Source organism: Kitasatospora sp. NPDC054768 (assembly GCF_053612025.1).
This window is the reverse complement of record NZ_JBSHBN010000015.1, coordinates 1-55,363: the sequence shown is the minus strand read 5'-3', so window position 1 is coordinate 55,363 and position 55,363 is coordinate 1. Positions and strand designations below refer to the sequence as shown.

Here is a 55,363-nt window from a genome sequence, read left to right as displayed (position 1 = left end):
AGGTGCTCATCGAGCTCGCCGTCCCGGACAGCCCCGGCGAGCAGGTCGGGGCCCTGCTGAAAGCCGCCGATCAGCTCGGCATCCACCCACCCGCCCGGGTGTGCGCCCACCGAGAAGTGGACGCCGCCGCCCGGCCGGCGGCCGACCTGGTCGTCATCAGCAGCCCGCACCTCGACTCCGTGTTCGTGGCCCCGCTGCTCCTCGTCACCGGACCGGTGACCGGGGAACCTTCGAACGGCGGCCCGGAGGTGCCCGCAGACCTGTCAGCCATTTTCCCGGGACCTGAGCACGATCCACTCGCGTTGCGCCTGGACTTCCTTGAACACGCCGTCACCGATCCGGTCCGCCTCACCGCCGCATCGCTGACGGACGCCGCCGCGAGGCTTTCCCGTTGGCGCGCGCTCGTGGCCGACCTCGCCCGCGCACCGTCCGGACCCGTGGACGCGGACATGGTCCAGGCGTCCCTCGACGGCCTGAACGAAGATCTGGACGCCCGGGTCGCGGTACGCGTCCTGTACGCCTTGGAGGACCGGTCCGATCTGCCGGACGGCACCCGCTTCGAGACCTGTGTCCGCCTGGATCAGGTCCTCGCGCTCGAACTCGCCCGCGACATCGGCCGCGGGCCCCGATGAAGCCGGCCGACAGCGGGTGTGTCGGGCGGAGCCGGGCCAGGTAGCCCCAGAACTCGCCGCCACGGGACGCGGTGGGCGCGAGCCAGCCACTCTGCTCGCCTGCGGCTTGGCCCTGGTCCTGCCGGCTCTGGCCCGGCCGGCCGTCGACGGCTTCGCCCCGGCCGGGGCCGCCCTCGCGCGGTCCGTCGGCGGGTTCCTGCTGGTGTTGCTCTCCGGCGGACACTGCCCCTCGGCCCGGTCGGCTCCGGGGCTCAGGGCTTCGGGGCTCAGGGCTTCGGGGCTCAGGGTTTCGGGGCCGACACCGGGGTGAGGTGGGCGGTGAACCACCGTGCGGCCAGGTCCGCGACCTCGTCGAGGGCCCGGGGTTCACTCGAACAGGTGGGTGGCGTTCGGGACGACGGCGAGCTGGTTCTCGGTGAGCGGCAGCGCCAGCCGTACCGCGCTCGCCCGGTCGGCGGGCCGTCTCACCCAGTTGTACGCGCTCGTCGCCGGCGGGTGGGTGTTGGCGGTGCTGCGGGCCGGCACGGGCTGCGCGCTCGGAGGCTTCCGTGCGGTCGAGTCGGCGGGGCTCACGCCTGCCGAGCGCATTCGCGTGCCGACGACCGGATGCACGGAGCGCCGGGCCGGTCCACCGTGGGGGTATGGATCTCATCGCACTGCTGGAGCTGGACGGACCGGCGAACCTACGGCTCCTCACGGCCGAGGGACTGCCCGCCACACCGCGTGCACCTGTGGTCCGGGTCCACGCCGCCGCCCGCACGCCCACCCCGGCGGAGTCCACCCTCTGCGGGCTGTCGACCCGCGGCATGCAACCCGATTCACAGCACCCCGCCGCACCAGGCGACCCCTGGTGGCCGCCGCGCTGGCACCGACACGCCTGCCCGGTCTGTGACACCGCCGTCACCGGCCTCGTCGGGGGCAGCCCTCATGCCGGCACCCCCGACCTGGGCACCGCATCGACAACCGCCGGCACGAGGGATGACGGGGCCGCCGGAGCCCCGTCCGAGTGAGCCCCTGCCGCCCCGTCCGGTCAGGCGACTTCTTCGACCCACGCAAGGAGCAACCACTGTGGCCACGGATTACGACGCCCCGCGGCGCACCGAGGACGACAACGAGGAGAGCCTCGAAGAACTGAAGTCCCGCCGTGACGAGCGGCGGCCCGGCGTGACAGGCCTGGACGAGACCGAAGAGGCCGAGACCATGGAACTCCCCGGCGCCGACCTCTCCGGCGAGGAGCTGACCATCAGGGTCCTGCCGGAACAGCCGGACGAGTTCGTCTGCGCGACCTGCTCCATGGTTCACCATCGCAGCCAGCTCGTCCACGCCGACCAGGGCGGGATGATCTGCCGCGATTGCGCCCCCTGACAGCAGTCGCCGCGCCCACTGCGCGGACAGCGCCGGTTGTCACGAGTGCCGCGGCCAGGACGGCGAACGAGACTGGACGTACGGCCCGCCAGTGCCGAGCGTCGATGGCCGGCCGAGGTACGAGTCCGGCCGGGTGGAGCGGGGCGATGACGACGGCTGCGGAGCCCGGTCGCCACAGGTGGACGGATCACCGTCCCGTAGCAGCGGGCCGGTCGGACCCGACGCGCGACGGAAGTGGGCGGCGCCGCCTGCCGGTTCGCCTGCCGGCCGAGCCACCTTCGGCTCTCGGCCACGGCGTCCGGGGAGCCGAGCGAGTGATCGGCGGTCCACGGCCAGGCCATGAGCAGCTCCAGACGCATACCGTGGAGTTCGGCCTCGCACGCGGCCCACTGCGTGGCTGCGACGCTTTCGGGCGATCCGTCGTACCCGACGGTGATCCGGCCGTTCACGGCGTCTCCAAGGGGCTTCGGACGGTGGGTCCGCTCTCGGTCCCCGCGCTCCCGGCCGGCGCCCCCGGGACCCGTCGCAGGCCGGGTGCTGCCGTCAGAGCCGGATGACGACGAGCGCGGTGTCGTCGGTGGCGCCATCGGGGGGGATCAGTTCGGTGAGGACGGTGTCGGCGATGGCGTCGGGGTCGGCGGAGCGATGCGTGGTGAGGACGTGCGCGAGGCGCTCCAGGCCGGTGTCGATGTCCTCGTGGCGGCGTTCGACCAGGCCGTCGGTGTAGAGGGCGAGCGTGTCCCCCTCGGCGAATCGGGTGACGGCCTCGGGCCGTGTCCGGTGCTCGGGACGGGCGCCGAGCGGAGGGTCGGTGGCCCGGTCGAGGAATTCGACGGTGCCGTCGCCGTGCAGCAGGGCGGGTGGGGGATGGCCGGCGCTGCTGTAGGTGATGGTGTGGGCGCCGGAGTCGATGAAGGCGGTCGCGGCGGTGGTGGATTCGGCGCCCTCGACGGAACGGGCGTACAGACCGAGCACCTCCAGGGCCTGGGCGGGGCTGCCGGCAACCCGGGAGGCGGCGCTGAGGGCACTGCGGAGCTGGCCCATGACACCGGCGGCGACCAGGCCGTGGCCGACCACGTCGCCGACGGCGACCGCGACGCGGTCGTCCGGCAGTTCGACGAGGTCGTACCAGTCGCCGCAGACGTTGAGGGCGCCCACGGCGGGTCGGTAGCGGACCGCGGCACGGTGGCGTTCGAGTGGTCTGGGCTCCGGCAGCATGGCCGCCTGGAGCACGAGTGCGACCTCGCGTTCGCGGGCGTGCGACTCGCGCAGACGCTCGTTGACCTCCTGGAGTTCGCGGGCACGGGTGTAGAGCTCGGCTTCCAGGACGCGGGCGCGATCGCCCTCGGGCAGGCCGTGGGCGCGGATGAGCTGGGTGATCTCCTCGACGCGGTGGATGAGCAGCACCGTACGGCCCTCGCCGTCGAGCACGGGGGCGTTGACCGGACTCCAGTACCGCTCCTCCCACTCGCCGGGTCGGGCGGTCGACTCCACGTCGTAGCGCTGCAGGGCCATGGTGTCGCGCTCGCCGGACGCCAGGACCCTGCGCAGGGACGCCTTCAGGTTGTGGGCTCCGGTGGCGGCGGGGTCGTTCGGGTTGTCGGGGAAGATGTCGAAGAGGTACCGGCCGACGAGCTGCTCGCGGGTGCGCCCGGACAGGCCGAGGAAATCCTCGTTGGCGTCGGCGTACAGCAGGTCCGGGGTGAGCAGCGCGACCATGCCGGGCAGGGCGCGGAACACCGCCCGGTAGTCGATCGCCTCGCCGGTCACGGTTCCGCCTGCGGTCGTCGTCGTGCGGCGCGTACGACGACGACCGGGCAGGGCGCGTGGTGGACGCAGTGCTGGCCGACCGAGCCCAGCAGGGCCTCGGTGAATCCGCCGTGCCCGCGAGTACCCACGACGAGCAGATCTGCGCTTTCCGCGGCCTTGAGGAGCACGGCGGCGGGGTGGCCCTGGACGACGTGCTGCCGGATCTCGACCTGCGGGGACTCCGCCGTGACCTCCGTGACGGCCCCGGCCGGGGCCTGGCGCGCGTTGCCCGCGACGTCGAAGTCCGGCACGGCTGCCGAGGGCGCCCCGTAGCCGACCGGGTACTGCCAGGCGATCACGGCGTCCACGCTTCCGCCGGTCAGCCCGGTCAGCCCGGTCAGCCCGGTCAGCCCGGTCAGCCCGGTCAGCCCGGTCAGCCCGGTCAGCCGGGCCGCCCACGCCGGTGCGGACCTGGATGTCGTGGAGCCGTCCACTCCCACGACGATCCGGGCTGAGCGGCGGGGTTCCTCGCCCATCACACGCCTCCGAGAGTTGTGACGTCCTCCACCGCCACCATCGGCGATCCGCGGCCACCATGCCAGCCGGGAGGGGAGCCGCGCCGGGAGGCGACTGTGCCTGGAGGGGAGCCGTGCAGGGTGTACCGCAGCCGCGGACCTGACGGGGAACCCGTCCGGGGTCAGACCGTGTGCAGGCCCTGTGCGGCGAAGACCGCCCGGGCTCGGGCGATCGGGTCCGGTGTGGGCACCGGGGTGTCGGCGAGGGGGAAGTCGAGCGTGGGGTCGAGCCGCTGTCCGGTCAGGTGCCGGTAGAGGGCGCGGTCCCAGGACTTGATGTCGAGCAGCACGAGGTCGGTGTCGGCGGCCACCGCGAGCCCGGCGATGCCGCAGGCCATGGTGCGCCGGACGGCCCGATCGTGCAGGGCCATCTCGATCCGCTCGTAGGCGTACCGGTCATCGCCCACGGTCACGGGATCCACCCGGGCATATGGTCGGGAAAGCGTCACGGCGGCAACCGCCTGGCTGGAAAAGCCGGAATCACACCCCCGCGGGCGGTTTGGACCGGGAGTCGGAGACACGTCGGTCGCATCGGTCGACAACCCTCAACAGAGCTGTTACACCAGGTGAGTTCAGCGCCTCGGGAGTGCTGCTCGTGTCGAACACTCCTTCCTGCGCGAGGGCAGAGAGGCAGCCATGACCCTTCGTCGTCCGGAAGTTGGAGAATGCGCTCAGTGAATTCACCGGAGAACACCGTTGCCGTCGGTCCTGGGGCGGGGCGCGGCGAGTCGGTCGCCCGTGCGGGCCAGGGCTCGGCCGAAGCCGTCGACGAAACGCCGGCTGGGGATGAACTCCCCCTGTGGGGAACGGAGTTGCCCCTGGCGCGGACGGAGGAGCAGCAGGCCGCGGAAGGCGCCGACCTGCCGGACCTCAGAGCGCAGCTGTACGAGGTGGCGGAGGCCTGGAAGGAAGCCGTGCCCGAGGGGCGGAGTACCGCCGGGGATCTGCGAGCGGTTCTTGAGGCCGATGTGGAGGCGCTCCAGGTCCACTGGCAGCACGTCGCCGCACTCCCCGACGCATCGGAAGCGCCGGCCGCCGACGGGACGGGGCACGTGGGTACGAGGAGCGGAGCGACGGCGGTGAACGCCGCACTCCGCGCCGTCGACCGGCACGCCCTCGCCCTTCGCGCCGTCCCCGAGTGGCAACAGCTTCACACCGTTCGTGACGCCGTCTCCCGCGTCTGGGACACGCTCGCCGAACGGGCCGGCGAGTCCGCGGGCCGTCTCCTCGACGACCGGCGCGTCGCGGAGTTCCTTCGCAACGTGTCGGTCCGCGCGTGCGAGACGATCGCCCGGCTCTCCCGGCTGGCGGCCGACCGCCTCCGTCCCGACCGGGCCGCGCTGCCGAGTGCGGAGGCCCTCCTGGCGCTCGGCAACGCGGCGAGTGCCTACGGCAGGTCGGCACGGCGGCCGGGCGACCTGCCCGCGGGAGAGGCGCTGCTCGTCCTCGGCGGTGGACCCCGCCCTGGGGAGCCCTGGTCCTGACGCGCGGGCGGGCGGGTGGTGGCGGTACGGGCGTGCCGGGCCGATCCGCCCGCCGCGGCGTCCCCCGCCTGCCGCCCGGCCGTCCTCACCGCAGCACGGACTCCAGGAAGTCGCTGCCGATCCGGGCCACGACCGAGATGTCGAGCTGGTGGAGGACGTAGCGGCCCCTGCGCCGGGTGATGACCAGCCCGGCCTTCTTCAGCACGGTGAGGTGGCGGGAGACCTCCGGGGCGGTGATGCCGTAGGCGTCGGCCAGCTCGCTGGTCGAGTACGCGCCGCGCGCGAGGTTGCGGCACAGGCTCATCCGCATGGGGTGGGTCAGCGCGTCCAGGCGCAGCTTGACCGTCTCCACCGGCTCGGCGCCGCCGACCTCGTGGGCGGCCGCCGGGTACTGGATCACGGGCTGCCAGCCCGGCCCGTACAGGGTGAAGAGGTGCGGCCAGCCGAAGACGGTCGGTATCAGGGTGAGGGAGGCGCCGCGGGCCTCGGTGCGGCCGTGGACGAGCTTGTCGACGACGATGCGGCTGCCGTGCTCGTCCTCCTCCAGGCTCAGTGCCGGTGACGCGGCCGTGAGTGCCTCCGCCAGGCCCTTGCGGCGCAGCAGCTCGCTCTTGTGCTGGGCGTCGGCGGCGAGCTGGACGCGGACCCGGCGCCAGGTGTCGGCGAAGAACGCCTGGTCGCAGTCCTCCAGGAGGCGCCGGATCCACGCGCGCGTGGCGGTGGGTTCGGCGAGCATCCGCTCGACGAAGGCCGCCTGGCGCGGGCCGCGCGCCGCCGCCAGGTCGAGCGCGCGGCGCCGCGACCACGCGTCGACCAGGGGCGACGGCAGGCCCTTGGGGTAGTGGCTGATGCTGCACGAGATCTCCAGGGCCGCACCGACGAACTTCTCGTCTTCCATGCGGTCGAGGTCGTCCAGTTCCTCGGTGAGGGTCTCCCGGGGCCGGGCCGGCATCAGGAAGTCGGAGCGCGTCGACCGCCACATGAAGTCGGCTTCGAGCAGCCGATCGGCCAGTTCCGGCTTGAGCGCGGCGGAGGTCGTCGTCGTCCACGCGTGCAGCCGGGAGTGGTGAGCGGGCTCGGCCAGCGCGTGCAGCGCGTTGCTCAGTTCGGCCAGGGGCGAGGGGCAGAAGGTGATCCGCTCGTGCGGCAGCCCGGTGATGTCAATGGTCACGCTCACCCCTCCATGGTGCCTGGCCGCCGCGACGCCGGGTCGGGCGGGGGGAGCCGTCCCGTCATTTGACGGGGGCCGTCAATCGACGGGACTTGTGGGGCCGCCGGGGTGCACGGTGGGCGCATGAACGCACTGCAGCAGCACCTCTTCGACAGCTACCGGGCCGCCCAGCACGCCGAGCCGGCCCCGCCGGCCCCCGGTACCCACGATGTCGCGGTGTTCCGTGCGGTCCGCGATCACCGCCGCTTCGAGGCCGTCCTCGCCGGCCGCCCGACCACCGGCCGCCTCCGCCTGGCCCTCCGCGCGGCCCTCCTCCGCCGCCGGCGGCCGGCCGGGGTGTGCCGGCCGTAGTGGTGGTCCTGCCGGGGCGGCGCCCCGGGAACGCGAGAGGACCCGGGAGCGTAGCCAGCTCCCGGGCCCCTGTTTGCCGCCCAATTGCGCACACCGGCACGTTTAAGGGTCGCGGATCAGGTTGAAATCGACGCGTTCTACCTTTGAACTACCGTGCCACGGAGCGGCACAGACAGGACTTGAACCTGCATTCGTCGATATTCGTCCGCACCCGGTCGATCCGGTGTTCGGCGGCGAATGCTGAGACTGGAGCGAGAGTCTGAGATTCAAGGGGTCTGCCTCTGCCTGCTTGGGCTACCCCGGCTGGTGGTGCCGGGGGGAGGACTCGAACCTCCACTGGGACCCCTGGTCAGCTTCAACGTCAGTGTCAGCTTTTCGCACCGTGCAGCGCACCCGCCCGGTCTCCCGGACAGGGTGTTCGACGCGCTCGGTGCACCCGCCCGGCTCCCCGGGCGGGCGATCATGGGGCTACCGGAAGAGGTAGCCGAAGACGGCGTCGCCGACCCGCTGGTCGGTGACCTCGACCGCGTTGGCCTCCTCGCGGGCGAACTTGACCGCCTGCTGGAGCTTCTCCACCCGCTCGGCGAGCTCGTTCACCCGGCGGGCCGGCAGCGCGCCGGAGAACTTGACCGTGGTCCAGTAGCCGACCGCGATGTCCTCGTAGTAGACCTCGACCTGGGCCGGGTGCTTCTCGGTGGCCTCGGCCTTGACGTGGTTGCGCGGCACCTTCTTGGTCCGGATGGTGCGCACCGGCTCGGTCTTCCAGGCGTCGGCGGACGGGTCGAGGTTCCAGGACTCGGAGGCGTCCAGCACCGGGAGCTTCTTCACGAAGGTGAACAGGTCGGTGAGCTGCTTCTCCAGGAAGAGCAGGTACGGCACCGGCACCCGGGCGAGGAGCACCTGGCCGTCGACCACCACGTCGGCGCTGGCACCGATGTTGGCCCAGTCCTTGGTGGCCGTCACGTCGAAGAGCCGGGTGAGGGTCTGCGCGGTGGACCGCAGGATGTCCTCGGCCTTCAGCTGCACACGGGTCGACTCCGGCGGCAGCTGCTCGCCCTCCTCGTCCTTGGGCTGGTAGGTGCGGGAGATCCCGGCCAGCAGCGCGGGCTTCTGAAGGTCCTGGTGGGCCTGCGTCAGCTCCTGGAAGGACTTGGACTTGACGCCCTTTTCAACGGCGATGATCTGGTTCAGCTTTGCCACGTCCGGGACGCTATCAGTCCCAAAGTGGTCGGCGACACCCAATTATTGACCGAGTAGTGGTTCTGTCCTGTGCGCTCCGCTCGGGCTCCACGGCCGTGCTGGTCCGATCGGATGGTGTCCTCCACCGCCCGGCCCCGTACGGGTGGCGGGGGACCGGGGCGGCGGCGGTCGGCGGGTTAGGTTCGGACGCGTGACCGGCAATGACGTGGTTCTGGCGCTGGTGGTGGTCACCGCGCTCGGTTTCGACTTCACCAACGGGTTTCACGACACCGGCAACGCCATGGCGACCTCGATCGTCACCGGCGCCCTCCCGCCGCGTGTCGCGGTCGGCGTCTCGGCGGTGCTGAACCTGGTGGGCGCCTTCCTGTCGACCGCGGTCGCCGCGACGATCGCCAGCGGTCTGGTGCAGAGCCAGGACGTGACGCTGACCGTGGTCATGGCGGGCCTGACGGGCAGCATCCTGTGGAACCTGACGACCTGGTACGTCGGGATCCCGTCGAGTTCCTCGCACGCGCTGATCGGCGGCGTGGTCGGGGCGACCATGGCGGCGGCCGGGGCCTCCGCCGTCAAGTGGCAGGGCCTCGTCGCCAAGGTGATCGTGCCGGCCGCCCTGTCGCCGTTCATCGCGGGCTCGGTCGCCGCGCTCGGCACCTACCTCGTCTACCGCGTCACCCGCGAGGTCTCCGAGGGCCCGCGCACCCAGGGCTTCCGGAGCGGTCAGGTCGGGTCGGCCTGCATGGTCTCGCTCGCCCACGGCACCAACGACGCCCAGAAGACCATGGGCGTCATCACGCTGGCCCTGATCGCCAGCGGCACCCTGAGCGCCGGGGCGAAGGCGCCGGACTGGGTGATCGGCTCCTGCGCCACGGCCATCGCGCTGGGCACCTACATCGGCGGCTGGCGGGTCATCAGGGCGCTGGGCAAGGGACTGGTGGAGATCGAACCGCCGCAGGGGATGGCCAGTGAGTCGGCCTCGGCCGCGGTCATCCTCTCCTCCACGGACTTCGGCTACTCGCTCTCCACCACCCACGTCGCCACCGGGTCGATCCTCGGATCGGGGGTCGGCAAGAAGGGCGCGGTCGTACGGTGGAACATCGCCCGCCGCATGGTGGTGGCCTGGGTGCTCACCCTCCCGGCGGCGGCACTGGTCGGGGCGCTGGCCTACTGGGTCGCCGACGGGATCGGCGGCACCGGGGGCGTCGTGACCATCTTCGCCGTCCTGGTGCTGGCCTCGATCGCCTTCTTCGTCGCGTCCCGCCACCCGGCGGTCACCCCGGAGAACGTCAACGCCGCGTGGACCGGGTCGGTCATCCCGGACCCGGAGCCCGTTCCCGCCACCGACGAGGTGGCCCCGTGAACTCCTGGGTCGATCTGGACGCGCTCTGGAAGATCGTCGTGGTCGGATTCCTCGCCGGCGCCGGTCTGCCCGCACTGTTCGCCATCGGTGTGCGCGCCCTCTACCCACCGGTCGGGATCGACGGGGCCGGGGTCTCCCGCCGCGCCGCCGGGGCGCTCGGCCGGACCGTTGCCGTGGTGTGCTTCGCGGTGGTCCTCGCCGCGATCGGCTGGGGCATCTTCATCATCGTCAACCACAGCTGAGTGCGGAGGCGGTGGTCGCCGCGGTGGCGCGCCGGCGGGGCGCGGGCGGCGACTGCGAGGTGGAAGGGCCGTCATGCCGGCCCCTCGACCATGGCGATCACCAGGGCGATGTAGTCCCGCCACCGGTGTCCGGTGAGTTCGGGGACGCTGCGTACGAGGAGGTGGGCGGCCAGGTAGCGCTCCACCGGCCGGACGTCGCAGATCGCGAAGAGCCGGTACAGGGCGTTGGTGCCGGTCCGGTAGATCAGGTAGTGGGTGCGGTCGAACAGCGTGCCATCGGGGTCGCTGCGGGTCAGCATCCGGTGGAACTCGCTGTAGCGGGTGCGCAGTTCGAAGTCCCAGCGTTCGGCGGTGGCCGGGTCGCCGAGGGCGGTCGCGCGGGCCCGGTACTCCTCGCCGCGGCCGGAGAGGTCGGCCCCGGCCGCCAGCAGCCGCTCGGCCCGGTCCCAGGCCGTGGCCGACCAGCGCGCCCAGTCCTGCTCCCAGCCCCGGGTGTCCCCGGCCGCCACGCGGCGGACCAGCTCCGTGGCGGCGGGGCCACTGCGCTCCCAGCGCTGATCGAAGGCCGCTCGGACCCGGCCGTCCGGGTCCTCGTGGACGAGGAAGTCCTCCAGGTGGGAGAGGAAGGAGTAGTGCCCGCCGATCAGCCCGTCCGGATGGGTGCTCGCGTGCGCCGCCAGCGCCGTGAGCACCAGCCGCACCCGGGCCTGCGCGGTGTCGCCGTGCTCCCCGAGGAACGCGCAGGCCGAGGTGATCGCGGGCAGCCCGGCGCGCATCAACTCGTCGCGCAGCGCAGCGGGTTCGGCCCCGAGCAGCGCGTGCAGGTCGGTCGTCGCGGCCGGGTCGACGGGCACCACCCGGACGGTGTTGTCCGGCACCAGCGGGCCGTACGGCGGGGCGATCAGCTCGGCCCGCCCGGCGACGGCGGCCTCGGCGAGCAGCTGTTCCCGCGTGCGGTCGGCGACGGACGGGTGCGCGGCCGCCCACGTCCGCAGCGCCCGGGCGGACTCCTCCGCCGCGGCGGCCACCCGCTCGGCCGGCCCCTCCAGTCGCAGCCGCAGGTGCGGCCCGAACCGCCAGTGCCGTTCGACGTGGGCGAGCAGCCCCTGCTCCGTCGCCCTGCGCGCGAGCGGCAGGACGGCCTCGCGCAGGGCGCGCGCCTTGACGGGCCGGTAGTGGTAGAGGATCACGTCGAGGGCGGTCCCGGGCGCGGGGCGGCCGGCCGGACCGCTCATCGGCTCACTCGTCAACTCAGTCGTCGGCTCGCTCATCGGGCGACTCCTCGGTGCGGCACCGGCGGGGCGGACGGGGGCGGGCAGTGGGTTGGGCCGGGCGGTAGGTCTCCAGGACGAGTTCGACCGTCCGCGCCGGTTCCGACTGCCCGCCGACGAGGGGCAGGGCCTCCTCCAGCAGGGCGCCGTGCGGGTGGCGGGCGAGCCACCGGCCCGGGCTGGTGCTTCGGCGCCGCTCAGTAGGGCTTGCTACAGCTCAGCAGGGTTCGGCAGGGCTCGGCACCGCTCAGGACGCCCGGCAGCGCGGAGCGTCAGAACCACGTCGTCGTCGGGTGCACGATGCTGGAGTTGGAGGAGGAGTTGCAGGACGTGGAGTTGGTGGACGCGCCGCCCTCCGGCAGCGCGATGCTGTCGCGCAGCGCGGTGACGGTCAGTTCGCCCAGGTCGAGGTCGAGGTCGAGGTCGAGGTCGAGGTCGTCGAGCGCGAGGACGTCCTGCAGGTGGTCGGACATGGAGGTCTCCCGAGGAGTGTCGAAGGGGTCGGCCCGGTAGATCGCCGGACCGGGTCCGTGCCGGAACGTGGGCCGGAAGCCCGACGACGACTCCTGGCAGGAACACGATCCCCGGGAGCCGCCGTCCTCCGGCAGCGCGACGGTGCCGCGCGCAGTGCGACGGTGTCGCGCAGAGGTGCCACATGCGTGCCTGAGCACACACGCGTGCTCAAGCGGGATGATGCGGATGCGCCTGGTCCCCCGTGGGCGCGCGGCTCGGACCGGATCGATACCGGCCGGGCGCCACCGTTTTACCGAGTCTAGGTCGAGGCTCGCTCCGCCAAGAGGGCGCTCCGGTCACATTGGCCGGTAATCCGCTGCGGCCCGCGGCGCCGGCCGCACCCCGCCGAGGCACCGCGGTGCCCGGTTCGCCCCATGCGTACATCCCTGAAACCTCGCCGGGCCCGGCGGGCGCGCCGTCCGCGGTGCGGTGCGGCGGGGGAACGGTTCGTCCCCGCCCCTGTGAAGAGGGCAGCTCCACGCCCCCTGCGACTGCCGACGGGTCCTTCACCCGGCCTTCACGCCTCCTGTCCCGCCCGCTCCGCTCGTCGTGCCCGCGCCCCGGCGGGGGAGAAGCCGGAGCGCGACCATCGGGATCCGGCCAGGGCAGGGCTTCCGGGCGCTCCGTTCGGGTGGTGGGCCGGCCGAGGGCGCCCGCGTCCGGCCCGTCGCGGCGGGAGGCGGCGGCGCGGTGCACGAGGATGGCCGCTCCGAGGAGTGCCGGGGAGCACCGGAAAGTCCCGGAGAGTCCCAGGCCGTGCGGCGAACGAGGTGCCGACCCATGATGACCGACGTTTTCAGCCGGTTCCAGTCGCTCCAGGACCCCGGCCTCAAACTCCTCCAGAGCGACGGCAGCGCCGACACCGATCTGCTGCTCCCGCTGCTGCGGAACCGCGACCGCGGGATCGACGTGCCGGGGCGCCGGGTCCTGGACGCCGCCCAACCGGACGGCCTCAACGTCCGGATGGTCCAGTACAGGGATGTCGTCGGCGGCCTGGCGGACGAGCACGGGACCGTCCTCGTCGCGGAGCGGGACCAGGCCACGCAGCTGTTCCTGATGTGGGTGTCCAGGACGGCGGCGCTGCACCTGAAGGCCGGGGCCACCCAGAACGTCAACGTCCACTTCCTCTTCCACCCGCCGACCGACCGGGACTGCTACGCCGCCACCGACTACTGGACCGGCACGTGCCGCATCGACGGGAAGGACCGCGGCTGCGTCACCGACAAATTCAAGGGGACGCAGCCCTATGTCAAGCTCGGCGAGCGCTACCTGTGCACGGACTTCCGGGCGGTCGCCCAGCACCTGCTGGCCTCGGACCGGTTCGAGCCGAACGTCCTCTACGTCGTCCCCGTGGCGTCCGTCGCGGGAGGCAATTTCAACGACCTGCTGACGGAGCAGGGCCTGACCCGGGCGGTCCAGGAGGTGCTCCTCTTCGCCTCCGGGAAGATCACGGGCCGCCCCGTCCAGGACGGCTTCCCCGAGTTCGGGCAGGTGATGCTCTCCGGCTACAGCCACAGCGGTGACCGCGTCGAGAAGCTGATGAAGGGCGCTGCCGACACACCGTTCTTCCGCCGCCACCTGTCACAGATCAACCTCTTCGACCCGAACCTCCAGGTGGGGGATGCGAAGGCCCGCCTGGAGCGCTTCCAGGCACTGCTGGAGAGGGCGTCGTTCTGGAAGCGCCGGGTCAACCGCGACGCCCGCGTCTTCGTCTACACCTCCTACGACGACCACCAGCGGGCGGTGCTCGGCAGCGGCCTGGGGCTGCAGAGCCCCACCACCGTCAACCTGGACACCGTGGAGTGGGAGGGCGGCAAGCCCGCGAAGGCCGCCCTGCGCAAGAAGCAGGGCGCGCACCCCAGGGGCACCGGGGTCGAGGCCTACAACCACGACCGCAGCGTGGGGCTGGTCCACCTGCCGCCCTCCTTCTTCCGGCACTGGCTGGAGCACCCGCTGGACAACCCGGCGGGCTGGGACCAGGACGCCCGGGGCAACGGCCACGGCCACGGCTGGTTCCTGCGCACTCTGCTGTCCCACGCCCTGTCCAACGCCACGCCCGAGTGGTTCGGCGAGCAGCGCGGCTTCAAGGCGGCGGGGCCGGTGGTCCAGCCCAGGCCCGCACGGAACTGAGCCCGCCGGTACGGGCGGGTCTGCCGATGCGGTGGCGTGCCCCGCGCCGGCGGCAGGCGCCACAGGACGTGCATCGTCCGAACGAACGTGTGCATCCTTCGGGCGGTACGCCTGCGGCCGGGGTGAGGGAGCCGGACTGCGGTGGGGACACCAAGGGGACCCTCCCCGCCTCCAGGAGTCCGACATGGCATTCGCCGTCACCTTCCTCGGCACGGCCCCCATCCCCACGGCGGGCTCCGGAACCGCCTTCAAGCTCTGGTCGTACCGCGTCGACGGCACGGGCGCCGACATCCCCGCCGGCCTGCGGATGGCCCTCGCCCTGCCGGACGGCGTCAGTGTGCAGGACCCCAGCGCCTACCCGGACGTCACCGCGCTGGACGGCACGTTCCTGTGGCGCGACCCGGTCACCGGGCTCAACTTCGCCGGGCGCACCGCGACCTCGCCGACCACGGTGACGATCACCTTCGTCGCACCGGCCCGCACCGCCACCGCGTCGGTGCGCCTGTTCAAGTCCCCGAGCGGCGCGCCGTGGAGCGCGGTCGTGTTCACCGTCGCCGGCAGCGGCGCGGCCGCCGACGGGCAGACCATGGTCCTGCCCGCCCCCGGCGTGCCGACGTTCACCGGGCGCCCGGTCACCGACTTCGAAGGGGCCCTCCCGTACGCCACCGAGGTCTTCGGCGTCTACCAGCCCCTGCTCGGATGGCTCGGCTCGCAGGCCGGCACCGCGGCCGCCGCCGTGCACCCCGGATCCCGGTTCGCGGCACTCGCCTCCGAAAGCTTCCGCGGCGACAACGCCCGGGTGCTGCGCGACCCGGCCCTGGCCGCGCTGGCCGAGTACTACCGCACCTTCGCCGCCCCCGATCTGGAAGCCGCGGCCGGCTCCCCGCCCGACTACGTCACCGGCCTCGCCGCCGCGACGGCCTCCGGCACGGCCCCGCTCACGCCCGTCGGGCTGGTGAACCTCTTCCGCCAGTACTTCTTCGAGTTCGACACCTTCCTCGGCGCGCCGTCCGGGCACATCTGGGTGAGCCCCGGCGGAACCGTCGAGGTCGTCGAGACCAGCACCCTGCGCACCCTGGTCGAGAAGACGACCACGGTCGCGGAGGAGACCACCCGCAAGACCGAGGACAGCCAGACCGACCAGGACGACGTGGCCGACGCGGTCAAGGAGGACAACTCCACCGATACCAAGCTCGGCGTGAGCGCCACCGGCGGAGTGAACGCCACGATCTACCACGCCGACGTCAGCGCCAGCTTCGCCACCCAGAACACGGTCAAGCGGGGGGCGGAGGAGACCCACAAGCACACCCGTACGCAGACCTCCAAGGTCAACACGGAGATCAGGCGCAACTTCAAGACGACCTTCAAGACGGTGACCGAGACCACCGACACCTCCAGCCGCCGCTACGTGCTGCAGAACGCCAGCACCACCGACCTGGTCAACTACGAGTTCCGGCGCAAGATGCGCAAGGTCGGCGTGCAACTGCAGCACATCGGCACCCGACTGTGCTGGCAGGTCTACCTCCCCGACCCGGGCCGGGACCTGGGGCTCGGTGACATGGTCCACGTCGTCGACGCGCCCGACCTCACGGCGATCCCCAAGCCCGCGGACATCCCCGACCTCGAAGACAAGCAGGTGCCCTTCCACTTCGAGGTGCCGTTCCTGCACGACCAGGGCCCGGACGAGGACGCCAAGCTGACCTACCTGCCGGAGAGCGGCAACGCCTGCCGCGGCATCAACCCCACCAGCACCCCCGGCGGACACGACGACATCGTCCAGTTCTGCTTCGACTTCCCGCTCCCGCCGGCCCCACCGGGCTACCGCCTGACCGGGGTCGCCTCGATCGACCGCCACGGAGCGCAGGCCAACTTCGCCCCGCTCGACTCGACCGACCTGGTACCCGACCCCGACCCGGACAAGAACACGCTCAAGATCCGCCTCACCTACGCCAACTGGCAGGGCCGCAAGTCCATGCCGTTCGACGCCGTACTGACCTACACGCCCACCGACGCCGCCAAGACCGACCTCCAGAAGCGGCGGGACGCCGCGCAGGCCGACTACCAGGCGGCGGTCGACCGGCTGGAGCACGAGGCCTACGGCAAGGCGGTGCGCGAACGGCTGCGCCTGGTCAGCGCGCTGACCCCGCGCCGGCCGGAGGTGCTGCGCAGCGAGGAACGGCGCGTGGTGTTCCGCGACATCCTGCGGCGCCTGGAGAACAACGGTCACTACCCCCAGGACCCGGACCACCCCCCGTTCGCGGAATCGGAGCAGATCAACCAGCTCTTCGACGTCGAGGAGATGCTCTACTTCGTCGCCCCGGACTTCTGGCGGCCCGGCCCGGTGGCCCCGCCCGCCCCCGACCGGAACAGCGCCGGCCGCTACCCGCTGCCGCCCGAGAAGCAGCCGCCCCTCCCCGACGGCACCGTCGAACTGCCGCTCGCCGGGCAGACGGTGGCCGGCTGGTACTCCCGCGCGGACGAGTACCGCACCTCGGGCGCGGCGGGCGCGCCCGCCCCCGAATGGCGGGTCGACTACCTCATCACCGAGGAGACCCAGCCGGCGCCGCTCGGCAGCTCGCTGGGCTGGCTGATCCAGATCGACGGCGACGAGCGCCGCAACGAGTTCCTCAACGCCGCCTGGGCCAAGGCCGTCATGCCCGTCAGGCCCGGACAGGAGGTCGCCGCGCTCGCCTGGCTCCTGGGCGTCGAAGGCGTGGCGGGGCTCGGCCTGCCCTACCCCGTCCAGCCCGGAGACCCGCCGGAGTACCAGAACAAGACGTACGGCGACGTCCTGCAGCTCCTCGCGGCCAAGCTCCAGGCCGCCAACACGGCGGTGGACAACACGCTGGCCTCGGAGAAGGTCTTCGAGACGGGATTCGACCCGCTGGAGGGCGGGTTCCGCCGGCCGGACGACCCGTACCAGATCTTCGACCAGTGGATCGAGGTCATGCCCACCGACCAGGTGGCGGCTGTCGCGGTCCGCTACGACCCGCGCACCGGGCAGCAGCTGTGAGCGCGGCGCGCGGCGGCTGAAAGGGCGGCCGGCCCCGGCGCCGGCACCCGCAGCTCGATCCGGACACCCCGGCGGCGGGCGACCCGGGGCGGGCGGCGGAGGGGCACCGCGCCCGGGTCCGCCTCGCCGCGCCCGTTCACCGGGATGCCGCTTCGCGTCGCTCCAGCCAGTCGAGGTACCAGGTGGCGAAGGTGTGGCGGTTCCCCTGCGCGTCGACGCACGGCTCGAAGGGCGGGTCGACCGCACAGTCCCGGTCGCGGAGCTCTCCGCGATGAGGGCCGACGACGACGAGCCAGCTGGTCATCCCGCACCCGTTGTCGCTGATGTGGATCGCGCCCCGGCCGCGTTCCACGCGCCAGATCTCGTCGCCGGCGTCGCCGAATACCTCGCGGTAGTCGTCCAGGCGGTTGGTGTCCCCGTCCCGGGCGGCGGGTTCGTACCCGGCGGCGCGAAGCGTCGCGGTCTGCCGGTCGGCCCAGCCCTCCGTCTCGACGAACGGGCCGCTGGGGTCCAGCAGCCAGGGTTGGTCCTCGTCGTCGTCCCAGACCCATCCCCACGTCCCGTCGATCCGGCGCAGCGAGGTGAGGTGGAGCGCCGGTCCGGGACCGCCGGCCCCGACCTCCGCCAGGAATGCGCGGTACTCACCGGGGAGTGCGACGCCGAACTGGGTCTCGGCCTCGGCGATCTCGGCGGGGGTCAGGGCGGGTTCGAACACCGGGTACCGGGACGGCCCGAGGCCACGGGCCCGACGCTCGGCCTCCTCCACCGCCATGACGCGTTCCCGGACTGACGACCAGTCCACCTGGGTGTTCATGGCTTTCCTGGTTCTCCTGGTTCTGCCGGTGGCGGAGACGGGCCTGACGGATGTTCGTCGTTCAGGGTAGTAGTCGCGGCGGCGGCCGGTGACGACCGGCTGTTCGAGAGGGGACCGGTCCGGCCCCGTGCGGGGGCGGTGGAGGCTCCCCGGCTTCGGGAGGGGTGTCGGAGCCCTCTGGCATCCTTCGCCCCATGCCGTACGACGCCGCCCTCCAGCTCGTCCAGACGACCGACCCGCACGACGTCACCGCCGAACTCCGGCAGCAGCTGATCGACTGCTGGATCGCGGTCACCAACAGCGGCGGCGCCGCGGGATTCCCCTTCCCTCCGGTGGGGCGCGACGACGTCACGCCCGCCGCGGACGGGCTCCTCGCCCGCCTCGACCCGCAGCGGAGTCGGCTCCTCACCGCCCGGGTCGACGGCGTCCTGGCCGGATGGGTCGTCCTCAACCGCGACCCCTACCGGCTCGTCGGGCACTGGGGCACCGTCCACCACCTCCAGACCCACCCGGCCTTCCGCGGCCGCGGAATCGGATCCGCCCTCGTCCGCGAGCTCCGGAGGATCGCCCGCGACGAGCTCGGCCTGGAACAGCTGCGCCTGGCGGCGCGCGGCGGCGAGGGCCTGGAGGACTTCTACGGGCGGCTCGGCTGGCGCGAGATCGGACGCTGGCCCGAAGCCCTCCGGCTCGCTCCCCACGACACCCGCGACGAGGTCCTGATGATCCTTGCGCCGCTGTGATCGCCGGGGCGTCCGGGCGGTTCCCGTTGCCCGTTCCGGCGTCCCCGGGCCCGGTGGAAATCGGTTCCGGCGTTCTCCTGGTGGGCAGGTCATAAGTGGAGTTTTGACATTCCGCTTAACTTCCTACAGTCTTCTCGGCATGTCTGACCGTCACCCGATCGAGTGCGCCGCCATCGAGCTGGCGCTGATCGGCGTGGCCGCGCACTGCGTTTCCGACAATCTCTGTCGCTGAATCCGCCTGCCCCGACGCGTTGTGCGGTGATCGCCGCATCGGGGCGTCGCCCCTCCCTGCGGGCGCGGTGCCGCTCACTCTTCTCGAAGCCTCACTGTCGCCCGCCTTCCTCCGTACACCATCGGTAGCGAAAGGCTCCCTTTCCGATGTCTCGAACCACCTTCACCCCTCGCCGCCTCGCCACGGCGACCGTCACCGTCGCGCTCGTCGTCGGACTGGCGGCGTGCGGACCGAAGGCCGACGGCGGTGGTGGCACCGGCAAGGACGCCGCGCCGCAGCAGGGCGGCACCCTCACCGTCCTCAACCAGAACCCGCAGGACCAGTTCGATCCCGCACGGCTCTACACCTCCGGCGGCGGCAACGTCCCCTCGCTCGTCTTCCGCACCCTCACCACCCGCAACCGGGCCGACGGCGCGGCCGGCACCAAGGTGGTCCCGGACCTCGCCACCGACACCGGCACCCCCTCCGAGGGCGCCACCGTCTGGACGTACCACCTCAAGGACGGCCTGAAGTTCGAGGACGGCTCGCCGATCACCACCGCCGATATCAAGTACGGCATCGAAAGGTCATTCGCCCCCGAACTCTCCGGTGGCGCACCGTTCCTGAGGGACTGGCTGGTCGGCGCCGCCGACTACCAGGGCCCGTACAAGGACGGCCGCACCCTGGACGCCATCGAGACGCCGGACGAGAAGACCATCGTCTTCCGCCTCAACAAGCCCGAGGGCGACTTCCCGTACCTGGCCACCCAGACGCAGTTCGCACCCGTCCCGAAGGCCAAGGACACCGGGACGAAGTACCAGGACCACCCCGTCTCCTCCGGCCCCTACCAGGTGGTCAAGAACGAGAACGACGGCGCGCACCTCGTCCTCAAGCGCAACCCCAACTGGTCGGCGGCGACGGACGACCAGCGCAAGGCGTACCCCGACACCGTCGACGTGCAGTCCGGTCTCGACCCGGCGGTGATCAACCAGCGGCTCTCCGCCGGCACCGGCGCCGACGCGGCCGCCGTCACCACCGACACCAACCTCGGCCCCTCCGAACTCGCCCAGGTGAAGGACGACAAGGCCCTCGCCGCACGCGTCGGCACCGGCCACTTCGGCTACGTCAACTACCTGGCGTTCAACCCCAAGGTCAAGCCCTTCGACAACCCCAAGGTCCGGCAGGCCGTCGCCTACGCGGTCAACCGCACCTCGGTCGTCAACGCCGCCGGAGGCTCCTCGCTCGCCGAGGCCGCCACCACCTACCTGCCCACCCAGGAGACCTTCGGGTACACCCCCTACGACCCGTTCCCGGCCGGTGCCACCGGAAACCCGGAGAAGGCCAAGGAGCTGCTGAAGGAGGCCGGTTACCCGGACGGCCTGACCATCACGCTCACCCACTCCAGCGCCGTGGGCAAGGGCTACGGCCCGGACCTGGCCACCGCCGTCCAGGACGGCCTGAAGGCCGCCGGGATCACCGTCCAGCTGGAGGCCCTGGACTCCACCAGGTACTCCAAGACGATCCACACCGTCAGCACCGAGCCCGGCCTCTTCCTCTCCGGATGGGGCGCCGACTGGCCGTCCGGCGGCCCGTTCCTCGCGCCCATCTTCGACGGCCGGCAGATCGTCACCGACGGCTACAACTTCAACTCCGCGCAGCTGGACGACCCGTCGGTGAACGACGAGATCGACCAGATCAACAAGATCACCGACCACGCCGAGGCCGCCAAGCGCTGGGGCGCCCTGGACCAGCGCATCGGCGACCAGGCCCTCACCGTCCCGCTGTTCCACCCCGTCTACAAGCGGCTGTCCGGCAAGGACGTCCGCACCATCGTCATCAGCGACTGGACCGGCGTGCTCGACATCTCCCAGGTCGCGGTCAAGTAGCGGTCGGGAACGGACGGATCGGTCAGACAACCATGGCTCCACAGGAACCCAGCGCCGGGGAGGCCCGCGCGGCCTCCCCGGCCGCCGGGGGCCGGCAGGTGTGGCGGCGGCTGCTCGCGCGGCGCGCCGCCCTCGCCGCCGGCCTCGTCATCGTCCTGCTCGCCCTCGTCGCGGCGGCGGCACCGCTGCTCAGCGCGCTCGAAGGCCAGGACCCCACCAGCTACCACAACGACCTGCTCGACTCGGCGGCCGGCGGGGTGCCCACCGGCTCCTTCGGCGGCGTCAGCGCCGAGCACTGGCTGGGCGTCGAACCGGGCACCGGGCGCGACGTGTTCGCCCGGCTCGTCCACGGCGCCCGGATCTCGCTGCTCGTCGCCGTCGGCGCCACCCTCGTCCAGGTCGCGATCGGCGTCCTGCTCGGCCTCACCGCCGGCCTCGGCAACCGGCTGCTCGACCAGCTGATCGGCAACACCACCGAGGTGATGCTCGCGCTGCCCTCGCTGGTCTTCGCCATCTCGCTGATGGCGGTCGTGCCCTCCGGATTCCCCCGCCCGCTCCTGCTGACCCTGGTCATCGGGCTGCTGGGCTGGGCCGGCACCTCGCGGATCGTCCGGGCGCAGACACTCAGCCTCCGGCAGCTCGACTACGTCGCCGCGGCCCGGCTCGCCGGCGCCACCCGGTGGCGCATCGCCCGCCGGGAACTGCTGCCCTCCCTGGCGGCGCCGGTCATCACCTACGCGGCGGTGCTGCTCCCGTCCAATGTGATCGCCGAGGCCGGGCTCTCCTTCCTCGGCGTGGGCGTCAAGCCGCCGACCTCCTCCTGGGGCCAGATGCTCTCCGGCGCGACCACCTGGTTCCGCGCGGACCCGACGTACGTACTGCTGCCGTCGGCGCTGCTGTTCGTCACCGTGCTCGCCTTCACCGTGCTCGGCGACGCCGTCCGCACCGAGCTCGACCCCCGCGCGGCCTCCCGGCTGCGGGTCGGCACGGCGCGGGGCGGCGCCGGTGCGGCGAGCGGCGGCTCTTCGAGTGGCGGTCTGTCGACTGCCGGTTCTTCGAGCGGCGCCGAGGAGGCCACCGCATGACCCGCTTCCTGCTCCGCAAGGCCGTCGGCATGCTCGGCGTCCTGCTCGCCCTCTCCCTGATCGTCTACGCGGTCTTCTACATCGCCCCCGGCGACCCCGCCCAGCTGGCCTGCGGCGAGAAGTGCAGCCCCGCCCAGGTCGCCCAGGTGCGCGAACGGCTCGGCCTCGACGCCCCCGTCCACCTGCAGTACGCCCACTTCCTCCAGGGCATCGTCGCCGGCCGCGACTTCAGCGCCGGCACGGGCCTGCTGCACTGCCCGGCGCCCTGCCTGGGCGTCTCCTACCGCAGCGGCGAGCAGGTCACCGACATGATCACCGCCCGGCTGCCGGTCACGGCCTCGCTCGCGCTCGGCGCGATGGTGCTCTGGCTCATCCTCGGGGTCGGCACCGGGCTGGTCTCCGCGCTGCGCCGGGGCCGGCTCAGCGAGCGCCTGCTGACCGGCCTGACCCTGGCCGGCAGCTCGATCCCGGTGTTCATCATCGGCCTGGTGCTGCTCATCGTCCTGTGCGCCCAGCTCCAGTGGCTGCCGTTCCCGAGCTACGTACCGCTCACCGACGACCCCCAGCAGTGGTTCTGGGGCCTGCTGCTGCCCTGGGTCTCGCTCGCCCTGATCGAGTCCGCCAAGTACGCCCGGCTGACCCGCTCGTCCATGCTGGAGGCCCTCGCCGACGACCACATCCGGACCTTCCGGGCGTACGGCGTCAGCGAGCGGCGCCTGGTGACCCGGCACGCGCTGCGCGGCGCGCTCACCCCGGTGATCGCGCTCACCGCCATCGACCTCGGGACGATGTTCGGGTCCGCCGTGCTGACCGAGTCGCTCTTCGGCCTCCCGGGGCTCGGCAAACTGCTGGTCACCTCGGTCGGCCTGATCGACCTGCCGACCGTCGTCGGCCTCACCCTCGTCACCGGGTTCTGCGTGGTCCTCGCCAACGTCATCGCGGACGTGCTCTACGCGGTGTCCGACCGAAGGGTGGTCCTGACGTGAGCGTCGAACCGCTGGGCGCCGAGCGCCTGGTCGCAAAGTCTCCGGGGGCCGAGTCACGGGGTGTCGAGTCACGGGGTGCCGAACCCCTGGTCGACGTCCGGGACCTGGTCGTCGACTTCCCGGTCGGCGGCGGCCACGTGCGCGCCGTCGACGGCGTGGGCTTCACCCTGGAGGCCGGACAGGCACTCGGCATCGTCGGCGAGTCCGGCTCCGGCAAGAGCACCGTCGCCTACGGACTGCTCGGCCTGCACCGCGGGACCGGAGCCCGGATCGGCGGCACCGTCCGGGTCGCCGGCGTGGACGCCGTCACCGCCGAGGGCGCGGAACTCCGGCGCCTGCGCGGCGGACTGGCCGCCATGGTGTTCCAGGACCCGCTCTCCGCGCTCGACCCGTACTACGCGGTGGGCGACCAGATCGCCGAGGTCGTCCGGGTCCACCGGGACGTCTCCCGCCGGGACGCCAGGGCCCGGGCCGTCGAGGTGCTCGACCGCGTCGGCATCGCCGACGCGGCCCGCCGCTCGCGCTCGCGTCCGCACGAGTTCAGCGGCGGCATGCGCCAGCGGGTGCTGATCGCGATGGCCCTGGCCTGCGAGCCGCGGCTGCTGGTCGCCGACGAGCCGACGACCGCGCTGGACGTCACCGTCCAGGCCCAGATCCTCGACCTGCTCCACGAGTTGCGCGCGGAGACCGGGGCCGGGCTGGTCCTGGTCACCCACGACCTGGGCGTGGTCGCCGGGAGCGTCGACCGGGTGCTGGTGATGAAGGACGGCCGGGCGGTGGAACACGGCCCGGTCACCGAGGTGCTGGGCGCTCCGCGTGAGCCGTACACCCGCGCGCTGCTGTCGGCGGTGCCCCGGGTCGACGCACCCGGCGCTCCGGACGTCCCGACCGCGTTGACCGTTCCGACTGGGCCGACCCGACCGGCCGAGCCGGCCGGGGGAGAGGTCCTGCTCGAAGCCACCGACCTGCGCCGGGAGTTCGCCACCCGGGGCGGCCTCATCCGGCGCGCCGCCCCCGTCACCGCCGTGGACGGCGTCTCGCTCACCGTACGGGCCGGCGAGACCCTGGGCATCGTCGGCGAGTCCGGCTCCGGAAAGACCACGCTCGGGCGGATGCTCGTCCGGCTGCTGGAACCGACCGGCGGCCGGCTCCACTACCGCGGCCGCGACATCGGCGCGCTCGGGGAGAAGGAACTGCGCCCGCTCCGGCGGGAACTGCAGATGGTCTTCCAGGACCCGGTGTCCTCGCTCAACCCGCGCCGCTCCATCGGGGAGTCCGTCGCCGACCCGCTGCGCATCGCCGGCGAGAGCGACGAGCGCCGCATCCGCGTCCGGGTCGGCGAACTCCTCGAACGCGTGGGGCTCGACCCCGACTGGTACCACCGCTATCCGCACGAGTTCTCCGGCGGGCAGCGGCAGCGGGTCGGCATCGCCCGGGCGCTCGCGCCCCAGCCGCGACTGATCGTCTGCGACGAACCGGTCTCCGCGCTGGACGTCACCACGCAGGCCCAAGTGGTTGAGCTGCTAGGCGAGTTGCAGCGCGACCTCGGCCTCGCGCTGGTCTTCATCGCCCACGACCTCGCCGTGGTCCGGCAGGTCAGCGACCGGGTCGCCGTGATGCGGGCCGGACGGATCGTGGAGCAGGGCGAAGCCGACGCCGTGTACGACTCGCCCCAGCACGCCTACACCAAGGGCCTGCTGGCCGCCGTACCCGTGCTCGACCCGGTCGAGGCGACCGCCCGACGTCACGCCCGACTGGCGACCGCCGGCGTCTGACCGACCCCCGGCACCGGACCGGCCCGCACCCCACGGGGTGCGGGCCGGCCGCGTTGCCGGAGCACTCGGCGCACACCACGACACCGTCCGTGCGGGTCCGGCGGGACGGACGCTCCGGCGGAACTCAGGCCCGCCGGGGCGCCGGCCGCCGTCACCTACACTGCGGCCATGACTGGCTTACTACGCCTATGGGTTGCGCGAGGAGCTTCCTCGCCCGGTGACATGCCTCGACGGTCGGGAATCATGGCAGCCGTAGCACTCGTGCTGCTGGCGGCGGATTTCGTCACCAAACAGATAGCGCTGACACATTTCTCGGGGAGCGATCCGACAGAGGCCCTCGGTGGGCTTCTGAAATTCACGCTGGTCTTCAACTCGGGTGGAGCATTCTCCATCGGCGAGGGGGAGGCATGGTTCTTCACCACGGTGAAGATCGTGGTCGTCGTCGCCATGCTGGTGGTGTCGCCCCGAATCCGCACCCCCGTCTGGGCGGTCTCCTTCGGGCTGGTCATCGCCGGGGCAGCCGGAAATCTCGTCGACCGGTTGTTCCGGGCCCCCTCCCCGTGGCAGGGACGCGTCGTGGACTGGATCCAACTGCCGCACTGGCCGGTCTTCAACCTCGCCGACTGTGGCGTGGTGTGCGGCAGCGCCCTGGTGATGTGGGCCTCGGCACGAGGCATCCGCCTGAACGGCACGCTCGCGTCCGACGCGCCGGCCGAGGCGGGCGCGTCGGAGCGGACTGCCGAGAGGAGGGGCCAGTAGGGCGATGGGCCTTCCGGCCGGGCAGTAACGCTGCCGTACGGGCGCGGGCCCGGCGCCGCGACGGGCCGAGCCCGGCAGGCCGGGGCGCCGGGCCCTCCTAACCGTTGCCGATGGTGAGTTGGGCGATGGTCCCGAGCTCCTCGGTGTCGTCGAGGTCGAGCAGTGAGAGGTGGGCGCCCGCCGGGTCGCCCGCGGCGAAGCTGTTCCGGTTCAGGGTCGTGACCGGGACGACCGCCTTCACGGTCGCGCCCGTGCAGCTGGGGGCGAACCGGGTGGCGCCGAGGGCACCGGAGCGCCGGTCCTCGGCGGTCACGGTCGCGGACCTGACGAAGCCGCCGGGGTCGCAGGAGTACGCGATGGTGATGTTCACCGTCGTCGAAGCACTGCCGGAGACGGTCGCGCCGTCGATCCGCACCCCGGTGCCGGCGTGCGCCGGAGCTGCGCCGAGCAGCATCCCCACGGCCAGTGCGGGGACGCCGAGCCAGGTCGCGATCCTGCCGTTCATGAGGGCCCCTTTGTTTGTCGGACGGAATGAAGGAGGCACCAAGATCGACGCGCCTGGCACCATGGTCCTCCGCCACCCGTGGAGGACGAGAAGGACGGATCACATGGCCCTTTCCTACAGCCTTGAACTGGTGACCCCGTGGGCCCCGGTCCAGGTCGCCCGGAAGCTCGTCGGCGTCGCCCGGCCGATGCGGCTCTTCGCCGTCCCCGCGACCGTCGACACGCTGCTCGCAGACGGCGCGCTCACGGCGTGCGGCACCTGGATCCGGGTGACCCCGTGCAAGCCCATCCCCTGGGGAGATCCCCGGATCGGCGGCCGCGCCTTCACCCCGACCGTCTCGGTCGCCTTCCGGCTGGGCAAGGAGACCGGCATCTCCGGCCAGCAGGACGACATGATCCGGCTGGCCGACGCCCTCCTCGTGCAGGTGCCCGGTGACGCGGTTCTGCACCTCGACCAGGAGGACGTCTGGCTGGTGCGTCAGGACGGCGAGCTGACCCTCGGCGAGAGGTCCGACATCTGGCCGCCGGAGCGCCTGGCCGCCGTCTCGCGGCGCTACCGCCGTCAGACGCACGAGTTCGTCGACGAGGGATGACCGGACCGGGGCATCGCCGTTCGCCGGGACGACTCGCCCCGGCGCGCCGGAACACGGTGCGGCAGCGGGCGGGCCGGTCGGTCACCAGTCATCACCGAAGGGCCGGGTAGCGCACGAACCCAGGGCCCGGCGCGTCCGCGAGGCGCGATCGCGGCGCCCCACGGGTGTCCGGCCCCCGCGCGATCGTCTGCGGAGGGATCGGCGCCCGCCGAATCTCCACAGCCGTCCATCGCGTCAACTCGGCCTTTGTGCGGGCTGCTTGAGCTCGAACCCCTCACCGAGCACGGCAGCGTGCGCGGCGCGCCCGGACTCGCGCCGGACGCCGACGACACCGCCCTGGCCCGATTCGGCGGCTCCGCCGCCCGCCCCGCGCTGCGCCGCGCCGCCGAATGGGCGACGCTGACCCAGCACCCCGACGGCTCCTGGGGCATCTGGGGCCCCACCCCCGAGGAGATCGCCTACGGCGTCCAGATCCTGCTCGCCGCCCCGACCACCCCCACCGAGCCCCTCGCCCGCGCCCGCACCTCCCTCGGCCACCACCTGCCCGACGCCCCCGCGCATCCGCCCCTGTGGCACGACGAGACCCTCTACACCCCCACGGCCGTCGTCGAGGCCGAGGTCCTCGCCACCCTGCACACCCTCGCCACCCTCCCCTGAACAACGACGGGTCCGATCCACTGCCGGCCGGGCCGACCCGGCGTCGCCTCGCCGAAGACGGTGCCGATCACCACCATGGGTCGGCACCCGGGCCTCGGTGCGTCAGGTCGGGATCAGGGCAGGCGCCAGATCTGGTTGGCGGCGGCGGAGCAGTCCCACAGGATCAGCCCGGTGCCGGCGGGGCCGGCGCCCGAGTCGTCCAGGCACTTGTTGCTCTGCGGGTTCTTGAGGGTGCCGTCGGCCTGGGGCTGCCAGACCTGGTTTCCGGCGCCGCTCACGCAGCCGTACAGCTGGACGGGGGTGTTGTTGCCGGGGTTGGTGCCGGGGGCGGTCATGCATTTGCCGAGGGTGCGCAGGGTGCCGTCGGTGCCGACGGTCCACTGCTGGTTGGCGGCGGTGCCGCTGCAGGCCCAGACGACGATCGGGTTGCCGTCGGCGGTGCCGGCTCCGGAGTCGTCGACGCACAGGCCGTTGATGCCGGTGATGTGGCCGGTGCCGGTGGTCCTGTCCAGGCCGATCTGGACGGTGCCCAGGTGGCTGGCCGCTGTCGCCGGTGTGCCGGAGAGCCGGCTGAACGTCATGCCGGAGACCGGGACCGACACCTGCTGGACCAGGTAGGACTTGCCGGCCGTGGTCGGGATGGTGAACCGTCCGGCCCTGGTGGGGCGGACGATGAGGGTCGACTTGTCGGTGCCGTCGACGACCGACACGCTCTGGCCGGGCCAGGGGTTGCGGATGTTGATGGTGCCGGTGGAGCCGGCGTGGATGCCGACGGTGCCGATGACGCCGCCGTGGACCTGGACGGAGACGGTGCTGCCGCCGTGGATGTACTGGGTGCCGTCGGCGTCCCAGCCCTGTGGCAGGGCCGGGGCGATCCGCAGCAGGCCGTCGTAGTCCTGGACCAGGGCCTCGTTGATCGCGAGTGCGACGTTGGCGGCCTGCTCGATGTAGGGCTCGGTGCCGCCGGACTGGCCCCACAGGTTGGCCAGGCCAGTGGGATAGGTCTGGTACTTCCGGGTCAGGGCGGTCAGGTCGGCGGCGACCCGGTCGGGCAGGCCGAGGCGGGCGGCGTGGACGGCGTCGAAGCTCCAGTCGTTCTGCTGGACGTTGACCCGGCTGCTGTAGGTGCGCCGGGCCACGGGCAGCAGTGGTGAGTCGTCGCCGATCAGGCCGTAGGGCCAGACGGCTTCCAGGTCGTCGTTCTCGGTGTTGTAGACCGTCGCGGTGGGCTGCGAGGACTGGCCGAGCACGTCGGTGCCGGAGGCGTCGGCGGAGGCAGTGAGGTTCTGCCGGTGGGTCGCGGCGTCGGTGCGCGGGTAGTCGGGGATCTGCGGGATCGCGGCGTGCAGTCGGGAGATCAGTGAGGCGTCGGCGTTCAGGATCCTGGCGGCGGAGATCGTGGCGGGGAAGAGGCCCTTCATCGCGTCGATCATGTTGACCGGGTCCTGCACGTTCCACTGGTTCTCGTGGACGTTGGCCACCGCGTGCCGCTTCCCGTCGGCGCCGACCGTGGTGAAGGCCAGCAGGAACTGGGCGGACTGCTGCATGAGCGGGTAGTTCGCCGCCAGGAAGGCCTTGTCACCGGTGGTCAGGTACTGCTGCCAGACCCAGAGCCCGATTTCGGCGCCGGTGGAGACCGTGGCACCGTTCCAGGTGGTCAGTGCCTGGTCGCAGGAGGCGTCGCCGAACGGGTCGCCGTCGTTCTGGAAGCCGTTGCCGTTGAAGCGCATGGTCTCCGGCACGCAGATCCCGGGCCGGTTGCTCATGTGGGTCCTGGTCCAGGCCTGGATGTCGGCCAGGTTGGAGGTGTAGAGGTTGTAGAGGCCGGTGTTGAGGTCGAAGGCGCCGGCGCCGATGTTGGCGGCCACCTGTCCGCGGATGTTCCAGAACCAGTAGCCGGCCGGGTACCAGTTCTGGGTGTCCTGGGAGAAGTTGAAGAGGTCGGCGACTCCGGCCTGGGAGCCGGGCAGCGGCCCGCGGGACTCCTCGGCGGTGTAGAAGTAGTACAGGGTGCGCAGTTTCTCCAGGTAGGCGGCGGTCCCGTCCGCCGAGGAGAGCTTCACCAGGCCGAGCTTGCCCCAGTAGTCGTGCCACCAGGCCAGGTGTGGTGCCCGCAGGGCGTCGGCGCTCGCGGTCGCGTCCGAACCCAGCAGCGAGGCGGCGGTGGCGGCGGCGTTGCCGCCGGTCCAGTTCGGGCTGCCGACCAGGATGCGGAAGCTGCCGTCGGCGTTGGGGGTGAGGTTCACCTGCACGGTCTGTGCGTCGGTGACCGTGGCGGTGACGTCGCGCCCGTCGGCGGTGAGTGCGGCCAACGAGCCGAAGGTCCGGCCGGATCCGGTGGTGGCGTTGTTGTCGACCCAGGTCTCGGCGAGTGTCGCGATGCTGCCGGAGGCCGCTGCGGCCGGGGTGCGCCCGGACCACAGGTTGACCGTGGCGGACTGGGCGGTGTTCGGATCGGCGCCGGTCACGTCGACGACCAGCTCGTCCTTGTCGGCGCGGACGTGGATCGCCGCGCTCATCCCGCCGCCGGACTCGCGCAGCACGCCGTCGTACGGGTCGACGGTGGCGGTGAAGTCGGCTGCGCTCGTGATCCGTGACAGGCCGGGGATCTGGAGCCAGCCGGGGGACTTGCGGCCGGGCAGGGTGTCGGCGCGGTTGAGCTGGGCGGTGAAGCCGTTGGCGGCCCAGACCGCGGCGCCGAGGGTGCCGTTGCCCAGCGGAATCGACTGGGTCGCCGCGGTGTTCGGGCTGCCCAGGACGATGTTCGCCTCGCGGACGAGGCTCGCGGTGTCGACGGAGAACGCGCCGTTGGACCAGGCGGTGGTCGTGGTCGAGGAGGCGGCGGTCGCCGTGGCGGGTGACCAGGCGGCGGCGGTGGTACCAAGGGTCAGGGCGACTATCGCCCTGACCACCGGTGCACTTCGCATGTTGCGGCCCTTCAGTGGGGGTGGGGGAGCCATCAGTGGTGGTGCACGGACCGGAGTCCCGTCGTCCCGTTGTCGCGGTGGCTGCCGGTCCGGTTCTGGGGCCGTCTCGGTCAGCCCGCGGCGTGGTTGGCCCAGAGCGACGGGTCGTCGACGTTCTCCTTGGTGACCAGGGATGACGGGAGCTTGTCCTCCAGGCCGTTGGGCAGGGAGACGATGGTCGACCCGTGGTCGGTGGGCCCGGGTCGGAAGGTCTTGCCCTCGGCGGCGGACTTGGCGTAGTACAGGGCGTACTTGGCGTAGAGGTCGGCGGGCTGGGAGACGGTCGCGTCGATGTCGCCCTTGCGGATCGCATCGAGCTCGGCGGGGATGCCGTCGTTGGAGACGATGGCGATGTGGCCGCTCTGGCCGGCGGGCTTGAGCAGGCCCTTCTGCTGGAGCAGGGCGAGGGTGGGTTGGAGGAAGACACCGCCGGCCTGCAGGTAGATGCCGTTCAGGTCCGGGTTGGCGGCAAGGGTGGACTGGAGCTTGGCGGAGGCGATGTCGCCCTTCCACTCGGTGGCCAGCGCGATCACCTGGATGCCGGGGAAGTTGCGTTTCATGCAGGCGGCGAATCCCTCGGAGCGTTCGTATCCGTTGATGGAACTCAGTGCGCCCTGGAGCTCGGCCACCTTGCCCTTGCCGCCGAGTTGCTTGCCGAGGAACTCGCAGGCCTTGGCGCCGTACGAGCGGTTGTCGGCGCGTACCACCATGTAGACGTTGCCGTGCTCCGGTTCGGTGTCCACGCTGATCGCGTGGACGTTCGCACGGAACAGGTCGGAGAGTGTCAAGTCGGTGGCCATGGTGTTCTGCGGCGCCATGACGATGGACTTGGGATGCCGGGCGGCCAGCTTGTGGATGTTGGCGGTGAACGTCGCCTCGTCGCCGTCCGAATGGGTCGGGGGCAGCACACGCAGATGCTGGTCGTCGATCTCCTGCTGGAGGTACTTCGCGTACGCCTTCCAGAAGTCGGAGTCGGCGCGGGGGATGTCGATGCCGATCCGCGGGCGGGAGTCGCCGGCGTCGTCGGTGACCCCGCAGGCGGTGAGGCAGCCGGCGAGCAACACGGCGACGGAGCCGGTGCGGGTGGTCCGGATGGTTACGCTCTTCATGTGTGAGACCGTCCTGGGCGGTGGGTGTCGTGCGCATTGGCGGGGGAAAGGATGTGCGGGACCCGGCACGTCCGTCAGGCGACGGTGCCGAGGCCCAGGGAGCCGGTGCCGGCGGCCAGCCAGTCCTCGACGGCGGCGACGTGCACGGTGCTGGCACTGGCGGCCAGGACGGCGTCGCGGTCGACCAGCGCCTGCCAGATGGCCTCGTGTTCGCGGTGGGCCTGCTCGCGGGCGGTGGTGCGGGTACCGCGCACGATGCGCAGCCGCTGGGTGTGGGTGGAGAGGATGCCGAGCAGGGTGGACAGCACCGGGTTGCCGACGGCATCGGCGATGGTGCGGTGGAAGTCGATGTCCAGCTCGATGAACTCCTCGATGCCGGCGGCCGCGGCGCTCCGGTCGAGGACGGCCCGCAGCGTTCGCAGGTGTCCGTCGGTGAGCAGGCCGGCGGCGAGGGCGGTGGCCTGTGGCTCCAGCAGGCGCCGTACCTGGAGGAGTTGCCGGGCCGTGTGCCCGTGGGAGACGTCGGCGGCGAAGGCCATGGCTTCCAGCAGGAGGTGGGGTTCCAGGCCGGATACGTACGTGCCGTCGCCCTGCCTGGGGACGAGGATCCGCATCGCGGTGAGCGCCCGGACGGCCTCGCGCAGCGAGTTGCGCGACAGCCCGAGCTGGTCGGCGAGATCGGCTTCGTTGGGGAGTCTCGCGCCGGGAGGCAGGGCACCGGAGACGATCATCTCCTTGATCCTCTCGATGGCCTGGTCGGTCACCGCCATGGGTGTTCGCCTCCTGCGTGCGGGCATGGGAGTGGTGGTCGGTCGAGAGGCGGGGAAGGGGAGCCCGAAGCGGCGCGACCGGTTACCCGCCGGGCTGGTCGCGCCGCTTCGGCGGCTCTCAGGCGGTGGGACCCGTCACTCCTGCTTCTCGCCCGAGGCGAAGCGGGAGATGATCAGCGCGACGATGATGATCGCGCCGTTGAGGAACTGGTTCCACAGCGGTGGCACGCCCGCGAGGGTCATGACGTTGACCACGAGCTGGAGGGTCAGCACACCGGTCAGGGCGCCGAAGAGGGTGCCGCGGCCGCCGTTGAGGCTGACGCCGCCGATGACGGTGGCGGCGAAGACCTGGAAGATCCACCCGTTGCCCTGGTCGGCGGAGATGGAGCCGTAGTGGCCGGTGTAGAGGACACCGGCGAAGGCCGCCAGCAGGCCGCCGAGGATCAGCACGATCCAGGTGATCCGGTCGACCCGGATGCCCGCGGCGCGGGCGGCCTCGGGGTTGCCGCCGATGGCGTACAGGGCGCGGCCGTGGCGCAGCCAGGCGAGGGCGCCGCCGCCGGCCAGGAAGAGCAGGGCGCAGATCCAGATCGCCGCCGGGACGCCGAGCCAGCTGGTGCTGCCGAGGTAGGTGAAGGAACCGGGCAGGTTGACGATCGACTGGCCCTGGGAGATCGCGACCTGGAGGCCGCGGAGCAGGGTGAGCGCGCCGAGGGTGACGATGAAGCCGTTGAGGCGCAGCTTGAGGATCAGGAAGCCGTTGATCGCCCCGATGAGCGCGCCGACGGCCAGGCACAGCGGGATGGCCGTCCAGGAGGGGAAGAGCCCGAGGCCGTTGAAACGGGCGCCGTGGTCGGGCAGGACCAGCCAGACGGCGATGACGGGGGCCACGCCGATGGTGGATTCCAGGGACAGGTCCATCCGGCCGACGATCAGGATCAGCGCCTCGGCCAGGACCAGCAGGCTCAGTTCGGTGGCCTGCTGACCGACGCCCAGGAGGTTGTCGGAGGTGAGGAAGGCGGGCGAGACGGCGAAACCGATGACGCCCAGGACGAGCAGGACCGGTACGAGCGACAGGTCGCGGTAGCGCGCGAGGTCGAAGCGCCGGCCGACCGGCGTGGCGGGGGCGGTGGCCGCGAGCGGGCGTACCTCAGTGGTGGGAGACATCGCGTTCCTTCGTGTCGGTCCGGCCGGGCATGCCCTCCATGGCTGCGACCAGCTGTTCATCGCTCCAGCCGTGCTCGAACTCGGCGACGACGCGGCCGTGGAACATGGCCACGACGCGGTCGCAGACCCGCAGGTCGTCGAGTTCGTCGGACACGATCAGAGCGCTCTTCCCGGCGTCGGCGACCTCGCGAAGGGTGCCGAGCAGGGACTCCTTCGACTTGACGTCGACGCCGTTGGTGGGCCGGATGGCCACCAGGACGTGCGGCTCGGTGGCCAGCGCCCGGGCGATGACCACCTTCTGCTGGTTTCCACCCGACAGGGCGGACACCGGGGCCGAGGGGCCGGGCGTCTTGATGTCGAGGTCGCCGATCATCCGCTCGGCGAAGGCCCGGGTGCGCGAGGGCAGCACCGTGCCGAACGGCCCGAGCTGGTCGGTGACGGTCAGGGTGGCGTTCTCGGCGACGCTGCGCTGCGGGATGAGGCCCTGGATGTGCCGGTCCTCGGGCACGAATCCGATGCCGGCCGCGAGAGCGGCGGGAACGCGCCCGGTGCGCACCGGGCGGCCCGCGACGGTGATCGTGCCGGCCTGCGGGCGGTGCAGGCCGGCGATGGTCTCGCCGAGCCGGACGTTGCCGCTGGCGGCCGCCCCGGCCAGGCCCACGACCTCGCCGGCCCGCGCGGTCAGGGAGAAGGCCTGGTAGGCGCCGGCCAGGCTGAGGCCGGAGACCTCCAGCAGTGGGGCGCCGTCGGTGCGCGTGCGGCTCGTCACCGACCAGGCGGGCTCGCTGCCCCGGGCGCTCTCGCCGGTCATCGCCTCCACCAGGGCCTGCTGGTCGAGTTCGGCGACCGGCGCGGTGATGATGTGCCGGGCGTCGCGGTAGACCGTGACGGTGGTGCAGAGGTCGTAGACCTCCTGCAGGTGGTGGGAGATGAACAGGAAGGCGACGCCCTGTTCCTGTAGCGAGCGCAGCTTGTCGAAGAGCCGCTCGATGCCGCGTGCGTCGAGCTTCGCGGTGGGCTCGTCCAGGATGATGAAGCGGGCCCCGAAGGACAGCGCCCGGGCGATCTCGACGAACTGGCGCTGTTCGACGCTCAGGTCCTCGGCGCGCGCGGTCGGGTCGACGTCCACGCCGTACTCGGCGAGCAGCTCGGTGGCGCGGCCGCGCAGCCGCTTCCAGCTGATCGGGCGCAGGGCGCCGGTGCTCTGCCTGTCCACGAAGAGGTTCTCGGCGACGGTCAGCGCGGGGATGATGGTGGAGCGCTGGTAGACGCAGGCGACCCGGGAGCGCCAGGCGTCGGCGTCGCCGGGGGCGGGAGCCGGCTCGCCGTTGAAGCGCAGGGTGCCCGTGTCGGGGTTCTGCAGGCCGGTGAGGATCGACACGAGCGTGGACTTGCCCGCGCCGTTGCGGCCGACCAGGGCGTGCGACTCGCCGGGCGCGACCGAGATGCGGGCGTCGCTGAGGGCGACGGTGGCGCCGAAGCGCTTGCTGATCCCGTCGGCCTCGACGACGGGGCCCCGGACGGGGCTGGGGTCCGCCATGGCGGGGGTGTCCTTTCCGCAGGATCCGAGAACGGCGGCGCCGAGAGGGGAGCCCGGACCGCCGCTCACGTGGGGTCGGTGGGGCTACTTGCCTACGCCGTTGCCCCAGAGGGACTTGTCGTCGACGTTCTCCTTGGTGACCAGGGGAGCGGGGAGCTGGTCCTCCAAACCGTTGGGCAGGGAGACGATGGTCGACTGGTGGTCGGTGGCACCGGGTTGGAAGGTCTTGCCCTCGGCCGCGGCCTGCGCGTAGAACAGCGCGTACTTGGCGTAGAGGTCGGCGGGCTGGGAGACGGTCGCGTCGATGTCGCCCTTGCGGATCGCGTCGAACTCCTGCGGGATGCCGTCGTTGGAGACGATGGCGATGTGGCCGGGCTTGCCGGCGGGCTTGAGCAGGCCCTTCTGCTGGAGCAGGGCGAGGGTGGGCTGCAGGAAGACGCCGCCGGCCTGCAGGTAGACGCCGCCCAGGTCCGGGTTGGCGGCCAGGGTGGACTGGAGCTTCGCGGAGGCGACGTCGCCCTTCCAGTCGGTGGCCAGCTCGATCACCTGGATGTCGGGGAAGTTCTCCTTCATGCAGGCGGCGAAGGCCTCGGAGCGGTCGCGGCCGTTGACGGAGCTGAGCGCGCCCTGGAGTTCGGCGACCTTGCCCTTGCCGCCGAGCTGCTTGCCGAGGAACTCACAGGCCTTGGTGCCGTACGCCTTGTTGTCGGCGCGCACCACCATGTAGACGTTCCCCTTGTCGGGACGGGTGTCGACGCTGACCACGGGGATCTTCTTGGCGGACAGCTGGTCGAGGGTGGACGCGATCGCGCCGGTGTCCTGCGGGGCCATGACGACGGCCTTGGCGCCGGTGTTCTGGAAGACCTGGACGTTGGCGACCAGCTTGGTGACGTCGTTCTGCGAGTTGCTCACCGGCAGGGTGTTCAGGCCCTGGGCGGTGGCGTCCTGCTTGACGTACTGCGCATAGGAGTTCCAGAAGTCGGAGTCCGCACGCGGCAGGTCGATGCCGAGCGCCGGCTTGCCGCCGGCGGCGGAGTCCGTCGCGCTGCCGCGGTTGCAGGCCGTGGCGGCCCCCGCCAGGACGACTACGGCGGCGGCCGTGGCCGCGATTCTGGAGGAGCGAGGCTTCATGGTGCTGATCTCCTTGGCTGGGATGTCCGGGCTCCCCCGTGGGGCGTGGAGCCGGCGTGGTGGGAGGCCGAGTCGCCCGTTCCGGTGGGCGAAGCGGGCGGGGGGAGTCGGCATCCCCTCCAGCCCTCACCAGGAGGGAGGCCGGTTCCCGTTGCGGCGGCCCGTGGCAGACGGCTCCGGATCGCGCTTCCCACAGTCATCGGATGGCTTGCGGGTCACGAGGACCATACGAGCCTGACATCTGACTGACAAGAGGAAACCTCGGATGATTCTCAACCGTGACGTCCGGGTTTCCGCACCGTGTCGTGGATGAAGCGGTATTTCCACTCTGAGCTGCATATTTGACGGATGGTTAGAGAGCGTACAGCTGACGCGTCCGGCAAACATCGGAGGACTTCTTGCGAGGATGTGACTGAGGCTCGTATGGTCAGGGCGTCACGGATTCATCCGATGTGTTGGCCGGTGAAGAGGCCCGGCCCGCAGACCTATGACGGGAGTCAGGGCATGAAGCTACTGCGGATCGGACCGGCGGGAGAAGAGGTTCCGGCAGCCCTCGGTGACGACGGCCGGGTCTTCGCGCTCACGGGCCTGACCGGTGACATCGACGGAGCGTTCCTCGCCTCGGACGGGATCGACCGCGTTCGCGCCGCCCTGGCCGCCGGTGAGCTCCCTCCGATCGACGCGGCCGGCCTGCGGGTCGGGGCGCCGATCGCCCGGCCGGGCAAGGTCGTCTGCATCGGCCTCAACTACCGCGACCACGCCGAGGAGACCGGAGCCGCCATCCCCGGCCGGCCGGTGGTCTTCATGAAGGACCCCTCCACCGTGGTCGGCCCCTGCGACCGGGTGCTGATCCCGCGCGGTTCGGTGAAGACCGACTGGGAGGTCGAACTCGCGGTCGTGATCGGCCGCGAGGCCCGCTACCTGGACTCGCCCCAACAGGCCCTCGCCCATGTCGCGGGCTACGCGATCAGCAACGACGTCTCCGAACGCGAGTTCCAGCTGGAGTACTCCGGGCAGTGGGACCTCGGCAAGTCCTGCGAGACCTTCAACCCGCTCGGCCCCTGGCTGGTCACCCCGGACGAGGCCGGCGACCCGCAGACTCTGGGCCTCCGGCTGGCCGTCAACGGCGAGACCCGCCAGGACGGCAGCACCAAGAACATGATCTTCGACGTCGCCCACACCGTCTGGTACCTCAGCCAGTACATGGTGCTGCGCCCCGGAGACGTGATCAACACCGGCACCCCGGCCGGCGTGGCCCTGGGCCTGCCCGGCAACCCCTACCTGCGCGCGGGCGACACCGTCGAACTGGCCATCGACGGCCTCGGCACCCAGCGCCAGACCTTCTCCAACGCGTGAAAGGCACCACCTTGTCCGCAACCACAGCGGCGCGGATCACCGCCGTCGACACCTACGACATCCGCTTCCCCACCTCGCGGGAGCTGGACGGGTCCGACGCCATGAACCCGGACCCCGACTACTCCGCCGCCTACCTGGTGCTGCGCACCTCCGACGGCGAGCCGGAGGGCCACGGGTTCACCTTCACCATCGGCCGTGGCAACGACGTCCAGGTCGCCGCCATCGACGCGCTGCGCCCGCACATCGTCGGGCGTTCCGTCGCCGAGCTGTGCGCCGACCCCGGTTCCCTGTACCGCGACCTGATCGGTGACAGCCAGCTGCGCTGGCTCGGCCCCGAGAAGGGCGTGATGCACATGGCCATCGGGGCCGTGGTCAACGCCGTCTGGGACCTCGCCGCCAAGCGCGAGGGCAAGCCGCTGTGGCAGCTGCTCGTCGACGCCGACCCCGAATGGCTCGTCTCCCAGGTCGACTTCCGTTACATCGCCGACGCGCTGACGCCCGACGAGGCTCTCGAACTGCTGCGCAAGGGCAGACAGGGCGCACCCGCCCGGGCCGCCGAACTCGTGCGCCGCGGCTATCCCGCCTACACCACCTCGCCCGGCTGGCTCGGCTACAGCGACGAGAAGCTCACCCGCCTCGCCAAGCAGGCCGTCGCGGACGGCTTCACCCAGATCAAGCTGAAGGTCGGCGCCGACCTGGAGGACGACGTCCGCCGTTGCCGCGCCGCCCGCGCCGCCGTCGGCCCGGACATCCGGATGGCGATCGACGCCAACCAGCGCTGGAACATCGCCGAGGCGATCGAGTGGACGAACGCCCTCGCCGAGTTCGACCCGTACTGGATCGAGGAGCCCACCAGCCCGGACGACGTCCTCGGCCACGCCGCCATCCGCAAGGGTGTCCACCCGATCAGGGTCGCCACCGGCGAGCACGTGCAGAACCGCATCGTCTTCAAGCAACTGCTCCAGGCCGGCGCCCTCGACATCCTCCAGCTGGACTCGGCCCGGGTGGCCGGCGTCAACGAGAACCTCGCCATCCTGCTGCTCGCCGCCAGGTTCGGCGTCCCGGTCTGCCCGCACGCAGGCGGCGTGGGCCTGTGCGAACTGGTCCAGCACCTGTCGATGTTCGACTACGTCGCGCTCTCCGGCACCACCGAGGACCGGGTCATCGAGTACGTCGACCACCTCCACCAGCACTTCCTCGACCCCGTCGTCATCGACGCCGGCCACTACCGAGCCCCTGCCCTGCCCGGCTTCTCCGCCACCATGCACCAGGCCACCATCGACACCTACACCTACCCCGACGGCGCGTTCTGGGCAGCCGACCTGGCGGGCCACGACAAGGAGGAGCGCTCATGACCACCCGCGACCTCCAGGGACTCACCGCCCTGGTCACCGGCGGAGCCTCCGGCATCGGACTCGCCACCGCCCGCCTGCTCGGCGAACGCGGAGCGGACGTCGCCGTCCTCGACCTCGACCCGAGCAGCGTCCGCGTCCCGCTGCGCGGCTTCACCGCCGACGTCGCCGACGACCGCTCGGTCCGCGAGGCCGTTCAGGCGGCGGCCGAAGCGCTCGGCGGGATCGACATCCTGGTCAACAACGCCGGCATCGGCGCCGCCGGAACCGTCGAGGACAACCCCGACGAGCAGTGGCACCGCGTCCTGGACGTCAACGTGCTCGGCATCGTCCGCACCACCCGCGCCGCCCTGCCGCACCTGCGCCGCTCCACCCACGCCTCGGTGGTCAACACCTGCTCCATCGCCGCCACCGCCGGACTGCCCCAGCGCGCGCTGTACTCGGCGAGCAAGGGCGCCGTCCTCTCGCTCACCCTGGCCATGGCCGCCGACCACGTCCGCGACGGCATCCGGGTCAACTGCGTCAACCCCGGCACCGTCGACACCCCGTGGGTCGCCCGGCTGCTCGACGCGGCCGACGACCCGGCCGCCGAACGCGCCGCCCTGAACGCCCGCCAGCCCACCGGCCGGCTGGTCAGCGCCGAAGAGGTCGCCGCCGCCATCGCCTACCTCGCCTCCCCGGCCGCCGCCAGCGTCACCGGTACCGCGCTCGCCGTGGACGGCGGCATGGCCGGCCTGCGCCTGCGACCGGAGCCACGCCGGTGAAGCCGCGCCACAACCCGCTCGGCCGCAGCACGGCGCACGTGACCGCACTCGCGTTCGGCGCCGCCGGCATCGGAAACCTGTTCACCCCGGTCACCGAGGCGCAGGCCGAACAGGCCGTCACCGCAGCCTGGGAGTCCGGCGTACGGTACTTCGACACCGCCCCGCACTACGGCCTGGGCCTGTCGGAGCGCCGGCTCGGCGACGCCCTGCGCGAGTTCCCCCGGGACCAGTACACGATCTCCACGAAGGTCGGCCGGCTGCTGGAGCCGGCTCCCTCCGGCGACGGCGACGACCTGGCCAACGGCTTCGCCGTGCCCGCCACCCACCGCCGCGTCTGGGACTTCAGCGCCCGGGGCGTACGCCACTCCATCGAGGACAGCCTGAACCGGCTCGGCCTCGACCGGATCGACATCGCCTACCTGCACGACCCCGACGACCACGCCGAACAGGCGCTCACCGAGGCCTACCCGGAACTGGAACGCCTGCGCGCCGAAGGTGTCCTGGGGGCGATCGGCATCGGCATGAACCAGGCCGAGCTGCCCGCCCGCTTCATCCGCGAGACCGACATCGACGCCGTCCTGCTGGCCGGCCGCTACACCCTCCTCGACCAGCAGGGGCTGACCGAGCTGCTGCCCTTGGCCCAGCAGCGGGGCGTCGGCGTCGTCATCGGCGGCGTCTTCAACTCCGGCCTGCTCGCCGACCCCCGCCCCGGCGCCACCTTCGACTACACGGCCGCGCCCGACCACCTGCTGAACCGCGCGCTCGATCTCAAGGCCGTCTGCGAGCGGCACGGCGTACCGCTGCGCGCCGCCGCCCTGCGGTTCCCGTTCGGGCACCCGGCGGTGGCGAGCGTCCTGGTCGGCACCCGTAGCGCCGGTGAGGTCCGGGACGCCGCCACCATGCTCCACCACCCCGTCCCGGCGGTACTCTGGGCGGACCTCAAGGACCGCGGACTGCTGCCCGCGGACGTCCCCACGCCCGAGGTGGTGAGCTGATGCGCGTCGCCCTGTTCATCACCTGCTTCAACGACACGCTCTTCCCCGACACCGGCCGCGCGGTGGTGACCGTGCTGGAGCGACTCGGCCACCGCGTCGAGTTCCCGCGGGAACAGACCTGCTGCGGCCAGATGCACTTCAACACCGGCTACCGCCCCGACGCCCTCCCGCTGGTGGCCCGCTTCGCCCGGACCTTCGCCGACTACGACGCCGTGATCACCCCCTCCGCCTCCTGCGCCGGGATGGTCCGCGACAACCACCCCCTGCTCGCCCGCGACCACGGGAACACCGACCTCCAGCAGCAGGTCACCGAACTGGTGCCCCGGGTGTACGAGTTCACCGAGTTCCTGACCGACGTGCTCGGCGTCACGGACGTCGGCGCCCGCTTCCCGCACCGCGTCGCCTACCACCCCACCTGCCACTCCCTGCGCGGCCTTCGCCTCGGCGACCGCCCCGACCGGCTACTGCGCGCCGTCCAGGACATCGACCTCGTCGACCTCCCTGCCGCCGACTCCTGCTGCGGCTTCGGCGGCACCTTCGCCGTCAAGAACGCCGACACCTCCGCCGCGATGCTCGCCGACAAGAACGCCGCCGTCCTGGCGAGCGGCGCCGAGGTCCTGTGCGCCGCCGACAACTCCTGCCTGATGCACATCGGCGGCGGACTGTCCCGCCAGGGCGCGCCCGTGCGGACCCTGCACCTGGCCGAGATCCTCGCCGCCACCGAAGGAACCGCACGATGAGCAATCCCGGCAGCCGTGGCGTCGTCTGGCTCGGCTCGCCGTCCTTCCCCGAGGCGGCCCGCACCGCGCTTGCCGACCAGCAGCTGCGCGCCAACCTGAAGCGCGCCACCACCACCATCCGCGACAAGCGGCTCGCGGTCGCCTCCGAACTGGACGACTGGGAGCAGCTGCGTGATGCTGCCGCCGCGATCAAGAAGCGCACCTCACGTCACCTCAACCGCTATCTCGTCCAGTTGGAGGATGCCGTCACCGCTGCGGGCGGCACTGTGCACTGGGCGGGCGACGCCGCCGAGGCCAACCGCATTGTCACCGAACTCGTGCGGGCCACCGGCGAGCGCGAGGTGGTGAAGGTCAAGTCGATGGCCACGCAGGAGATCGGCCTCAACGAGGCCCTCGCCGAGGCCGGGATCACCGCCTACGAGACCGACCTCGCCGAACTCATCGTCCAACTCGGCGACGACCGGCCCTCCCACATCCTCGTCCCCGCGATCCACAAGAACCGCAGCGAGATCCGCGACCTCTTCACCGCCGAAATGGCCCGCTGGGGGCAGCCCGCACCCGACGGCCTCGGCGACGACCCGCGCGAACTCGCCGAAGCCGCCCGGCTGCACCTGCGGAGCAAGTTCCTCACCGCCAAGGTGGCCGTCTCCGGCGCCAACTTCGCCACCGCCGACACCGGCACCGTGGTCGTCGTGGAGTCCGAGGGCAACGGCCGCATGTGCCTCACCCTGCCCGAAACCCTCATCACCGTCATGGGCATCGAGAAGGTGGTCCCCACCTGGCGCGACCTGGAGGTCTTCCTCCAGCTGCTGCCGCGTTCCTCCACCGGCGAGCGGATGAACCCGTACACCTCCACCTGGACCGGCACCACCGACGACGACGGCCCGTCGCAGTTCCACCTGGTGCTGCTCGACAACGGCCGCACCGACACCCTCGCCGACGAGGTCGGACGCCAGGTCCTCGGCTGCATCCGCTGCTCGGCCTGCCTCAACGTCTGCCCCGTCTTCGAGCGCACCGGCGGCCACGCCTACGGCTCCGTCTACCCCGGACCGATCGGCGCCGTCCTCACCCCGCAGCTCGTCGGCGTGGAGAACGCCGCTTCGCTGCCGTTCGCCTCCACCCTGTGCGGGGCCTGCTACGACGCCTGCCCCGTCAAGATCGACATCCCCGAGGTGCTGGCCCACCTGAGGGCCAAGGCCGTCGAGAGCAAGCCGAAGCGGGCGGAGGCACTGGCCATGAAGGCCGCCGCCACCGTCCTCGACTCCCCGCGCCTGCTCTCCGCCGCCCAGAAGGCCGCCGCCCTCGGCGGCCGGGCCCTCGCCCGGAACGGGCGCATCGGCCGGCTGCCGGGCCCGCTGCACGGCTGGTCCGACACCCGCGACACCCCCGCACCCCCCGCCGAGTCCTTCCGCACCTGGTGGCGCAAGAACAGGGACCAAGAAGCATGAACAGCCGTCAGGCCATCCTCGCCCGTATCCGCGCCGCGCTCACCGACGTCCCCGCCGACGAACTGCCCACCGACGTCCCCGTACCCCGGACCTACCGCCGCAGCCACACCGAACCCGGCCAGGACACCGTCGCCCTGTTCGCCGAACGCGTCGCCGACTACCGCGCCACCGTCACCCTGACCACCTCCGCCGGCCTGCCCGGGGCCATCGCCGCCGCGATCACCCGGCGCGGTGCCACCCGCCTGGCGCTGCCCGGTGGCTTTCCCGTCGAGCTGCTGCCGTCCGGAGACTGGCAGTGGCACCCGGAACCGCTGGACGTCCCAACCTTGAACGCCTTGGACGGCGCCGTCACCCTCGCCGCCGCCGGCATCGCCGTCACCGGCACCATCGTCCTCGACACCGGCCCCGGCCAGGGCCGCCGCGCCCTCACCCTCGTCCCCGACTACCATCTGTGCGTCATCCACGCCGGACAGATCACCGCCGACGTCCCCGACGCCCTCGCCCGCCTCGACCCCTCGCTGCCGCTGACCTTCATCTCGGGCCCCTCCGCCACCAGCGACATCGAACTCGACCGCGTGGAAGGCGTGCACGGCCCCCGCACCCTGCACGTCGTCATCGTCGACCCCACCCGCCCGGAGCAGCCATGAGAGTCGCCCTGCACACCCGCGTCCGCGCCGACCGGATCGCCGAGTACGAGGCGGCCCACCGCGCGGTGCCCGCCGAACTCACCGCCGCCATCCGCACCGCCGGCGTCACCTCCTGGACCATCTGGCGCAGCGGCTGCGAACTGTTCCACCAGCTGGAGTGCGAGAGCTACACCCGTCTCCTCGCCGCACTGGAGCACCTCCCGGTCAACACCGCCTGGCAGGAGAAGATGGGCGAACTGCTCGACATCAGCCACGACTACTCCGACGCCGGGGCCGGCCTCCCGGTGGTGTGGGAACTGTGACCGGACCTCAGATCATCGACGCGCACCACCACGTCTGGGACCTCGACACGCGGCCGCAGCCCTGGATCACCGGAGAGGCCCTCGCTCCACTGGCCCGCTCCTTCACCGCCGCCGACCTCGCCCCCGAAGCCACGGAGGCCGGAGCGGTCGCCACGGTCGTCGTGCAGACCGTCTGCGTCCCCGAGGAAACCCCCGAACTGCTGGCCCTGGCCGACGGCAGCGACCTGATCGCCGGCGTCGTCGGGTGGACCGACCTCACCGCCCCCGACGTTGCCGAAGCGATCGCCGCCCTGCGTGAACTCCCCGGCGGAGAAAGACTGGTGGGCATCAGGCACCAGGTCCAGGAGGAACCCGACCCCGCTTGGCTGCTGCGCCCCGACGTCCAGCGCGGCCTGATCGCCGTCGCCGGCTCCGGCCTCGCCTACGACCTCGTCGTCAAACCGCACCAACTGCCCGCCGCAGCCCTCGCGGCCGCCCGGCTCACCGACCTGACGTTCGTCCTCGACCACCTCGGCAAGCCCCCGATCTCCGAGGGCACGCTCGACCCCTGGGCAGCGGACCTGCGCCGCCTGGCCGCGCTGCCCAACACCGTGTGCAAGCTCTCCGGCCTGGTCACCGAGGCCGCCCCCGGTCGGTGGCGCACGGAGGACCTCGCGCCGTACGCCGACACCGCCCTGGACGCCTTCGGCCCGCAACGCCTCCTCTTCGGCTCCGACTGGCCGGTATGCACCCTTCGGGCCGACTACGCCGAGGTCGTCCGGATCACCCGGCACCTCACGGACCGGCTCGGCGCGGGGGAGAGGGACGCGGTGTTCCGGCACAACGCGATCCGCGTGTACGGGCTCGGCGCCCCGGGTCGGCCCGCGGAGGGACGTGCCGGTCCGCCGGGACCGTAGCCGCCGCGGGCGGAGTGCGGCCCATCCGGGACGGACGGCCTCCTCAGGGATCTTGCCGGATGGTCTTGACCTGTCGCGGTCAAGGCGATCTCCGGGCGGGTGCCATGGAAGCTATGCTGCAACGATCAGGACCAGGGAGGCAGGAGCGTGCCAGTCACCGACTCGGCGATCGAGAAGATCAAAGCCATGATCGTCAGTGGTGAGCTGCGCCCTGGTTCGCGACTCCCCAAGGAGGCCGACCTGGCCGAGCGGCTCGGTCTGTCGCGCAACTCCCTGCGTGAGGCCGTGAAGGCCCTCTCGCTCATCCGGGTGCTCGACGTACGCCAGGGGGACGGCACGTACGTGACGAGCCTGGAGCCCAACCTGCTGCTGGACGCCCTGGGCTTCGTCGTCGACTTCCACCAGGACGACTCGGTGCTGGAGTTCCTGGAGGTCCGCCGCATTCTGGAGCCCGCCGCCGCGGCCATGGCGGCCCGAGTGATGCCGGACGAGGACATCGCCGCCCTCGGGGAGATCCTGGAGAGCCTGAGCGACGACGCCTCCCTGCAAGAACTGATCGACAACGACCTGGAGTTCCACCGCAGGATCGCAGCCGGTTCGGGCAACACCGTCCTGTGCTCGCTCGTCGAGGGCCTGTCCGGCCCGACCGCCCGGGCGCGGATCTGGCGCGGGCTGACCGAGGAAGGCGCGGCCGACCGGACCCGCCAGCAGCACCGCGCCATCCTCGACGCGATCGCCCACCGCCGCCCCGACCTCGCGCAGGCCTGGGCGACGGTGCACGTGGCAGGCGTCGAGCAGTGGCTGCGGGACACCCTCGGCGCAGCCGGATCCTCACTCGGCTGACCCCGGGGCGGGTGCCCGGCGCGGCGCGACCTCCGCACAGGCGGGGGTGCCGGGCTCGGGCGCACGCCGCGAGGCCGGGTGGCCCGGGGAGTGCTCCACGGGCCACCCGGTCTCGTCCTCGGCGCTCCGGCTACTCCTCGGTCGGGCCGAGGTCCGGCTGCTCGCGGAACTCCACCGTGCGGGCGAAGTGGCCGATCCGGAGCCGCTGGTTCCACCGGAGGTCGGAGGACGTGCCGCGCGTGGTGAGTCCGACGGCGGACCGGGACCGGCGCCTGTCGTTTCGTGTCCGCGATGTTGGCGCAAACACTCAGGCACTTCCGCCGGCGGTGGGTCGGCAGCATGGCTCTGGAGTTCGACGTCCTCCACGTCCCCCGACGACAGCCCCGGCCGGCCCGCGCCGAGTTCCGGCGCGGGCCGTCGTGCGGTGGGTTCGGGCGCCGGCCTAGAAGGCGGAGTTGGTGAACCAGAGGTCCAGCAGTTCTTCGTCCCCGGAGGCCGTGATCCCGGGTGCCGAGCGGTCGGTGCGGCCGTAGAGGAGGAGCAGGAGGTCGGCGGCGGTGGCGGAGACCGTGGCGTCGGCGTCGGTGGCGGTCGCGTCGACGGGGGCCGGGCCGAAGCCGTCGGGGCGCAGGTGGATCAGCCAGTCGCCGTCGCCGTCGGTGCGGGTGAAGCGGAGGGTGCGATCGGCGGCGCGGAGCTTGGCCGTGTGCGGGGCGAACAGGGTGGCGTGCGGCAGGTTGGTGAGGAATTCGGCCACGCCGTCCGCGGCGAGGTCCGGGTCGATCTCGGGCTTGAGCCCCAGGGCGAGTTCGGCGTCGACGCGGTGGACGAGGGTCTCGAAGAGCATCCGGCGCACCCAGAAGCGGGCGTGCTGGTCGGCGCCCCAGGCCCACATGGGGGCGTCGAGGTCGGTCGCCGCGAACGTCGCGGCCGCTTCCGCGCCGGCCTCGGTGAGCCACGCCGGGTAGTCCTCGGCCCGTTCGGGGAGCTTGAGGTCGACGTCCCGGCTGGTGGGCGGTGCCTGGATGCGTTGCCGCAGCAGGACGGTGAACCAGCGCTGGACGCTGCCGGCGTGGCGGAGGAGGTCGGCGAGGGTCCAGTCGGGGCAGGTGGGGACGGGAGTGGCCGGGTCGGCGGAGCGTACGGCGGTGGCGAACCTGTGGGTCTCGGCGGCCACGGCGTCGACGTGCTCGTTCGGGGTCATGGACGGTTGCTCCGGAGGGATTCAGGGGGCGGCGGGACCAGCGGTCCGGTGGCGAGGGTGAGGTGGAGGGGGAGGGCAGGGGCGGGATCAGCCGAGGGGCTTGTCGACGACGGCCTTGGTGTGGCTGAACGTGTCGATCGAGTACTCGCCGTGGTAGCGGCCCATGCCGCTCTCGCCGACGCCGCCGAACGGCAGGTCGGGCATCGCCAGGTGCGAGACCGGGAGTCCGAAGCTGAGCGCGCCGGAGGAGGTCTCCTCGGTCAGTCGCCGCTTGGTGTCCGCGGATTCGGTGAAGGCGTAGAGGGCGAGCGGCTTGTCGCGCTCGTTGATGAAGGCGATCGCCGCGTCGAGGTCGGGGACGGTGAGGACGGGCAGGATCGGGCCGAAGATCTCGGCCCGCATCACGGGGGCGGTCGCGGGCACGTCGGCGAGGACGGTCGGGGCGAGGTAGCGCGTGGCGCGGTCGTGCCCGCCGCCGGTGACGGTGCGTCCGTCGTCGAGCAGCGCGGTGAGCCGGTCGAAGTGGCGCTCGTTGACGATGCGCCCGTACTCCGTGCTGGTGGCCGGCTCCTCGCCGAACAGTTCCCGTACGGCGTCGGCCAGTTCGCGTTCCAGGCCGGCCGCGGTGTCGCCGACGGCGAGGACGTAGTCGGGGGCGACGCAGGTCTGTCCGGCGTTGAGGAACTTGCCGCGGGCGATCCGCCGGGCGGTGACGCCGAGGTCGGTGCCGGGGTCGACCACGACCGGGCTCTTGCCGCCGAGTTCCAGGGTGACCGGGGTCAGGTGCTTGGCGGCGGCGGTCATGACGATCCGTCCGACGACGCCGTTGCCGGTGTAGAAGATGTGGTCGAAGCGCTGTTCCAGCAGGGCTGTGGTCTCCGGGACGGCGCCTTCGACGACCGCCACGGCCTCCTCGCCGAGGTAGCGCGGCAGCAGCTCGGCGATGGCCGCGGAGGTCGCGGGGGCGAGTTCGCTGGGCTTGAGGACGGCGGTGTTCCCGGCGGCCAGGGCGCCGACGAGCGGGGCCAGGGCGAGCTGGAGCGGGTAGTTCCAGGGGGCGATGATCAGCACCACGCCCAGGGGGTCGCGGACGACCCGGGCCTCGGCGGGGCGGAAGACCTCCGGTACGGCGGCCGGCTTCGGGTCCAGCCACTCGGCCAGGTGGGCGACGGTGTGGTCGAGTTCGGCGAGCGTGAAGCCGATCTCGGTCCGGTACGCCTCGGCGGCGCTCTTGCCGAGGTCGGTGTGCAGGGCCCGCTGGAACGCCTCGGCCTGTTCGGTGAGCAGGGCGCGCAGGGCGGCCAGCCTGTCCAGGCGCCAGGTGAGCGGCCTGGTCCGGCCGGTGGAGAATTCGGCCCGCAGGCGGGCGACCACGGCGGGGATGGCGTCAGTCATGAGGGGTCTCACGGTCTTGAGGTGGGGAGCCGGTGCTTGCGGGTAGAAATTTTTCACTACCTGAAGCAATGGCGACCCTAGGGATGAAAGGTTGAGTTTGTCAAGCATCCTCCCGCGATTCTCCCGGCATCCCCCGTTCGCTCGGACAGGTGTCAGGGGCGGTAGTCGCGCAGGTCGTGGGCGGGGTGCCAGCCCTGGGCGCGGGCGCGGGTCAGGTCGAGGACGACACCGCGGGTGAGGAGGTCGACGGTGTACGGGGTGAGGCCGGGGACCACCGTGGTGCGGGCGGCGAGCCGGACGAGCGGCGCGGGGAGATGGGCGATCCGGGCGGGGCGGCGGTGGACGGTGAGGATGTGGCGCAGCGCGTCGTCGCGCCGGTACGGGGCGGCGTCCGCGATGTTGTAGGCGCCGGGAGCCCAGGGCGCGGCGCCGGTGAGGCCGAGGGCGGACAGGCAGGCGTCGGTGAGGTTGGCGACGGCGGTCAGACTGAGCGGGAGGTCCCGGCCGGGCAGCGGCAGCAGGCCGTACCGGGCCCGGCCGAGCAGCTGCGGAAGGAGGTGCGGGTCTCCGGGGCCGTAGACGGCGCGGGGGCGCAGGACGACGGCACCGGCCGCGAGGGCGAGCCGTTCGGCGGCGGCCTTGGTGCGGCCGTAGGCGTTGAGGTGGCCGGCGGTGGTGGGGTGGTCCTCGGTGAGGACGGCGGCGGTGGTGCGGGGGTCGTAGACGCTGGCGCTGCTGACGTGGACGAGGGGGCGGCCGGCGGCGGCGCGCAGGACGCGCTCGGTGCCGGTGACGTTGACGGTGCGCTGGTGGGCCTCGGCCGGGTGGCCCGGGGGCAGGTCGGCGACGGCGGCGGCGCAGTGGACGACGAGGTCGGCGCCGGTGAAGTCGGGGTCGTGGGCGGCGGCGTCCCAGCCGAGGTGGCGGCCGACCGGGCCGGGGCGGCGGCCGTGGCAGGTGACGTCCAGGCCCAGGACGGCGGCGGTGCGGGCGAGGTGGGCGCCGCAGAATCCGGAGGCGCCGGTGACGGCGATGCGCATCAGGACCGTCCTCGGCGGAGCGTGAGTTCGGCGTAGCCGGGCAGGGCGCAGCGGCGGTCGACACGGGCGCGGGTGACGACCGGGCGGTGGGGGGCCAGCGCGAGGAGCACGTCGGCGAGTTGGGCGCGGGCCAGGCCCGCACCGGGGCAGGCGTGGGGGCCGGTGCCGAAGACGGCCTGGGTGGCGGCCGGGTCCGGGCTCGGAGCGCGGTGGTGGGCGAGGGCGGCGTGCCGGGCGACCAGGATCAGCCGGTCGCCGCGGCGCACCCGGTGGCCGGCGAGAGTGGCGTCGGCGGCGGCCGCCCTGGGCAGCAGCGGGGAGGGCGCGGTGAGGCGCAGCAGTTCGGCGGCGAGACGGGGCGCGCCGGCCCCGTCGACGGCCGCCCACAGGCCGGCGTCGGCGCACCAGGCGACGGCGCGGGGGACGGCCGCGAGGGTGGTGTTGACGGCGGCGACGGCGACCATGGCGTCACGCGGATCGGGCAGCAGGGCGCTGAGGCGGGCCGCGGCGTCGACCGCCTCGGCCGCGGCGCGGGCTCGGCCCGGGCGCGGTCCGGGCAGGTGGTCGCGGGCGGCAGCGGCGGCCGCCTCGGCTGCGGCGTCGGCGAGTCGACGTGCGGGGACGGTCGCACCGGTGAGGGCGGCGGCGGTGGTTCCGGCCAGTTCCCTGACGAGGTCCACGAGTTCGAGGTGCCCGGTGGCCAGGTCGGGGACGCGCGCGGCGAGGACGGCCTGCCAGAGCGGGCGGATCCGGGCGCGGGCGCTGGTGTCGACGCCGGCGGCCAGCGTACGGCGGGCGGTGCGGTGGTCGCCGCCGTCCTGGTCGAACAGCGCGCCGCCGTCGGTCAGCCGGGCCGCCGCGCCGCCGGTGGTGCCGGGCGCGGTGCGGTGCAGCGGGACGCGGGTGAGGGCCTCGTGGTAGGCGTCGGCGCCGTGCACCAGCAGGGTGCGGCCGAGCCGCAGGACCGGGCGGCGGCGGGTGGCGCAGAGCAGCGCGAAGAGCGCGGGGTGGCTGTGCAGGTAGACGCGTCGGTCGCGGCGCCGGGCCCGGCGGCAGGCGGCGGCGAGGGACACGAGGTCCGTGGCGGTGGTGGTCCCGGCGGGCGTAGCGGCGGGCGTCGCGGTGGCGGTCGTGCGGTCGGACGGGTTCATCGGGTCAACTCCTGTGCGCAGTGGGCGGATGCCGCGGCCCGGTCGGGTTTGCGGGAGCGGCCGGTGAGCGGGACGGTGCCGAACAGGACGGCGTCGGGACGGGCGGAGCCCATGCGGTCGAGCGGCCCGCGCAGGGCGGTGCGCAGGTGCCGCGGGTCGGTGCCGGGGGCGGGCTGGACGAGGGCGACCAGCCGTTCGTCCCCGTTCCCGTCGGGAACACCGACCAGCACGGCCAGTTCGACGCCGGGCACGTGCAGCGCGGGCTCGTACAGGCCCGGGTAGATGTTCTCGGCGTGGCGCAGCACCATGTCCTTGAGGCGGCCGGCGAGGACGATCCGTCCGTCGGGAGTGAGGCCGGCGTGGTCGCCGGTGCGGATCCACGGGTCGGGCTCCTCGCCGAGGTAGCGGTGGCGGGCGCCGGGCCCGGTGAGCCGGAGTTCGCCGTCCTCGGCGAGGCGGGCCCGGACGCCGGGCAGCGGGTGGCCGACGAGGTCGCCGTTCCCGTCGTGGGCGCTCTTGTCCGCCTCCTCGACCGCGGCGGCGGGGAACAGTTCGGTGAGCGCGTAGACGCTCCACGCTTCGTCGGCGCCGGACCGCTTGACCCGGCGCAGCAGGGCGGCGTCGGCGGGGGCGGAGCCCGTCCAGACCCGGCCGGTGAAGCGAGCCCCGGCGGCGAGGGCGGCGCGCAGCTGCGGCGGGGTGAGGTAGGTGTGGGCGGGGGAGAGCCGGGCGAGCTGGCGGCCGAGCGCGGCGGGGCGGCGGGCGGGCAGGACGACGGCGGCGCCGGCGGCGAGTGCCGGGACGAGGACGAAGAAGGTGCCGCCGAGGACGACCGTGCCGGGGCGCGGGCCGACCAGGTCGGCGACGGTGCCCAGCCCGGCGGCGAGGCCGGCGCGGGTGTGGACGACGGCGCGCGGTCGGGCGGTGGTGCCCGAGGTGAAGACGATCACCGCGTCCTCGCCGCTGTGGCTGTGGCTGTGGCCGTGGCCGTCGCCCTCGGACGGGGCGGCCGGCGGGGCAGCGGGCAGGGCGGAGTCCGCCGGGCGCAGCCGGGGTGCGCAGCCGGGCAGGCGGCGGCCGAGGGTGGCGACCGGCCCCAGCGCGGTGAGCCGCGGGAGTGCGAGGTCGGCGCGGCGGGCCAGCGGCCCCGCCCAGCCGGCGACGGCCTGGGCGGCGGCGTCGGCGAGGACGAGATCGGGGCGGGCCAGTGCGAGTCGGGCGGCGAGCACGTCGGGTCCGGCGGTCGGGTCGAGGACGGCGATCCGCAGGCCCAGCCGGTGGGCGGCGAGCATGACGGCCAGCGCGCGCGGGCCGGGACGGACGGCGACGCCGACGGTCGCGCCGGGACCGGGACCGGGACCGGGACCGGGATCGGAGCGAGAGCCGGAGCGAGAGCCGGAGCCGAGGCCGTGGGCGTGCAGGGCGGCGGCGTAGCCGTCGGCCAGATCGGCGAGCTCGCCCCGGCGGATCACCGGGCGGACGGTGCCCTGGGCGGTCTGGCGCAGGACGGCGGGCCGCTCGGGGTGGTCGGTGCGCAGGGCGTGGGCGAGGCGGTCGAGCACGGGGGGCTGCTTTCGGGGAGCGGAGGTGGGCTGGGTGGGCGGCCGTCGGCGGGTTCGGTCGACGACGGCCGGTCCGATGGATGCCTGAATGCCTGGATGCCGGCTCAGCGGACGTCGACCGGGCGCGGCCCGGCCCCACGTTCCAGGTACCAGCGGGCCGTGCCCACCACCCCGTACGCGCGGATCCGCCGCGTGGAGTTCTGCACCACCATGTCGCGGCGGCGCACCACCGCCGTGGTGTGCCGGCGGACCCTGTTGAGGAACGCCCGGTCGGTGGGGGAGGGCCGGCGGGGCATGCCGCCGACGGCCTGGTAGAGCTCGGCGGTGATCGCCATGTTGTTGCCCGCGTGCATCCGGTACGGGGTCAGGTAGCCGTGCCGGCGGTGGTGGGCCGGCCGGATCCGGCCGAAGAAGGCGCCGAGGGCGACCAGGAGCAGGAACACCGCGCGCCCGGCCGGCCCGTGTTCGTCGCGGCGGGCGGTGACCCGGCCGCAGACGAGCCCTCCGCTGTCCAGCAGGCCGGCCCGGGCGGCGGCGGTCCAGCCGGGTTCGGGCAGGCAGTCGGCGTCGGTGCGGGCGAGCAGGGTGGCCCCGTGGGCGATGGCGTGGCGGAAGGCGGTGTCCACGGCGGAGCCGACGCCCTTCTCCGGCTCGACCAGCACCTCGACGGGGAACGGTGCGCGGGCGGCGAACGCGCGGACGGTGGCGACGGTGCCGTCGGTGGAGCCGTTGTCGGCGACGAGAAGGGTGAAGTCGCGGTCGCGCTGGGCGGCGAGGGCGCGCAGCACGCCGTCGATGCGGTCCTGCTCCTGGTAGGCGGGGACCACCACCCACAGATCGGTCCTCACGACGCCTCCCAGACCATGGTCATCAGGCTGACGCCGCCGCCGAGGCCGACCAGCAGGACCTTGTCCCCGGGGGCCAGCGTGTCGCGTATCCGGTCGAGTTGGACACCCAGGGTGGCGCTGGCGACGTTGCCGATCTCCGGGACGGTGAGCACCAGCTTCCCGGCCGGCGCTCCGGTCAGCTCGACGAAACGTTCCAGGTACGGGAGCGTCACCTGGTGCACCAGGACGCGGGCGTAGTCGTCCCAGCCGAGGCCGGTGCGGGCGGCGAGCCGGGCCAGAACGGCAGGGCCGATCGTCTCGAAGATGCCGCGCAACTCCTTGCCGCCGCCGCGGAAGTAGCTGTGCTCGTCACCGCGCGGGTGCCGGGACCCGCCGCCGGGGATCCCGCCGGCCTCCCAGTGCTCGGAGGCGGTGGCGGTCTCGATGTCGAGGATGCCGCCCCGCTCGACGGCCTCGACGACGACGGCCGCCCCGGCGTCGCCGAAGGTGTAGCCGGCGAAGCCGTCGCGCACCTCCGCGATGCCGGAGGGAGCGCGGCGCATGGCCCGGCTGGGGGTCTCCCCGGTGACGACCAGGGCGCGGCGGGCCCGTCCGGCCAGGATCATCGCCCGGGCCAGGTCGATCCCGTTGAGGAAGCTGTTGCAGGCGTTGCTGACGTCCAACGCGTGGGCCCGGGTGCCGAGTTCGGCCTGCACGATGTGGGCGGTGGCGGGCTCGCAGACGTCCCGGGTGGCGGAGGCGAACAGCAGCAGGTCCACCTCCCGCGGATGCAGCCCGCGGGTGTCGAGGGCGCGCCGGGCGGCGCCGACGGCGAGGGTGGAGGCGTACTCGTCGTCGGCGGCGAAGTGCCGGCTGCGGATCCCGGTCGCCTTCTCGAACATCCGCTCCGGCAGGGCGAGTCGGCCGACCGCGGCGATCTCGTCCTGAAGCTGCTGGGAGGTGAGCCGGCGGGCCGGCAGGTGGGAGCCGACGGCGGTGATGCCGATCCGCGGTATCGCTGCTGATTGCATGCCTTCATGCTCCGGCGATCACGGCCCGGCCGGCCTGAGTACGGGTACTCAGAGCGGCCCGTTCCGCTACCCGATCACGTCTGTGCAGGTGGACGGTTGCCGGGCTCGTCCGACTCCGTGAGGCCGCTGACGCCAGGACCCGGGTGACTTCCCGGGTGCTCGGGAATCCTGATGGGGCACGCCTCTTGCCCGCTCCGGGGCCGCTGCGCATCCTGCTGGAATGCGCTTCTCCGTCAACCTCCCCAACTTCGGTGACTTCGCCGACCCCCGCAACGTCGCCACCGTGGCCGCCGCCGCCGAACAGGCAGGCTGGGACGGCCTGTTCGTCTGGGACCACGTACTGCATCGACGACACCAGGGGCGTCCGTTCGCCGACCCCTGGATGCTGCTGACCGCGGCCGCGCTGGCGACCTCCCGGATCCGGCTGGGCACCCTGCTGACGCCGGTCCCCCGCTACCGACCGCAGCAACTCGCCCGCCAGGTCGCCACCCTGGACGTCCTCAGCGGCGGCCGGGTGGTCTTCGCCGCCGGCCTGGGCGGTCCGATCGAGGACGAATACCTCAGCTTCGGCGACACCTCCGAACCGCGCCTCCTGGCCGAACGACTGGACGAGGGGCTGGAGCTGTTGAGGCGCTTCTGGTCCGGCGAGGCGGTGGACCACCACGGCCGGCACTACGAGGTCCGGGACGTGACCTTGCTGCCCGCCACCGCGCAGCGGCCCTGTCTGCCGGTGTGGATCGGCGGGTTCTGGCCGCGCCGCCCGCCGATGCGGGGGGCGGCGCGGTGGGACGGCGCGGTGCCGCTCTTCGAGACGGCCCGGCACGGCCAGGCGCCGGACGTGGCGGAGGTACGGGATCTGGTCGGCTATGTGCGCAGACACCGTACGGTCGCGGCCGAGCGCCCCTTCGAGTTCGTGCTCGGTGGCGCCACACCGCCGGACGCGGCCAGGGCCAGGGATGTGATCGGTCCGCTGCACGACGCCGGTGCCACCTGGTGGGACGAGCGCCAGCTGCAGACCGGCCCCGACCTGGACCGGCTGCTCCCGGTACTCCGCCGTGTCGAGGCGGGGCCGCCGGTCCTCTGATCGGCCGTCGAGGGCGTGCCGCGCTGGTCGGCGGGGTTCGCCGGTGGCCCGGCGGGGCAGCGCGGGGCGGTGGCCGGGGCCGTTCAGGATGACCTGGTGAACCGGCGTCGACCGGCCGGGGGCCACGACCCGCGCGAGGCCGTGGTGGGGACGCCGGCCGGTGCCGTCGGGCGCGGGCTCGCTACCCTGGCCGCGCGGGGCCGCGTTCCGGTGGCCCGGGCGGTGCTGGCAGGAGGGCTGGGATGGCGGCTGACCGGATGACGGAGCGTCGGCGGTGGGTGGTGGTGCTCGTCGGTGCGTGGTCGGCCTTCGCGGTGGTCGCGGCCGTGGTGGCCACGCACGGCTGGGCGCCGTTCGCCTTCGAGCGGGCCGCCATCGACTGGTGCACCGCGCATCGCCCGGAGCTCGCCCGCGCCGTGGCCATGGCCGTCACCTCCCTCGGTACCGGCGTGGTCCCCTACCTCCTCGCCCTGGCCGCGGGCGTCCTCACCGCCGTCGGGACCACGGGCTCGCCGAGGCGCCGGTGGACGACGGTACGGGCGCTGCTCCTGCCCGTGGTGTGGCTGGCGCTGGGGCAACTGCTGCGCCAGGGCCTGATGCACGCCTTCGGCCGGCCCCGGCCGCCCGTGACGGACTGGGCGTTCACCGCCTCCGGCTTCGCCTTCCCCTCCGGGCACGCCTTCACGTCCGCCCTCTGCGCCGGCCTGCTCGCGCTCGCCGTCGCCCGTACGCGCCCGGCCGCCACCCGCACGGCCGTCGTCGGCGCCGTGCTGTTCGCGGGCACGATCGGCCTGAGCCGCGTCTACCTCGGCGTGCACTGGCCGCTGGACGTCCTCGCCGGCTGGCTGCTGGCCGTCGGCTGGCTGGCGGCCGGCGCCGCGGGCTCCTCGTACCTGCCGGAGTGCGCGAAGCGGTCCGGCGCGACCAGGACCGCGTAACCGGACCGCGTAGCCGGACCGCCGGGCCCGCCGCTTCCGTCC

The 55,363-nt window shown here is 72.8% G+C and carries 53 protein-coding genes (1 of these 53 cut by a window edge); 29 read left to right on the top strand and 24 right to left on the bottom strand.

The genetic code is table 11. The annotated features are described in order from the left end of the window. A protein-coding gene (locus ACWGKU_RS07000; protein WP_452177526.1) for a hypothetical protein crosses the window boundary here: on the top strand, positions 1 to 632 show its 3' portion. It extends 106 nt beyond the left edge of the window; only the last 632 of its 738 coding nucleotides appear in the window; its start codon lies beyond the left edge, outside the window; it ends in the stop codon at positions 630 to 632. 366 nt (positions 633 to 998) lie between these two features. Here the strand turns inward: ACWGKU_RS07000 and ACWGKU_RS06995 are convergent, their stop codons facing one another. Beyond that, entirely contained in the window at positions 999 to 1,157 is a 159-nt protein-coding gene (locus ACWGKU_RS06995) for a hypothetical protein (protein ID WP_452177525.1), read from the bottom strand. A gap of 543 nt (positions 1,158 to 1,700) precedes the next feature. Here ACWGKU_RS06995 and ACWGKU_RS06990 point away from each other — a divergent pair. Further along, the gene (locus ACWGKU_RS06990; protein ID WP_401050125.1) at positions 1,701 to 1,997 is read left to right on the top strand and encodes a DUF4193 domain-containing protein; all 297 of its coding nucleotides are present in this window, start codon (positions 1,701 to 1,703) and stop codon (positions 1,995 to 1,997) included. On the opposite strand, the gene ACWGKU_RS06985 is transcribed toward ACWGKU_RS06990, so the two are convergent. The 4 genes from ACWGKU_RS06985 to ACWGKU_RS06970 form a co-directional block, all read right to left on the bottom strand. Further along, positions 1,931 to 2,584: a universal stress protein gene (locus ACWGKU_RS06985; RefSeq protein ID WP_452177524.1), complete on the bottom strand. Its 654-nt coding sequence runs from the start codon at positions 2,582 to 2,584 to the stop codon at positions 1,931 to 1,933. The genes ACWGKU_RS06990 and ACWGKU_RS06985 overlap by 67 nt on opposite strands. Then, the gene (locus tag ACWGKU_RS06980; RefSeq protein ID WP_452177523.1) at positions 2,541 to 3,767 is read right to left on the bottom strand and encodes a PP2C family protein-serine/threonine phosphatase; all 1,227 of its coding nucleotides are present in this window, start codon (positions 3,765 to 3,767) and stop codon (positions 2,541 to 2,543) included. Before ACWGKU_RS06980 ends, ACWGKU_RS06985 begins: the two co-directional genes overlap by 44 nt. After that, positions 3,764 to 4,282 (bottom strand): universal stress protein, encoded by a 519-nt coding sequence (locus ACWGKU_RS06975; protein WP_452177522.1) that lies wholly within the window; start codon positions 4,280 to 4,282, stop codon positions 3,764 to 3,766. Before ACWGKU_RS06975 ends, ACWGKU_RS06980 begins: the two co-directional genes overlap by 4 nt. A gap of 161 nt (positions 4,283 to 4,443) precedes the next feature. After that, positions 4,444 to 4,734, bottom strand: a complete 291-nt coding sequence (locus ACWGKU_RS06970) for a hypothetical protein (protein WP_452177555.1) — start codon at positions 4,732 to 4,734, stop codon at positions 4,444 to 4,446. Positions 4,735 to 5,133: 399 nt separating this feature from the next. Here ACWGKU_RS06970 and ACWGKU_RS06965 point away from each other — a divergent pair, with 399 nt between their 5' ends. After that, positions 5,134 to 5,805, top strand: coding sequence for a hypothetical protein (locus ACWGKU_RS06965; protein WP_401055094.1), 672 nt, complete (start codon positions 5,134 to 5,136; stop codon positions 5,803 to 5,805). A gap of 85 nt (positions 5,806 to 5,890) precedes the next feature. Here the strand turns inward: ACWGKU_RS06965 and ACWGKU_RS06960 are convergent, their stop codons facing one another. Beyond that, entirely contained in the window at positions 5,891 to 6,982 is a 1,092-nt protein-coding gene (locus tag ACWGKU_RS06960; RefSeq protein WP_452177521.1) for a DUF5937 family protein, read from the bottom strand. 117 nt (positions 6,983 to 7,099) lie between these two features. Between ACWGKU_RS06960 and ACWGKU_RS06955 the strand changes: the two genes are divergently transcribed. Next, on the top strand, positions 7,100 to 7,327 hold the full coding sequence (locus ACWGKU_RS06955; protein ID WP_452177520.1) for a hypothetical protein: 228 nt from the start codon (positions 7,100 to 7,102) through the stop codon (positions 7,325 to 7,327). 468 nt (positions 7,328 to 7,795) lie between these two features. Here the strand turns inward: ACWGKU_RS06955 and ACWGKU_RS06950 are convergent, their stop codons facing one another. Beyond that, the gene (locus tag ACWGKU_RS06950) at positions 7,796 to 8,527 is read right to left on the bottom strand and encodes a DUF7873 family protein (RefSeq protein ID WP_401050556.1); all 732 of its coding nucleotides are present in this window, start codon (positions 8,525 to 8,527) and stop codon (positions 7,796 to 7,798) included. Positions 8,528 to 8,717: 190 nt separating this feature from the next. On the opposite strand from ACWGKU_RS06950, the gene ACWGKU_RS06945 reads away from it, so the two are divergent. Together ACWGKU_RS06945 and ACWGKU_RS06940 are read left to right on the top strand one after the other, a co-directional pair. Continuing rightward, positions 8,718 to 9,884, top strand: coding sequence for an anion permease (locus tag ACWGKU_RS06945; RefSeq protein WP_452177519.1), 1,167 nt, complete (start codon positions 8,718 to 8,720; stop codon positions 9,882 to 9,884). After that, entirely contained in the window at positions 9,881 to 10,126 is a 246-nt protein-coding gene (locus ACWGKU_RS06940) for a hypothetical protein (RefSeq protein ID WP_401050560.1), read from the top strand. The genes ACWGKU_RS06945 and ACWGKU_RS06940 overlap by 4 nt, the downstream gene beginning before the upstream one ends. Positions 10,127 to 10,197: 71 nt before the next feature. On the opposite strand, the gene ACWGKU_RS06935 is transcribed toward ACWGKU_RS06940, so the two are convergent. Both ACWGKU_RS06935 and ACWGKU_RS06930 read right to left on the bottom strand, forming a co-directional pair. Then, positions 10,198 to 11,397, bottom strand: a complete 1,200-nt coding sequence (locus ACWGKU_RS06935; RefSeq protein WP_452177518.1) for a lantibiotic dehydratase C-terminal domain-containing protein — start codon at positions 11,395 to 11,397, stop codon at positions 10,198 to 10,200. Between the two features lie 272 nt (positions 11,398 to 11,669). Next, positions 11,670 to 11,870 carry a thiazolylpeptide-type bacteriocin gene (locus tag ACWGKU_RS06930; RefSeq protein WP_452177517.1) on the bottom strand — a complete coding sequence of 67 codons (201 nt, stop codon included), beginning with the start codon at positions 11,868 to 11,870 and terminating at the stop codon, positions 11,670 to 11,672. An 820-nt stretch (positions 11,871 to 12,690) separates the two neighbouring features. Between ACWGKU_RS06930 and ACWGKU_RS06925 the strand changes: the two genes are divergently transcribed. Next, the gene (locus ACWGKU_RS06925; RefSeq protein ID WP_452177516.1) at positions 12,691 to 14,040 is read left to right on the top strand and encodes a hypothetical protein; all 1,350 of its coding nucleotides are present in this window, start codon (positions 12,691 to 12,693) and stop codon (positions 14,038 to 14,040) included. 184 nt (positions 14,041 to 14,224) lie between these two features. Next, positions 14,225 to 17,053, top strand: coding sequence for a hypothetical protein (locus ACWGKU_RS06920; protein WP_401054167.1), 2,829 nt, complete (start codon positions 14,225 to 14,227; stop codon positions 17,051 to 17,053). Positions 17,054 to 17,189: 136 nt separating this feature from the next. Here ACWGKU_RS06920 and ACWGKU_RS06915 read toward each other — a convergent pair whose 3' ends face one another. Beyond that, on the bottom strand, positions 17,190 to 17,867 hold the full coding sequence (locus ACWGKU_RS06915; RefSeq protein WP_401054169.1) for an SMI1/KNR4 family protein: 678 nt from the start codon (positions 17,865 to 17,867) through the stop codon (positions 17,190 to 17,192). Between the two features lie 194 nt (positions 17,868 to 18,061). On the opposite strand from ACWGKU_RS06915, the gene ACWGKU_RS06910 reads away from it, so the two are divergent. The 7 genes from ACWGKU_RS06910 to lspA all read left to right on the top strand — a co-directional run bounded on the left by ACWGKU_RS06910 (position 18,062) and on the right by lspA (position 25,309). After that, positions 18,062 to 18,607, top strand: coding sequence for a GNAT family N-acetyltransferase (locus ACWGKU_RS06910; protein ID WP_401050584.1), 546 nt, complete (start codon positions 18,062 to 18,064; stop codon positions 18,605 to 18,607). Between the two features lie 139 nt (positions 18,608 to 18,746). Next, complete coding sequence (locus tag ACWGKU_RS06905; RefSeq protein ID WP_317620150.1) at positions 18,747 to 18,839, top strand: Ms4533A family Cys-rich leader peptide; 93 nt, start codon at positions 18,747 to 18,749, stop codon at positions 18,837 to 18,839. A 146-nt stretch (positions 18,840 to 18,985) separates the two neighbouring features. Further along, the gene (locus ACWGKU_RS06900; RefSeq protein ID WP_452177514.1) at positions 18,986 to 20,704 is read left to right on the top strand and encodes an ABC transporter substrate-binding protein; all 1,719 of its coding nucleotides are present in this window, start codon (positions 18,986 to 18,988) and stop codon (positions 20,702 to 20,704) included. Positions 20,705 to 20,736: 32 nt separating this feature from the next. Next, positions 20,737 to 21,789, top strand: coding sequence for an ABC transporter permease (locus ACWGKU_RS06895; RefSeq protein WP_401050581.1), 1,053 nt, complete (start codon positions 20,737 to 20,739; stop codon positions 21,787 to 21,789). Beyond that, positions 21,786 to 22,775: an ABC transporter permease gene (locus ACWGKU_RS06890; RefSeq protein WP_401050579.1), complete on the top strand. Its 990-nt coding sequence runs from the start codon at positions 21,786 to 21,788 to the stop codon at positions 22,773 to 22,775. Before ACWGKU_RS06895 ends, ACWGKU_RS06890 begins: the two co-directional genes overlap by 4 nt. Positions 22,776 to 22,861: 86 nt before the next feature. Then, a complete protein-coding gene (locus ACWGKU_RS06885; RefSeq protein WP_452177552.1) occupies positions 22,862 to 24,550 on the top strand; it encodes an ABC transporter ATP-binding protein in 1,689 nt (562 codons plus the stop codon). 243 nt (positions 24,551 to 24,793) lie between these two features. Beyond that, positions 24,794 to 25,309, top strand: a complete 516-nt coding sequence (lspA, locus tag ACWGKU_RS06880) for a signal peptidase II (protein ID WP_452177513.1) — start codon at positions 24,794 to 24,796, stop codon at positions 25,307 to 25,309. A gap of 97 nt (positions 25,310 to 25,406) precedes the next feature. On the opposite strand, the gene ACWGKU_RS06875 is transcribed toward lspA, so the two are convergent. Further along, complete coding sequence (locus ACWGKU_RS06875) at positions 25,407 to 25,814, bottom strand: hypothetical protein (protein ID WP_401055314.1); 408 nt, start codon at positions 25,812 to 25,814, stop codon at positions 25,407 to 25,409. A 103-nt stretch (positions 25,815 to 25,917) separates the two neighbouring features. Here ACWGKU_RS06875 and ACWGKU_RS06870 point away from each other — a divergent pair, with 103 nt between their 5' ends. Together ACWGKU_RS06870 and ACWGKU_RS06865 are read left to right on the top strand one after the other, a co-directional pair. Further along, the gene (locus tag ACWGKU_RS06870) at positions 25,918 to 26,406 is read left to right on the top strand and encodes a SitI3 family protein (RefSeq protein ID WP_401055313.1); all 489 of its coding nucleotides are present in this window, start codon (positions 25,918 to 25,920) and stop codon (positions 26,404 to 26,406) included. A gap of 246 nt (positions 26,407 to 26,652) precedes the next feature. Further along, entirely contained in the window at positions 26,653 to 27,063 is a 411-nt protein-coding gene (locus ACWGKU_RS06865; RefSeq protein ID WP_452177512.1) for a hypothetical protein, read from the top strand. Positions 27,064 to 27,176: 113 nt separating this feature from the next. Here the strand turns inward: ACWGKU_RS06865 and ACWGKU_RS06860 are convergent, their stop codons facing one another. From ACWGKU_RS06860 to ACWGKU_RS06835, 6 genes are all read right to left on the bottom strand, one after another. After that, positions 27,177 to 29,990: a ricin-type beta-trefoil lectin domain protein gene (locus ACWGKU_RS06860; protein WP_452177511.1), complete on the bottom strand. Its 2,814-nt coding sequence runs from the start codon at positions 29,988 to 29,990 to the stop codon at positions 27,177 to 27,179. A 110-nt stretch (positions 29,991 to 30,100) separates the two neighbouring features. Further along, complete coding sequence (locus ACWGKU_RS06855; protein ID WP_401051535.1) at positions 30,101 to 31,138, bottom strand: sugar ABC transporter substrate-binding protein; 1,038 nt, start codon at positions 31,136 to 31,138, stop codon at positions 30,101 to 30,103. 74 nt (positions 31,139 to 31,212) lie between these two features. Beyond that, positions 31,213 to 31,908: a FadR/GntR family transcriptional regulator gene (locus ACWGKU_RS06850; RefSeq protein ID WP_401051537.1), complete on the bottom strand. Its 696-nt coding sequence runs from the start codon at positions 31,906 to 31,908 to the stop codon at positions 31,213 to 31,215. Between the two features lie 135 nt (positions 31,909 to 32,043). Then, positions 32,044 to 33,075, bottom strand: a complete 1,032-nt coding sequence (locus tag ACWGKU_RS06845) for an ABC transporter permease (RefSeq protein WP_452177510.1) — start codon at positions 33,073 to 33,075, stop codon at positions 32,044 to 32,046. Continuing rightward, positions 33,059 to 34,615 (bottom strand): sugar ABC transporter ATP-binding protein, encoded by a 1,557-nt coding sequence (locus ACWGKU_RS06840; RefSeq protein ID WP_401051542.1) that lies wholly within the window; start codon positions 34,613 to 34,615, stop codon positions 33,059 to 33,061. The genes ACWGKU_RS06845 and ACWGKU_RS06840 overlap by 17 nt, the downstream gene beginning before the upstream one ends. An 84-nt stretch (positions 34,616 to 34,699) precedes the next feature. Continuing rightward, on the bottom strand, positions 34,700 to 35,746 hold the full coding sequence (locus ACWGKU_RS06835) for a sugar ABC transporter substrate-binding protein (RefSeq protein WP_452177509.1): 1,047 nt from the start codon (positions 35,744 to 35,746) through the stop codon (positions 34,700 to 34,702). 504 nt (positions 35,747 to 36,250) lie between these two features. Between ACWGKU_RS06835 and ACWGKU_RS06830 the strand changes: the two genes are divergently transcribed. From ACWGKU_RS06830 to ACWGKU_RS06785, 10 genes are all read left to right on the top strand, one after another. Continuing rightward, positions 36,251 to 37,102 carry a fumarylacetoacetate hydrolase family protein gene (locus tag ACWGKU_RS06830; RefSeq protein ID WP_452177508.1) on the top strand — a complete coding sequence of 284 codons (852 nt, stop codon included), beginning with the start codon at positions 36,251 to 36,253 and terminating at the stop codon, positions 37,100 to 37,102. An 11-nt stretch (positions 37,103 to 37,113) separates the two neighbouring features. Further along, a complete protein-coding gene (locus ACWGKU_RS06825) occupies positions 37,114 to 38,457 on the top strand; it encodes an L-fuconate dehydratase (RefSeq protein ID WP_452177507.1) in 1,344 nt (447 codons plus the stop codon). Further along, positions 38,454 to 39,218, top strand: a complete 765-nt coding sequence (locus ACWGKU_RS06820; RefSeq protein ID WP_452177506.1) for an SDR family NAD(P)-dependent oxidoreductase — start codon at positions 38,454 to 38,456, stop codon at positions 39,216 to 39,218. The genes ACWGKU_RS06825 and ACWGKU_RS06820 overlap by 4 nt, the downstream gene beginning before the upstream one ends. Then, positions 39,215 to 40,213: an aldo/keto reductase gene (locus tag ACWGKU_RS06815; RefSeq protein WP_452177505.1), complete on the top strand. Its 999-nt coding sequence runs from the start codon at positions 39,215 to 39,217 to the stop codon at positions 40,211 to 40,213. Before ACWGKU_RS06820 ends, ACWGKU_RS06815 begins: the two co-directional genes overlap by 4 nt. Beyond that, the gene (locus ACWGKU_RS06810; RefSeq protein ID WP_452177504.1) at positions 40,213 to 40,953 is read left to right on the top strand and encodes a (Fe-S)-binding protein; all 741 of its coding nucleotides are present in this window, start codon (positions 40,213 to 40,215) and stop codon (positions 40,951 to 40,953) included. The genes ACWGKU_RS06815 and ACWGKU_RS06810 overlap by 1 nt, the downstream gene beginning before the upstream one ends. Next, the gene (locus ACWGKU_RS06805; RefSeq protein ID WP_452177503.1) at positions 40,950 to 42,401 is read left to right on the top strand and encodes a LutB/LldF family L-lactate oxidation iron-sulfur protein; all 1,452 of its coding nucleotides are present in this window, start codon (positions 40,950 to 40,952) and stop codon (positions 42,399 to 42,401) included. Before ACWGKU_RS06810 ends, ACWGKU_RS06805 begins: the two co-directional genes overlap by 4 nt. Continuing rightward, entirely contained in the window at positions 42,398 to 43,048 is a 651-nt protein-coding gene (locus ACWGKU_RS06800) for a LutC/YkgG family protein (RefSeq protein WP_452177502.1), read from the top strand. The genes ACWGKU_RS06805 and ACWGKU_RS06800 overlap by 4 nt, the downstream gene beginning before the upstream one ends. After that, entirely contained in the window at positions 43,045 to 43,350 is a 306-nt protein-coding gene (locus ACWGKU_RS06795) for an L-rhamnose mutarotase (protein WP_452177501.1), read from the top strand. The genes ACWGKU_RS06800 and ACWGKU_RS06795 overlap by 4 nt, the downstream gene beginning before the upstream one ends. Next, entirely contained in the window at positions 43,347 to 44,246 is a 900-nt protein-coding gene (locus ACWGKU_RS06790; RefSeq protein ID WP_452177500.1) for an amidohydrolase family protein, read from the top strand. The genes ACWGKU_RS06795 and ACWGKU_RS06790 overlap by 4 nt, the downstream gene beginning before the upstream one ends. 147 nt (positions 44,247 to 44,393) lie before the next feature. Further along, positions 44,394 to 45,089, top strand: a complete 696-nt coding sequence (locus tag ACWGKU_RS06785) for a FadR/GntR family transcriptional regulator (RefSeq protein WP_401047244.1) — start codon at positions 44,394 to 44,396, stop codon at positions 45,087 to 45,089. A gap of 442 nt (positions 45,090 to 45,531) precedes the next feature. Here ACWGKU_RS06785 and ACWGKU_RS06780 read toward each other — a convergent pair whose 3' ends face one another. The 7 genes from ACWGKU_RS06780 to ACWGKU_RS06750 form a co-directional block, all read right to left on the bottom strand. Continuing rightward, positions 45,532 to 46,293 carry a maleylpyruvate isomerase family mycothiol-dependent enzyme gene (locus ACWGKU_RS06780; RefSeq protein WP_452177499.1) on the bottom strand — a complete coding sequence of 254 codons (762 nt, stop codon included), beginning with the start codon at positions 46,291 to 46,293 and terminating at the stop codon, positions 45,532 to 45,534. Positions 46,294 to 46,380: 87 nt separating this feature from the next. Next, on the bottom strand, positions 46,381 to 47,688 hold the full coding sequence (locus ACWGKU_RS06775; protein ID WP_452177498.1) for an aldehyde dehydrogenase family protein: 1,308 nt from the start codon (positions 47,686 to 47,688) through the stop codon (positions 46,381 to 46,383). 152 nt (positions 47,689 to 47,840) lie between these two features. Then, complete coding sequence (locus tag ACWGKU_RS06770) at positions 47,841 to 48,728, bottom strand: NAD-dependent epimerase/dehydratase family protein (protein ID WP_452177497.1); 888 nt, start codon at positions 48,726 to 48,728, stop codon at positions 47,841 to 47,843. Then, positions 48,728 to 49,879 (bottom strand): cytochrome P450, encoded by a 1,152-nt coding sequence (locus ACWGKU_RS06765; RefSeq protein WP_452177496.1) that lies wholly within the window; start codon positions 49,877 to 49,879, stop codon positions 48,728 to 48,730. Before ACWGKU_RS06765 ends, ACWGKU_RS06770 begins: the two co-directional genes overlap by 1 nt. Further along, positions 49,876 to 51,441: an AMP-binding protein gene (locus ACWGKU_RS06760; RefSeq protein WP_452177495.1), complete on the bottom strand. Its 1,566-nt coding sequence runs from the start codon at positions 51,439 to 51,441 to the stop codon at positions 49,876 to 49,878. The genes ACWGKU_RS06765 and ACWGKU_RS06760 overlap by 4 nt, the downstream gene beginning before the upstream one ends. Positions 51,442 to 51,545: 104 nt before the next feature. Further along, positions 51,546 to 52,289, bottom strand: coding sequence for a glycosyltransferase (locus tag ACWGKU_RS06755; RefSeq protein WP_452177494.1), 744 nt, complete (start codon positions 52,287 to 52,289; stop codon positions 51,546 to 51,548). Then, on the bottom strand, positions 52,286 to 53,299 hold the full coding sequence (locus ACWGKU_RS06750) for a 3-oxoacyl-ACP synthase III family protein (RefSeq protein ID WP_401046004.1): 1,014 nt from the start codon (positions 53,297 to 53,299) through the stop codon (positions 52,286 to 52,288). The genes ACWGKU_RS06755 and ACWGKU_RS06750 overlap by 4 nt, the downstream gene beginning before the upstream one ends. Before the next feature lie 220 nt (positions 53,300 to 53,519). On the opposite strand from ACWGKU_RS06750, the gene ACWGKU_RS06745 reads away from it, so the two are divergent. Next, positions 53,520 to 54,383, top strand: a complete 864-nt coding sequence (locus ACWGKU_RS06745) for an LLM class flavin-dependent oxidoreductase (protein WP_452191375.1) — start codon at positions 53,520 to 53,522, stop codon at positions 54,381 to 54,383. 242 nt (positions 54,384 to 54,625) lie between these two features. Further along, positions 54,626 to 55,321, top strand: a complete 696-nt coding sequence (locus ACWGKU_RS06740; protein ID WP_452191374.1) for a phosphatase PAP2 family protein — start codon at positions 54,626 to 54,628, stop codon at positions 55,319 to 55,321. Positions 55,322 to 55,363 lie beyond the last annotated feature (42 nt).

What these genes read in the sequence shown, in the direction of transcription:
- ACWGKU_RS06985 (WP_452177524.1), bottom strand. Translation starts at nt 2,584, where the DNA reads ATGGCGCCACCGACGACACCGCGCTCGTCGTCATCCGGCTCTGACGGC.
- ACWGKU_RS06975 (WP_452177522.1), bottom strand. Translation starts at nt 4,282, where the DNA reads ATGGGCGAGGAACCCCGCCGCTCAGCCCGGATCGTCGTGGGAGTGGAC.
- ACWGKU_RS06955 (WP_452177520.1), top strand. Translation starts at nt 7,100, where the DNA reads ATGAACGCACTGCAGCAGCACCTCTTCGACAGCTACCGGGCCGCCCAG.
- ACWGKU_RS06935 (WP_452177518.1), bottom strand. Translation starts at nt 11,397, where the DNA reads ATGAGCGAGCCGACGACTGAGTTGACGAGTGAGCCGATGAGCGGTCCG.
- ACWGKU_RS06930 (WP_452177517.1), bottom strand. Translation starts at nt 11,870, where the DNA reads ATGTCCGACCACCTGCAGGACGTCCTCGCGCTCGACGACCTCGACCTC.
- ACWGKU_RS06925 (WP_452177516.1), top strand. Translation starts at nt 12,691, where the DNA reads ATGATGACCGACGTTTTCAGCCGGTTCCAGTCGCTCCAGGACCCCGGC.
- ACWGKU_RS06920 (WP_401054167.1), top strand. Translation starts at nt 14,225, where the DNA reads ATGGCATTCGCCGTCACCTTCCTCGGCACGGCCCCCATCCCCACGGCG.
- ACWGKU_RS06915 (WP_401054169.1), bottom strand. Translation starts at nt 17,867, where the DNA reads ATGAACACCCAGGTGGACTGGTCGTCAGTCCGGGAACGCGTCATGGCG.
- ACWGKU_RS06910 (WP_401050584.1), top strand. Translation starts at nt 18,062, where the DNA reads ATGCCGTACGACGCCGCCCTCCAGCTCGTCCAGACGACCGACCCGCAC.
- ACWGKU_RS06905 (WP_317620150.1), top strand. Translation starts at nt 18,747, where the DNA reads ATGTCTGACCGTCACCCGATCGAGTGCGCCGCCATCGAGCTGGCGCTG.
- ACWGKU_RS06900 (WP_452177514.1), top strand. Translation starts at nt 18,986, where the DNA reads ATGTCTCGAACCACCTTCACCCCTCGCCGCCTCGCCACGGCGACCGTC.
- ACWGKU_RS06895 (WP_401050581.1), top strand. Translation starts at nt 20,737, where the DNA reads ATGGCTCCACAGGAACCCAGCGCCGGGGAGGCCCGCGCGGCCTCCCCG.
- ACWGKU_RS06890 (WP_401050579.1), top strand. Translation starts at nt 21,786, where the DNA reads ATGACCCGCTTCCTGCTCCGCAAGGCCGTCGGCATGCTCGGCGTCCTG.
- lspA (WP_452177513.1), top strand. Translation starts at nt 24,794, where the DNA reads ATGGCAGCCGTAGCACTCGTGCTGCTGGCGGCGGATTTCGTCACCAAA.
- ACWGKU_RS06875 (WP_401055314.1), bottom strand. Translation starts at nt 25,814, where the DNA reads ATGAACGGCAGGATCGCGACCTGGCTCGGCGTCCCCGCACTGGCCGTG.
- ACWGKU_RS06870 (WP_401055313.1), top strand. Translation starts at nt 25,918, where the DNA reads ATGGCCCTTTCCTACAGCCTTGAACTGGTGACCCCGTGGGCCCCGGTC.
- ACWGKU_RS06860 (WP_452177511.1), bottom strand. Translation starts at nt 29,990, where the DNA reads ATGCGAAGTGCACCGGTGGTCAGGGCGATAGTCGCCCTGACCCTTGGT.
- ACWGKU_RS06855 (WP_401051535.1), bottom strand. Translation starts at nt 31,138, where the DNA reads ATGAAGAGCGTAACCATCCGGACCACCCGCACCGGCTCCGTCGCCGTG.
- ACWGKU_RS06850 (WP_401051537.1), bottom strand. Translation starts at nt 31,908, where the DNA reads ATGGCGGTGACCGACCAGGCCATCGAGAGGATCAAGGAGATGATCGTC.
- ACWGKU_RS06845 (WP_452177510.1), bottom strand. Translation starts at nt 33,075, where the DNA reads ATGTCTCCCACCACTGAGGTACGCCCGCTCGCGGCCACCGCCCCCGCC.
- ACWGKU_RS06840 (WP_401051542.1), bottom strand. Translation starts at nt 34,615, where the DNA reads ATGGCGGACCCCAGCCCCGTCCGGGGCCCCGTCGTCGAGGCCGACGGG.
- ACWGKU_RS06835 (WP_452177509.1), bottom strand. Translation starts at nt 35,746, where the DNA reads ATGAAGCCTCGCTCCTCCAGAATCGCGGCCACGGCCGCCGCCGTAGTC.
- ACWGKU_RS06830 (WP_452177508.1), top strand. Translation starts at nt 36,251, where the DNA reads ATGAAGCTACTGCGGATCGGACCGGCGGGAGAAGAGGTTCCGGCAGCC.
- ACWGKU_RS06820 (WP_452177506.1), top strand. Translation starts at nt 38,454, where the DNA reads ATGACCACCCGCGACCTCCAGGGACTCACCGCCCTGGTCACCGGCGGA.
- ACWGKU_RS06810 (WP_452177504.1), top strand. Translation starts at nt 40,213, where the DNA reads ATGCGCGTCGCCCTGTTCATCACCTGCTTCAACGACACGCTCTTCCCC.
- ACWGKU_RS06805 (WP_452177503.1), top strand. Translation starts at nt 40,950, where the DNA reads ATGAGCAATCCCGGCAGCCGTGGCGTCGTCTGGCTCGGCTCGCCGTCC.
- ACWGKU_RS06800 (WP_452177502.1), top strand. Translation starts at nt 42,398, where the DNA reads ATGAACAGCCGTCAGGCCATCCTCGCCCGTATCCGCGCCGCGCTCACC.
- ACWGKU_RS06795 (WP_452177501.1), top strand. Translation starts at nt 43,045, where the DNA reads ATGAGAGTCGCCCTGCACACCCGCGTCCGCGCCGACCGGATCGCCGAG.
- ACWGKU_RS06780 (WP_452177499.1), bottom strand. Translation starts at nt 46,293, where the DNA reads ATGACCCCGAACGAGCACGTCGACGCCGTGGCCGCCGAGACCCACAGG.
- ACWGKU_RS06775 (WP_452177498.1), bottom strand. Translation starts at nt 47,688, where the DNA reads ATGACTGACGCCATCCCCGCCGTGGTCGCCCGCCTGCGGGCCGAATTC.
- ACWGKU_RS06770 (WP_452177497.1), bottom strand. Translation starts at nt 48,728, where the DNA reads ATGCGCATCGCCGTCACCGGCGCCTCCGGATTCTGCGGCGCCCACCTC.
- ACWGKU_RS06765 (WP_452177496.1), bottom strand. Translation starts at nt 49,879, where the DNA reads ATGAACCCGTCCGACCGCACGACCGCCACCGCGACGCCCGCCGCTACG.
- ACWGKU_RS06750 (WP_401046004.1), bottom strand. Translation starts at nt 53,299, where the DNA reads ATGCAATCAGCAGCGATACCGCGGATCGGCATCACCGCCGTCGGCTCC.
- ACWGKU_RS06745 (WP_452191375.1), top strand. Translation starts at nt 53,520, where the DNA reads ATGCGCTTCTCCGTCAACCTCCCCAACTTCGGTGACTTCGCCGACCCC.
- ACWGKU_RS06740 (WP_452191374.1), top strand. Translation starts at nt 54,626, where the DNA reads ATGGCGGCTGACCGGATGACGGAGCGTCGGCGGTGGGTGGTGGTGCTC.